Origin of the sequence: Paenibacillus cucumis (ex Kampfer et al. 2016) (assembly GCF_019748695.1) — a bacterium.
In the GTDB taxonomy this organism is placed as follows: Bacteria; Bacillota; Bacilli; order Paenibacillales; family Paenibacillaceae; genus Paenibacillus; species Paenibacillus polysaccharolyticus.
The window spans coordinates 1-57,671 of sequence record NZ_JACLIC010000002.1; the positions used below are offsets into that span (position 1 = coordinate 1).

Genomic DNA, 57,671 nt, shown 5'->3' on the forward strand with positions numbered 1-57,671 from the left:
TGAAGCGCCAAACCATACGCCGAAGGCTAAAGAGAATTTTAAAGTTTTAAAAGTCTCTGGCTTGAAGATAGTTAAAGGCGTAGAGTCCATCGACCTCTAAGTTCTTAAGGTATGGATTCCCCAACATTTCTCTCTAAAGATGTTGGAATACATGTTGAAAAATCAAGGTGTAATGAGGGGCGATTTGCCCCCATTCACCAACAGAAAATTGCTGAGCGAGGGTATTGGGATGGAGCGACTTTTGGATTTGCGGAGCAAACCAAGGGAAGCGATAGACCAAAACCCGAGCGGGAGGGACGATCCCATGACAAAACTGAAAGTATACCAATATGCAAAATGTGGTACGTGCCGTAAGGCTGTGAAATGGCTGGAAGCGAAAGGGCATGAACTGGAGCTAATCCCTATTTTTGATACACCACCATCGAAAGATGAATTGACAGAGCTTATTCAAAAAAGCGGACTTGAAGTGAAAAAGTTTTTCAACACCAGTGGAGAAGTTTACAAAGAGCAACAGCTCAAAGACAAACTGCCAGGGATGTCCGAGGCTGAGCAGATTGGGTTACTGGCTTCCAATGGTCGTCTGATCAAACGTCCGATCGTAACCGATGGAGACAAAGTCACCGTGGGTTTCAAGGAAGATACGTATGAGCAGGAATGGAACAACGCCTAAGACATTCACCAGAGCTAAGCCTTGAATTGTTCGCAATTCAGGGCTTTTTTGGTTGGACGAGGTAGTGGCATATTTATGCTCCATGAGGGTTGGCGTAACTATGTTATAATGATAGAATGAGTTTCGATATTTAATATGCTATTGAAGTTGGAATCAATTGTTGTTCCAGCTTTCATAGATCAAGGAGAGAACAAATTCAAGTGAATCAACGTAATGAACCTACTTTGTTACTGGTAGACGGTATGGCAGTGTTGTTCCGGGCATTCTATGCAACTTCTGCAAGCGGATATATCAGACGTACAAAGGCAGGGCTTCCGACCAACGCAGTCTATGGGTTTATCCGTTATTTTTGGGATGCGGTTCAGACGTTTGGACCAAGCCATGTCATCTGCTGTTGGGATATGGGAGGCAAGACGTTTCGCGGTGAGGAGTACGCAGCATACAAAGGTAATCGTGCTGAAGCACCAGATGACCTTATTCCACAGTTTACTCTGATTCGTGAAGTGATGGATAGTCTAAACATTCCGAATATTGGTGCAGAAGGGTATGAGGCTGACGATTGTATCGGGACACTTGCCAAGTATTACACGGAAGAAACCGATATGAACGTGATGGTACTTACGGGAGACCATGATATGTTACAGCTGATTAATGACCGCACAAGTATCATTATTATGAAAAAAGGTCACGGCAACTACATGGTGTATAATCCCGAAACGTTGATGGCTGAGAAACAATTGACACCACGTCAGGTTATTGACATGAAGGGTTTGATGGGAGATGCCAGCGACAATTATCCCGGGGTACGTGGAATTGGTGAAAAAACGGCTTTGAAGCTTGTGCAAGAGTATGGATCGATTGAAGGGATTTTAAGCAATCTGGATCAACTTACCCCTTCGGTACGTAAAAAAATCGAGAGTGATCTCGATATGTTGCATCTGTCTCGCAGGCTGGCAGAGATTCACTGTGCAGTTCCGGTGGCTTGTACGCTGGAAGGCTGTGAATTGCGTCTGGACCCGGATACGGTGATGGACAAGTTTGAACAACTTGAGATGAAGAGCCTAGGTTCTTGGATGGGAGTGGCGATAGGGTGAGCAACGTGACGATGAAAAAAACGAGTAAAAAGTGGTGGACTGGGGCAATGGCCCTCGTCCTCGCACTTCCGGTATTGCTGTCGGGGGCAGTAAGTGCACCGCAGACAGCGGATGCCAAAGCAGCGATTAGCGTCAAAGTACAGAAAGTGAAGGCAGCAGGACGTAGTTTTAGTGTACAGACCGTTTCGATTCCAAAAGGAACACCAGTAACCGTAGGACTTGCTAAGAAACAGGTTGGTCAAACCGCTACATTGCCGTCTATTGTAAAAGCGTACGGCGCACAAGCAGCAATCAACGGAGCTTTTTTTGAAGCATATCACGGAGCACCAGATCCCTACGGGATGTTAATAGCAAATGGTAAAGTTATACATATAGGAAGATATGGCACATCCATCGGTTTTAAGGCAGATGGGTCGGCGATAATGGATTCGCTTCAAGTGAGCTTAACGGGCACGGTCACAGATACGAAAGGAAAATCAAGCGGCTGGTATGCAACATTTGTTAACCGGACACCTTCAGCAGATGCAAGCATCTCGATGCTGTACACCCCAGAACGTGGAGCCAATGTTGGTTTCAAGGGCGGAACGGCAGTGATTATGGAAAAGGGTGTTGTGACCAAAAAAGTACCGAATACAAACGTAGCGATTCCCAAAAACGGTTCTGTTCTTGTCTTCACAGGTCGAGAGAAGTCCACAGCTGACCGATTTACGGTAGGCTCCACCGTAGAGATGAATTACAGATATACGAACGCAGCCGGTCAGGAAATTCCGTGGCAGGAGGTGGTCACAGCTGTGGGGGCTGGCCCGCGTCTGGTGAAGGATGGCAAGGTATCGGTAAATCCGGCAAGTGAGGGGTTCAAAGATCCCAAAATTCTGAATGCATCCGGAGCGAGAAGCGGAATTGCGATTATGGCCGACGGTTCGGTGATGCTTGCTACCGTTTCTGGTGCTACAATAAAAGAATGGGCAGCTGTGATGCAAAAGCTGGGAGCCAAACAGGCGATGAACTTGGATGGCGGTGCATCCTCTGGGATGTATGCAGGTGGCAAAATGCTTACTTCTCCAGGGCGGCTGTTAAGTAATACATTAGTATTTGGTGGTTCTGTTCGATAAAAAGCAATCATGGAGGTATGATGTGGCATGACACCTGTACCCGATTCGATAACAGAAGAGGCAAGCACGGAAGTTCTGGCGATTAATATAGGGCAACCTAAGCCATTGCCTGGCCAGAAAAATGAAGTGTTGAGTGGTATTGTGAAACATCCTGTCTCCGCCCCGGTTTTTCTGTCATTCACTGGAATGACAGGGGATGCTCAAGCGGATCTGGTGCACCACGGTGGTCCAGATAAAGCTGTTTGTGTATACGATCATAGTCGTTATTCTGCGATTGAGCGTCTGATGGATCGTAAGCTGGAGTGGGGGGCATTCGGAGAGAATCTGACCGTTACAGGATGCGCTGAGGAAGAGATTCGCATTGGTGATGTATTTGAACTCGGTGATGCGCAGGTGCAAGTCAGTCAGCCGAGACAACCATGTTTCAAGCTGGGGATAAGATATGATTACAAGGAGTTGCCTGTATATTTTCAGGAAAGCGGGCATACCGGTTTTTATTTTCGAGTATTGCAAGAGGGAGAGGTTGGCCCTGCATCACGTTTCAGAAGAGTTCGCACAGATACCTCATACATGACGATTCTTGAAGCTAACCGGATCATGCATCAGGGGAAACAGGACGTGGAAGGGATGCAGGCTCTACTCTCTATTCCTGTTCTCTCGGATAGTTGGAAACAGACATTGCTTAAACGGTTGAACAAGCTTGAGCGTAACTGAGCCCTGCTGAATAGTCCGAACCGCTATATGGATACGGCAGTGTTCCTATTACAAACCAACGTAGGAGTGAGATCAACATGACAGTTTTAGGTGCGATTGAAGCAGGCGGAACCAAATTTGTATGTGGCCTTGGTACAGAACATGGAGAGGTCCTGGAACGAGTTAGTTTCCCTACAACCACGCCGGAAGAAACGATGGCTCAGGTCATCTCTTTTTTTGAGGGCAAAGGTATCGAAGCAATGGGGGTAGGTTCTTTCGGGCCAATTGATCCCATTGAAGGAAGTCCAACCTATGGTTATATTACGACAACACCGAAGCCGCATTGGGGACAGTACAACTTGATTGGCAAACTCAAAGAACACTTTGATGTACCGATGACGTTTGACACCGATGTGAATGGAGCAGCTTTGGGTGAAGCCACTTGGGGAGCTGCGCAGGGGCTGGATAGCTGTCTGTATATTACGGTTGGTACAGGTATTGGTGCAGGAGCTGTCGTTGGCGGAAAAATGGTGCACGGACTGTCTCATCCCGAGATGGGCCATATTATCGTGAGGAGACATCCCGAAGATTCATATGCAGGATTTTGCCCATACCATGGAGACTGTCTGGAAGGGCTTGCGGCGGGGCCGGCCCTGAACAAGCGCTGGGAACAACCTGCTTATGAATTGCCAGCAGATCACAAAGCCTGGGAGATTGAAGCGCATTATCTTGCACATGCTCTAATGAATTATGTGCTGATTCTTTCGCCTCAGAAAATAGTGATGGGCGGAGGCGTGATGAAGCAGGAGCACCTATTCCCGATGGTTCGTAGCAAACTACAGGAATTGCTCGCAGGTTATGTGCAGCATCCGTCACTTCATGCTGGAATTGATGCGTATGTTGTTCCACCAGGTCTGGGAGATAATGCTGGCTTGTGTGGTTCGCTGGCACTGGCGAAACTGGCCTTGTCAAAATAAACGCATTTAGGGATTGACGAAATTTACCAGTATGGTATGATGTGAGCAACAGCATAGTACGGTTAATGAGGAAGCACCTCTCTTGCAGCGATTTGCGGGAGAGGTGCTTTTTTGTGTTGTCTGGAGACAGAGACAGAGAATACCTTCGTTAATCGAACAGGCTGTATCGTCCAAAGGAGGGAACTAGCAATGGAAGTCATTTTCATGAACAAATTATCCAGAGTGTTTGATCAGCATGAGCAGATTGCCCAGTTATGGATTGGCGAGGAGGAGAATACTTGGCACTTGGGATGGAGTCGTTATGAAGCAGGGGATCGGGAAGATACGATCTGGTATGAAGGCCATTCGTGGGAAGAGCTGATGCACATATATCGTCATCAACTTGCCATGCAGATGAGCGAAGGGTATCGTCCATTGATGCATGGGTTGTACAACGAAAATGAGGATCTGAAGCTACGTAGTTATGCAGGCCAGCGTCTGCATTGTTTTAGTGAATTATACGGAAATGAACAATTGTATGAGGATTTATGCACATGGCGCAGGCAAAAAGCGGCTTCGGATCGGAAGGCTCCTTATTTTGTAGCGACGAATCGTTTGTTGCGGCTGATCAGTGCGTTTGTTCCACATACGATGGATGAGCTGATGCAACTGCCGGGTGTTGGTGAGAGCAAAGCAGCAGAATATGGGCTGGAATGGCTTGAAATGATGAGTGGAATCGAACAATCGAGACCTTTTCCGTTAGACTGGGTGTACATCGTATTGCAAGAAGAAGAGTACGAAAGTTGGTTATATAAGCAGAAAGAGCAGAAGTACAAGCAGGAACTGGATAAATTCATTACGCGTAAGCACGTGCTGGAAGGCATGAAAGAGGGACAAACCTTAGAAGAGATCGTGAATCGATCTGGTCTAACCCGGCGTGAATTAATCGAACTGCTCGAAACATTGGATCTGGAAGGGTATGACACGGATTCATTGCTGGATGTAGAACTGGCTGTTATGCCTGAGACTGAACAAGAGGCGGTATGGAATGCATATGAGGAGTTAGGAGATACATTTCTGAAGCCTGTGTTACATAAAGTTTACGGAGGAGAGCGCCCTGAAGGAGGGAGCTTGGAGCAAGTTTATGAACGGTTACGGATGATACGCATCCGTTTTCGGAGACATACTGAAACAGAGCGTAATGTTGGTTAGCTAAAATACGCCGTGAGGCGGTGATATTAAAAAAGACGAAGTCGTCCCTGTGAAGGAGCGCTTCGTCTTATTCTTTAAATGGTATGATATAGCGGTCGTTTCAGATCCAGTCTTTTTTACGGAAAATAAAGAACATCGTCAGGCCGAGTGTAATCATCAGGCCGATAACAGCATAATACCCGTATTTCCAATGTAATTCAGGCATGTTGTCAAAGTTCATTCCATAAATACCGGTGATAACGGTCAGAGGCATGAACACGGTGGTGATGGCGGTAAACACACGCATGATCTCATTCGCGCGGTTAGCGATACTGGACTGGTAGGCTTCTCGCAAGTTGCCCATCAGATCGCGGTACGTTTCAAAGGTTTCCGATATTTTTACGGCGTTCTCGTAAATGTCGCTGAAATATTTTTGCAGCTGATCATCAATGAGACGCAGATCTTTTTTGTTGAGTGTATTGATGACCTCCTTTTGAGGTCCCAGTACTTTTTTCAGCCACAAAATCTCGCTTCGCAGACCGATAATCTCATTCAGATGTGACTTTTTGGTATGCATCAGAATGTCTTCCTCAAGTTTCTCAATTCGCGCTTCAATTCGATCACCAACGGTGAAGTAATTGTCCACAATCAAGTCAACAAGCAAGTAGAGAAGACGATCTGGACTGCTGATTTCCTGTTCCCAGAGAATCGGCTTCAATGTACGTAGTTCGCTGATCTTTTGTTTGGTAACCGTAATGATAAAATGTCTACCGAGAAAGAGATTGACTGCACGCAGGAAGATCTCTTCATCATCGAAACGAATGCTATTAATCACGATAAAATAATGGTTCTCATAAATCTCAATCTTCGGACGCTGTTCTTCATCACTCAAGCAATCTTCAACAGCCAGATCATGCATGGAGAACAGCGGCTGAAGTACAGCCAAATCGTCCACGTCCGCATCAATCCAGTAGAATCCTTCTGCTGGTGGAGTCAGCGCTTGCTGAATGTCATCCACCGGGATAAATACACCGTTGTTAACCAACCGGATTTTCATGTTATCTACTCCTTCTGCACCCGCCGTCTTGGCGGATTTTCATCGTTAATATGGGCGCAAAAGAACAGATCAGCCGGTCGGCAGCGGAGCCTGTTATCAGGACTGTACTGCGTCATCAATCTATAATCAAACGGAAGAAACGTCCCGCTGCCGACATGCTGATGTCAATTCTCTATGCAGTTGTTCGGAATTCGACTGCCAGTTGGGCCTCGGGTCGCCATCCATTTAATATGTCACCTCTCACATAAGGGCTTATAAACACTTGTCTAGTATACCGCTGGTCTAGGGTGCTTTCAAGCGCAAAAATGTGTCTATTTCACGCTCTGAGGCAGTGTATGACAACGGATGATGAACGGTTCCGAGTTTAGGTTCAAAACCAATCAACTGGTTCTTGACGTGAGGGCAGTAATGTTTTAAAGTAAAAGTTAATATATCTGAATTAAAATTGAATACAGCGAAATCTTATCAAGAGTAGGTGGAGGGACCAGCCCGATGAAACCCGGCAACCGGCGATATAACGCACGGTGCTAATTCTTGCAGCGACCAAGCATCCTTGTGATGCTGTTGTAACTGAGAGATGAGAGAGGCGCATATCTGTTTACATATGACCTTTCTCGGAATCCGAGAGAGGTCTTTGTCATATGCAGAGCTTCTCAGAGCGTGATTTTCGCACCAGATGCGACCCATGAAAAAGGAGGAGTCAACTCACTATGCCAATTAAAATTCCAGACACATTACCAGCCAAAGAAGTGCTTGAGAGCGAGAATATTTTCGTCATGGACGAATCATCCGCATACAAGCAGGATATTCGTCCGCTCCGGATCGCCATACTGAATCTGATGCCTACGAAGGAAACGACGGAAACGCAATTGCTTCGTCTGGTAGGTAATACACCGATTCAAGTGGATGTTGTGCTGGTACACCCCAAATCCCACACTTCCAAGAACACATCTCAAGAATACTTGGATCTGTTTTATAAAACATTTGATGAGATCCAGCATCGCCGTTTTGACGGGATGATCATTACCGGTGCACCGGTAGAGCAAATGGATTTTGAGGACGTGAATTATTGGGAAGAGATTCAGGAAATCTTTGAATGGACCAAAACGAATGTAACTTCGACGATGCATATATGTTGGGCTTCTCAAGCAGGTCTATACCACCATTTTGATGTACCCAAAGTTCCGCTGGATGAAAAGTGTTTTGGCGTATTCCCGCATACGATCAACAAACCTCATGTTCCGATACTGCGTGGATTTGATGAAGTGTTCAACGTTCCACACTCCCGTCACACGGAGGTAAGACGTGAGGATATTGAGAAAAATGATAAACTCGAAATTTTGGCAGAGTCCGAAGAAGCAGGAGTATTCCTGGTTGCCACCAAGGACGGTAAGCAAATTTTTGCCACAGGACATGCCGAGTATGATCCGTTTTCATTGAAATGGGAATATGACCGTGATGTTGCCAAGGGATTGGACATCGCGCTGCCGAAGTACTACTATCCAAAGGACGATCCTTCTCGGATACCTCCGGCTACATGGCGTGCACACGCTAACTTATTATTCTCTAACTGGCTCAATTACTATGTGTATCAGGAAACCCCTTACGATATTGGCCCACAAATCTAATCAAGATTACAGGAGGATGCAGTAATGGAAGATAACAAGTTGAAAATTGAAAGCCGTTTAGCTCAAATTGGGTCCATCAATGAACCCGTAACAGGTGCTGTTAACTTTCCGATCTATCAATCCACTGCGTTTCGTCACCCGAAGCTGGGACAAAGCACGGGGTTTGATTACATCCGTACAACAAACCCAACGCGCAAAGTGTTAGAGGAAGCAGCAGCGGCTCTGGAGTCCGGTGATGCAGGTTTTGCTTGTAGCTCGGGCATGGCAGCACTGCAAACGATCTTTGCGATGTTCGGCCAAGGGGATCACCTGATCGTTTCTCTTGACCTGTATGGCGGTACATATCGCCTGTTGGAACGGATTTTATCCCGGTTCGGTGTAACCGCAAGTTATGTAGATACGAACGATCTGGAAGCATTGGAGAACATCCGTCAGCCGAATACAAAGGCTGTTTTCATCGAGACACCAACTAATCCGCTCATGATGATTACGGACATTCAAGCTGTTGCTTCTTGGGCGAAAAAACACAATCTATTAACCATTGTAGATAATACGCTACTGACTCCATTCTTCCAGCGTCCGATTGAACTTGGTGCCGATATTATCATCCATAGTGCGACTAAATATCTGGGCGGACATAATGATGTGCTCGCTGGATTGATCATCACCAAAGGTGAAGCCTTGTCTGCCGAGATGGCGTTCCTTCATAATTCCATTGGAGCTGTGTTATCACCGAGTGATTCATATCAATTGATGAAAGGCATGAAAACACTGGCTCTTCGCATGGAACGTCATGAATATAACGCCCTAACGATTGCGAAGTTCCTCTTGGAACATCCGGCTGTAGCTGAAGTGTTCCACCCTGGTTTGTCCGATCACCCTGGATATGAAGTTCAGCGTAAGCAGTCTTCCGGCAATACAGGCATTTTTTCGTTTAAAGTGAAGGATGCACGCTATGTTGAGCCATTGCTGCGTCATATCCAATTGATTGCATTTGCAGAAAGTCTCGGTGGTGTAGAATCACTCATGACCTATCCTGCGGTACAGACCCATGCGGATATTCCGCTTGAAATTCGCGACGCTGTAGGTGTGGACGATCGTCTGCTTCGCTTCTCGGTAGGCATCGAACATGCAGAAGATTTGATCGCGGATCTGAATGAAGCATTGCTGGCAGCACAGAAGGAAGTTGAAGGAGGCGTAACCTCATGAGTGAATCGAGTAACCATAAGCCCAGTACGTCGGAGCTGAAGTTTGACACCAAGCTGCTTCACTTTGGAGATGAAATTGATAAAACAACAGGTGCCTCAAGTGTACCGATTTATCAAGCTTCCACGTTCCATCACTTTGATATCTTTAATCCGCCGCAACATGATTATAGCCGTTCAGGTAATCCGACTCGTCAGGCTCTGGAAGATTACATTGCGCTCCTTGAGGGCGGGGTACGCGGATTTGCATACTCGTCAGGGATGTCTGCAATCTCCAGTGTGTTCATGATGTTCTCCGCAGGGGATCATATCATCGTAACGGAAGATGTATACGGTGGAACATATCGTCTACTCACAACGATACTAAGTCGGATGCAGATAGAGACTACTTTTGTTGACATGACCGACATTGAACAAGTCAAAGCAGCAATCAAGCCTAACACGAAGGCCGTATACATGGAAACACCTTCCAATCCGACCTTGAAGATTACGGATATTGCCGCAGTGACGTCCTGGTCCAAGGAGCATGATTTGATTACCATTCTGGATAATACGTTTATGACACCGTACTATCAGCGTCCTATTGAGCTCGGCGTAGATATCGTTGTACATAGTGCTACGAAGTTTCTCGGTGGTCACAGTGATGTGCTGGCTGGTCTGGCTGTTGCGCGTACAGACGAGCTGGGCAGACAATTGAAACAGTTGCAAAACGGACTAGGTACCGTTCTCGGAGCTCAGGAATCTTGGCTTCTGATGCGCGGGATGAAGACCCTGGGTGCGCGGATGGCTCACAGTGAACAGAGTACTGCCAAACTGGCCGTATGGCTCAAAGGGCGTCAGGATATAACAGCCGTGTATTACCCTGGACTTGAGGATCATCCGGGCCGTGAAGCGCATGAGCGTCAGTCGACAGGTTACGGTGCCGTAGTATCGTTTGACGTCGGTTCAGGTGATCGTGCAAAAGCTGTCCTGAATCAGGTGAAACTGCCCATTGTAGCTGTAAGTCTGGGAGCAGTGGAGAGCATACTTTCGTACCCAACGATGATGTCTCATGCAGCTATGCCTGCGGAAGTTCGACATGAGCGTGGAATTACCGATGGATTGCTGCGTTTCTCTGTAGGGCTTGAGGATATTGATGATCTGATTGCTGATCTCGAGCAAGCGTTGCAGGCTACGCTATAAATTGAACGACTAAATAGGTGCATTTTAAAATCGGATGCAGCTAGCATTCAAACGGTTTTCATATGTCAAAATTTTAACTTATTTTATAAGCACCTTTTCATAAGGTGCTTTTTTTCACATGTAACCTGTGTTACGATATGTAGAGTACAAAAATGCGATATTACAGCCACGACTTGCTTTTTGCTAACAAGCCGGGAGTGATCGTCGTATTATTTTCTCTTTACGAGGGAGGCTTTTTTACGATGAGTACGGTAGACCGTATCTTAGATAAAGCCCTTCGGGGCGAACGTTTAGACTTGGAAGACACGATTCAGTTATTTGAATCAGACGAAGTGGACAAAATCGGGGCAGCTGCCAATGTAATCATGAAACGTATGCACCCTGAACCATACAGAACATTTGTTATTGGGCGTAACGTCAATTACACGAATGTGTGCGACGTATACTGCCGTTTTTGTGCTTTTTACCGCAGACCTGGTTCAGAAGAAGGTTATGTGCTTCCAGATGAAGTGATTTTCCAGAAAATCAAGGAAACTGAAGATGTCAACGGAACCGAAATTCTGATGCAAGGTGGAACGAATCCAAATCTGCCTTTCAGCTATTATACGGACTTGTTGAAAGCGATCAAGGAACGTTTCCCGAATATTACGATGCACTCTTTCTCACCAGCTGAGATTATGAAAATGGTTGAAGTATCCGATGGTCTTACGCTGGAAGAGGTAGTGCGTGCCATTCACGAGGCGGGACTTGACTCCTTGCCAGGTGGCGGAGCCGAGATTCTTGATGACCGTACACGCCGCAAAATCAGCCGTCTGAAAGGTTCATGGCGCGACTGGATGGATGTGATGCAGACTGCTCACCGAATCGGTATGAATACAACCGCTACGATGGTTATTGGTCTGGGTGAATCCATGGAAGAGCGTGCGCTGCATCTGATGCGTGTACGTGAAGCGCAGGATGAGTGTATTGCCAATAAGTATGATTCTGAAGGCTTCCTCGCTTTTATTCCGTGGACATTCCAGCCAGATAATACGAACCTTAAGCTGGAGCGTCAAACTCCACAGGAGTACCTGAAAACGGTAGCGATTAGCCGTCTGGTGTTAGATAACATTAAAAACATCCAATCTTCCTGGGTCACAATGGGACCTGAAATCGGTAAGAAATCACTCGAATTCGGCTGTAATGACTTCGGCAGCACGATGATTGAAGAGAATGTTGTATCCTCCGCAGGAGCAACATACAAAGTGAACATTGAATCCATTCTGCGTCTGATTCGGGAGTCTGGTTATATTCCGGCACAGCGCAACACCCGTTACGATATTCTGCGTATGTTTGATGAAGAAAGCATTGTACCTAAAGATTTCGTAATGCAGAACTAATCCCTACATTTATAGAAAAGCAATATGGTTTTTAATTTATGTCACATCATGTGAAGTAAATAGCAACTCGTTCCGTTTAAAAGGGCCAAAGCAGGTTAAATCTGCTTTGGCCCTTTTCGTTGTGCGTACCTGATTCAGGTACAGTTCTCCTTTTATCCAGAATCGAGATCATTAAACAGTACATATTACGCATTTGACGATATGTTATATAGATTTTTAACTGATACAATGGAGGGACAGTTGTGTAGTCAAACCTGCTGGGAGGAACGAATCGATGAAAACAAGAAAATTGGGAAAGACAGCATTAGACGTACCTGTTTTGAGCTTTGGCGCATCATCACTGGGCTCTGTATTTCGTGATATTGACCGGGATGAAGGGATTCGTACCGTTCATGCAGCGATCGATGCAGGTATGAATTATATAGACGTGTCGCCGTACTACGGTTTAACCAAGGCGGAGACGGTACTCGGTGAAGCAATCCGTAGTTTGCCGCGTAGCTCTTATACGTTATCAACCAAAGCTGGACGGTATGGTGAGAACGAGTTTGATTTTTCTCGCAAGCGTATTTTGGAGAGTGTACAAGAGAGTCTGGCAAGGTTGCATACGGATTATCTTGATATTTTATTTTTACATGATATCGAGTTTGTGGCTCCTGAGATCATCATTGAAGAAGCTTTTCCAACATTGTTAGAACTGAAAGAGAAAGGCGTGATTCGTTACGCCGGAATCTGCGGTTTGCCGTTGCCTTTATTCGAAAAAATGTTGCCGCAGCTTGATGCGGATGCCATTATCTCCTATTGTCATTATGCTCTGAATGATACGTCATTGTTATCGCTACTGCCGTTACTCGAGGAAAAAGGGGTTGGACTTGTAAACGCTTCCCCACTTTCAATGGGATTGCTTAGCACGCGCGGAACACCGGCTTGGCATCCAGCGGGTGAACGGGTAAAAGAGCTTTGTTTGAAAGCTGCCCGCTTCTGCGAGGAACAAGGCAGTAATATCGCCAAGCTGGCAGTACAATTTTCTACAGCAAATGAACAAATCCCAACAACTCTCGTTAGTAGCGCGAGCCAGCAAAACATTGTCAACAACGCGGCCTGGGTTGAAGAACCTATAGATAAGCAACTTCTGGAAGAGGTATTACGTATTCTGGCTCCATTAAACAATGAAACTTGGCCGAGTGGTCGTGCTGAATATAACGGATAGTTAAATATATCGTCGAATGGATCTGAGGGGGAACAGTGATGAGAGCTATCGTATGTGAAGAAATTGATCGTTTGGTGCTGAAGGAACTGCCGCAGCCCGAAAGAGGTGAGGGAGAAGCACTGGTCGCTATCCAGCGAATTGGTATCTGTGGTACAGATTTGCATGCGTACAAAGGCAATCAGCCGTTTTTTACGTATCCTCGTATACTTGGTCATGAGCTTGCAGGTATCATCGAAGAGATTGGCCCAAACGAGGCAGGTTTACAGCCGGGAGACCAGGTAAGCATTATTCCTTATCTGCATTGTGGACATTGTATTGCTTGTCGTTCAGGCAAAACCAATTGTTGTGCATCCATGCAAGTGATGGGTGTACATGTGGACGGTGGGATGAGAGAACGGATTACAGTGCCTGTTTCCCATCTGCTGAGAGCAGAGGGGTTAACATTAGATGAGACAGCTATGGTTGAACCACTTAGCATTGGGGCTCATGCTGTGCGCAGAGCTGCACTTCAACCAGGAGAGCGTGTCGTTGTTATTGGAGCCGGACCTATCGGGCTGGGAGTCATGGCCTTTGCCAAACAAGCAGGTGCATACGTTATTGCTGTGGATCGAAATCTGGACAGGCTGGAATTGAGCCGAACCTGGGCCGGTGTGGATGAGATCGTGCAGGCGGATGAACAGGCTCTGCAGCGGGTATCCGAGATTACTGGCGGTGATTATGCCACGGCTGTATTTGATGCGACAGGTAACGTACATTCCATGAATGGGGCGATACCTTATGTGGCTCACGGTGGACAGTTGATTTTTGTTGGACTGGTGAAAGCCGACATTACGTTCCATGACCCGGAATTTCACAAGCGTGAGATGAGTATGCTGGGCAGCCGGAATGCAACACGTGAGGATTTTGAACAGGTGTTATCGACGTTGCGTGACAAAAAATTAACGATGGATGGTTATATCACACATCGAGCACCTTTTGAAGAGCTGCCAACCGCAATGGACACTTGGCTGTTACCCGAATCACAAGTGGTTAAAGCAATCGTAGAATTATAATTTTTACAATTTGAAGGTGTGTACGAAGAAACGCTCTCTTCCCGGTCAATGAGCAATGGAGAACGATCCATCGGTTCATGGGAAGAGAGCGTTTTGTTATATCGTTATTTTCGCTAGCTATTTCATTTTTCTGGATTCGAGATAATACCTGCGTGAGGGTCAATGTGCCGAACAATGGATTTTAACCAGATCATTTCCAGGAAATGGACTTCGTAATAAAGTGTTCCTGGAATCTGTTTGATCCAGACCTCCGCGCCAGCGATCGGGGAAGACTCGAGTGTTGCATCAAACTTTCCTGGTTCCCTGCGCAGGCGGTTTCGTACAGCTTTTTCAACTTGAGCACGTTGCGTGGTCAGAATGCATATTTTGCGTTTGGGGGAGAATCCCCGGAATGCAAGGTACACCATTTCATAGGCAATCAGATAAGCGATGATAGAATACATGGCCTGATCCCAGCCAAAAACAACACCAGCAGCTGTCAGTATGATCAAGTTAAGCAGCATGATTATTTTTTCGATAAGCATCCGTTTCCCGCTAAACACACGTTCAGGTGGCCGAGAAGACGGATCACCGATTTCCAGCGTATCCAGTGTCCCACCATACCGAACAACAAGCCCAATTCCGAGCCCCAGGCATAACCCGCCAAACATGGCAGCAGCCAAGGGATGCTCGACGAGCGGCGGCATGGGATGTAGTACAATGGCACCGATCGAAAAGACAACCAAACCCAGAACAGTTACAAGTACAAACTTTTTCTTCACGATCTTGTAGGATAAAAATATAAACGGAACATTGAATAAAAACAGGAATAAGCCGATTCGTAGCTCCGTCCAGTGTGCGAACAGGGAAGAGATCCCTGTTATGCCACCAATAATAATTTTATTGGGGTGCAGAAACAACTCAAGTCCCACGGAGGCCAGTATTCCGCCAATGATGACCAGAAACAGATTCAGCCAGCGGCGGGAGGGCGCTATGCTACTCTTCGTAGTACGTGGCACCGGATTAGCCGATATCAGAGGTGTTTTCACATGTCCATCCTCCTTCAGTGCGGCTTCGAGCCATTCTCCCTGGGTTCTTCACAGAAAGGTCAGCATGTAGCCGCTCAGTTGCTTAATACAAACATAGGTCTGCTCTGCACAGACATGTTACTTAGCCTTCTTTCTGCAGAACTTTAGGTTCCTCTTTTTTCTTGCGAGGATCTTTGAACTTGAATATTTTATCCAAAATACGGAATACGTGTTTGGACTCTTTGGTTAACAGCGGTCCCAGAATAGCAAGGATTAATACATACAGCGCGGCAAATGGTTGAAGCAATGGTAACAGTCCACCGGCTTTACCCATATTGGCCATAATAATGGAGAACTCACCACGAGATACAATGGTTAATCCGATATTAGCAGATGCTTTTGGTGAAAGTCCTGCACTGCGTCCAGCCAGCATACCTGCGAGGAAGTTACCAAACAGTGTAATCACTACAGCAATCAAAGCGAGCCAAACGGCTTCACCACCAAGGGACAACGGATCAATAGATAGTCCGAAGCTGAAGAAAAAGATAGCTCCAAAGAAATCTCGGAACGGCAGAATCAGGTGTTCGATCCGTTTAGCATGTTCCGTTTCCGCAAGCACAAGACCAACGAGCAACGCACCGATGGCTTCAGCAACATGGATCGTTTCGGAGAAACCAGCGACAAGGAACAATGCCCCGAAAACAACAAGTGAGAATAATTCATTGGAACGAATTTTCAGCAATTTGTTCAGTAGCGGTGTAGCTTTACGTCCGAGAATGATGACTACAAGCATGAAGCCGAGAGCAATCAGTGCAGACATGATTACGCCTCCGATGGAGGATGAATCACTGAGTACAAGTCCGGACAGGATGGAAATATATACGGCGAGGAATACGTCCTCAAACATAATGATACCCAGAATCATCTCGGTCTCCGGATTGGCTGTTCGTTTCAAATCAACAAGCACCTTGGCAACAATGGCACTAGACGAGATCGTTGTTATGCCTGCAATGATGAGTGCCTCAGCTGCCGGGAAACCGGAAGCAAAACCGAATACTAATCCGAGTGTGAAGTTAATCCCGATATAGATCGAGCCGCCAACAACGATGGAGCGACCCGATTTGACTAAACGACCTACAGAAAACTCCAATCCCAGATAGAACAAAAGGAATAGAATCCCGATTCGACCCATAAAGTCGATGAACGGCTGGCTTTCAATAAATCGGAAGTCCAAATGCCAGATTTGCATGGCATGTGGTCCCACGGCCATCCCGATCAGAATATAGAACGGAACAACCGAAAATCTCAGTTTTGCGGATAAAAGGCCGGCTGCTGCAATAAGCACCAGCGCGAGCCCCACTTCAAAAATCAAATGGTCCATCGAGTTACCCCCTTCCCGTCAGGAGGAGGGACTTGAAAAGCTTCTGCTGGTTGCGTTCGCCAACGGCGACTACCGTAGATTCTGCGCTAATCACAACCTCCGGACCTGGGCTGATGTGTTTTTTATGATTTTTCTCCACAACGGCAATGACCGTTGCGCCAGAGTTTTGACGTACATTCAATTCACCAATGGATTTGCCAATGCATCCGAATGAAGCTTCGATTTTGTACCATTCGATAATCAGATCATCAAAGGTAACTTCAATATTTTCAAGTTGCTTCGGTTTGTAAGTTAATCCGCCAACGATCGCGGCAATCTGTCTTGCCTCATTGTCGTCAAGTGTAATCATAGAGATACTTTGATCCGGGTCATCATATTCAAAATGATACATTTCACGGCGTCCATCATCGTGAATAATAATGACGATTTTATCACCGCTGCTCGTTTCAATTTGAAATTTTTTGCCGATTCCCGGCAAGTCTGTTTCGCGTACATCCATGGATAGTATGCCTCCTTAGTAATTGAGGCTGGCCATAGAAGGAAGGCTTTTCTTCCCGTAATCAATTGATCTGCTGCTCAGGCGGAACATCAAATGGTGCAGGGAAACAGAGCCAGTAATTCCTGACACAGCCGAATATATGATGTGTAATCAAAATCAGTTTTGTGAAATAAAGCTCAACAAATAAACGAACACATATAAAGTTCTTTCAAAAGTAACGTTTACATAATGGGTTATAAGTTATGCATGAGAACACCGTCTGTAGCAAGAGGTGGCTCCATGCTCTGGCAACCTGACGAATACGGCAAACAGGCTCTTAACGAGCTCAGGCGTATCTCGGTGCCATTGGGGAGAGGGATAAATACATACTGGTGTATTTAATTGGCAGCAGAAATAATCTGCGTTTGAACAGACAATACCACGGTTTAAAAGACAGACCTGCTGTAGGAATTCGCAGCACGATTAATAATGCGAGGACAAGAAATACAGGCTTGGTTTGCTTAACTGCAGCCAGCTTAGACATTACTTGCGGATTTTTGCGAATGACAGGTTTCTGCTGAGACTCGGGTATTTGAGACAGCACTTCAAGCCCTTCTTTATTCGAAGTGGCATCGACGGATACACCAACGGCAGACTCGGTCTGCATTGGAACCGGGAAGCACAGCGCCTGAAAAACGCATAAAATGATGATAATCATGTGATGGAGCAGTCTAGGATGTTGTCTCATTTTCGGCTTCCCCCCTTCCGTGAAGATACTGTTATAAAAATAATAACACATTTTTGCGTGATCTCCAAACCATTCATTCATAGTTCACGAAACCTTCTATTATTCTTTTTGCCAAAAAACTTTTACTCGCGTTTTATGCTGAGAAATCATGACACCCTTTCCATCAAACCGCTTCGTATATCCCTTTGGGCCTTGCCATATACTTTGAAGAGAAAGGAAAGGAGTGATTCTTATGGAACTGTTTACAGTATGGACCGATGTGTCTGGGCAAGAGGAGGCAGCCCTTTTTCAACAATGCATTAAGGAAAAAACCAAAGGTTTACATATAAGTAAAAGAGGCTTCCGGCTCACCTTCAAACATAAGGATGGCAGAGCAGTCTGGACGTGCAGAGGAAATGAGAATCACGAAGATTTCCAGCAGTGGTTGCCACGAATCAGTGATTTGCTTTCCCTGGGTATTGCGGATTATATAATGGAAACACAGGAACGAAGCATGGTAGAGAATATTATTGCCAAATCATGCTCGGTAATGGATGAACACGAAGTTGAGAAAGTTCACCGCATCTGCATGCCGCTGCTCGTGAATAGTGACTTGCATCAACCGGGTCTGCGGGAGCGCCGCCGTGCAACATTAGCGAGAGGTTTAAGGCAGGATTTGGAGGACATCCATTTTTTCCATCTCGAAGGCATCCTGAATTTCCGCATACGTGCCTACAAGCAGGAATTGCAGGAGCTCGTGGAATATGCACTCGATGAGTTCTGGATGGATCGTCAATATGAAGAGTTCATGGGACTGTTGAAGTATTTTGTGTTTTTTCAGGAGGCTAAAGTTCCTTTAATCCATCTGATTCACAAGGGCAAACATGAATTTCAGGTGCTTGATTCGGGACTTAATCTGTTGCCTGTGCAGAAAGATGAGCAAGTGGTTGTGGAGATGCCAGGGCTGGAACTGGAGATGGATATCGAGGATATGATCGTGAGTACGCTTATTTCCATATCACCGGAAAAGGTCATGCTGCACACCAGCACTCCCGAGTTGCCCATCATCTCGACGATATGCCAAATTTTCGAAGATAAGGTGCAGATATGCCATCAATGTCCCGAATGCGAAGTGCTTCGTTCTGGATTGCTGACAAGTCTTGACGCAGGCGATCTGGGCAATTATAATAACTGTTGATACAAAAGCGTTGACAAAGACAAGAGCCACACGTTAGATCGGTGCAGAGAGAGGAACCTAGGCTGAAATTTCCTCCGGATATCGCGTATGGTTTACCCCTTTGGAGCTGCAATTTTGAAAATAAAACCGGTTACCCGACTATTTGAAGGATGGCGGTTTTGTGAGTAAGGATTTGCCGGGTCATGCCCGTTACCGACATGCCAATGAGGGCTATTTTCCTAATATGAGGAACAATCAGCTGAATTAGGGTGGAACCACGAGCTATAACACTCGTCCCTTGACCGGGACGGGTGTTTTTTGCGTTCTTTTTCGTTGATCTAAGGGCGAACTGGAAATACGCAATAGATGATCAGTCCATTGCATGACAATGAAAATGAATGATGTATATTTTACAGGAGGAATGAGACAAATGGCAGTAAACATTAAACTACCGGATGGTTCTGTACGTGAGTACGCAGATGGGAGCAGTATTGAGGATGTAGCCGCTTCAATTAGCAGTGGACTTCGCAAAAATGCCGCAGCAGGAAAACTGGATGGCATCGTGGTGGATCTGTCCACTCCAATTCATGAAGGGGCTTTGGTGGAGATCGTAACGTTGGATTCCCCTGAAGGTCTTGAAGTGATGCGCCACAGTACAGCTCACTTGCTGGCTCAGGCGGTAAAACGTCTGTACGGTAACAAAGAAGTTCATCTGGGCGTAGGACCAGTCATCGAAGATGGCTTCTACTATGACATGGATCTCGAACATCCGCTTAACCCGGAAGATTTACAGAAGATCGAGAAGGAAATGGAACGCATCGTCAATGAAAATCTGCCTATCGTGCGCAAAGAAGTTAGCCGTGCGGAAGCCATCAATATTTTCAATGAAGTCGGCGACCCATACAAACTTGAATTAATCAATGCTTTACCGGAAGATAGCGTAATTACGATCTATGAGCAAGGCGAATTTTTCGACTTGTGCCGTGGACCACACGTTCCATCTACAAGCAAGATTAAAGTGTTCAAACTGATGAACGTAGCGGGTGCATACTGGCGCGGGGACAGCAAGAACAAAATGTTGCAACGGGTGTACGGTACTGCTTTTGTGAAAAAAGCACAGCTGGACGAGCACTTGCATTTCCTGGAGGAAGCGCGCAAGCGTGACCACCGCAAACTGGGTAAAGAACTGGAAATGTTCACGTTCTCGCAACTCGTGGGTCAAGGTCTGCCGATCTGGTTGCCTAACGGTGCGAAATTGCGTCGTACACTGGAGCGTTATATCGTTGATCTGGAAGAAAGCCTTGGTTATCAGCACGTTTACACTCCTGTATTGGGGAACGTAGAGCTGTACAAAACTTCCGGTCACTGGGAGCACTACCAGGAAGACATGTTCCCGAAAATGATCATGGACAATGAAGAACTGGTTCTTCGTCCGATGAACTGTCCTCACCACATGATGGTGTACAAATCCAATATGCACAGCTACCGTGATCTTCCGATCCGTATTGCCGAACTGGGTATGATGCATCGCTATGAAATGTCAGGTGCGTTGACAGGTCTGCACCGTGTACGTGCGATGACACTGAATGACTCTCACATCTTTGCACGTCCGGATCAGATCAAAGAAGAGTTTGCTCGTGTTATCGAATTGATCCAAACGGTATATAAAGACTTTGGCATTCACGAATATCGTTTCCGTCTATCTTACCGTGATCCGCAAGACACCGAGAAATACTTCCAGAACGATGAGATGTGGGAAATGTCTCAGCGTATGCTGCGTGAAGTTGTGGAAGAACTTGATCTTCCGTTCTATGAAGCTGAAGGCGAAGCGGCGTTCTACGGTCCGAAGCTGGATGTACAGATCAAGACTGCACTTGGCAAAGAAGAAACGCTCTCTACCGTTCAACTGGACTTCTTGCTCCCTGAGCGCTTTGAGCTTGAATACGTTGGTGATGATGGACAGAAGCATCGTCCGGTCGTTATCCACCGGGGCGTAATTAGTACAATGGAACGTTTCACTGCATTTTTGCTGGAGAACTTCGCAGGTGCATTCCCGCTTTGGTTGTCTCCAGTACAAGCCAAAGTCATTCCGGTATCCGGAAATTACGATGAGTATGCGCGTGAAGTAGAAGCGAAGCTGAAACGTGCAGGAATCGCGGCAGAAGCAGATCTTCGCAACGAGAAGCTGGGTTACAAAATCCGTGAAGCACAGCTGGAAAAAATGCCTTATATGTTCGTTGTGGGCGAGAACGAGAAAAATGCTGCATCGGTATCCGTACGTAAACGCGGAGAGGGCGATCTAGGCATGAAGCTGGTGGATGAGATTGTGGCTCAGTTGAAAGAAGAAATTGCTTCAAGACAAGTCTAGTTTAGAATCCTGTGTTGTAAAATAAATCTAACGAAACCGTCTGAGAACATGGCTGAACCCATCGTTTTCAGACGGTTTTTGTGTTTCTTTTTGTACCTATACTCTGACAAAAGGTATAGGATAGATGCTTTTTGGTAACCCTTTGCAAGTGAGGGGGAGGTTATACCATGAAAAAGCATTTTTCAAAATTCAATGAAAACCACAAGTTCATCATCATGTGCTGCTTTATATTTGCCGGGATTTTGATGAGTTCCAATGAGGCCAAGGCCTATATATTTGAAGAAGAAAGCACGGACATGCATGTTCAGGAAATGAACAATAGTGACAAGCACGATGTGATTCGTGACTTAAAAGCCGAGCGCACAGTCGGGGCAAAACAACTCGAACCCGTATACACGGACGAGGCTCAATTGACTACACTCGTGTACATGGCTTTCATGTGGTCTCCACAGCCAATGGTGTTGCCAAAACCTGAATTACCAGCCAAACGGGTGATTGATCCTGCTGACCCGGCCATGCCAGTGCTGGCACCGCGTTCAGAACAAATTTTGGAAACCCAGAAGGTGACGGCCACAGGATACACAGCAGGAGTCGAATCCACTGGTAAAACGCCAAAACATCCGCAATACGGTATAACGTATTCTGGGGTAAAGGTTCGACGGGACAAGGAAACCGTATCTACCATTGCAGCAGATCCGAAGTTATTTCCGATGGGTTCCATATTGTATATACCTGGTTATGGTTACGGTATCGTTGCGGATACAGGTTCGGCCATTAAAGGCAACAAGATCGATCTGTATTTTCCGACGACCAAGCAGGTGTACAAAGAATGGGGTAAAAAGGATATTGAAGTACAGGTTATCAAGCAGGGTGCAGGGAAATGTACGGAGCAGATGCTGGCGGAGTTGTCCAAAGCGATCGATGTCTATAAAACTGTACCGGATTCCTGGCTGGACAAAGCTATCTGAGAATGGAATGTTATGCCTGAATAACAAAATGGCTCTCTTCACATAATATTGACTGGGGACGAACCCCGCACTGCAACACGCAGTGTAAATATGAAGAGAGAGGTGATTCGTTGTGGCAAAGAAATCCCAAGGGTACCAAACGCCGAACGAGAAGTATGATGCTGAGTTTGGTCAGGAGAATGGAAGCGCCGCGTCTAAAGTGAAGCAATCCGCTCAAAACAAAGTACAAGACAATTTCCAAACACCTGATGAAAAATATAATGCCGAGTTTGGTGTAGAAAACACAGGTCAAACCGGCCGTGCAGGAAAAATGAAAAAGTAAGTTGCCACGTTTCAAGCATTAAACTATGCAAGATGAATAAAGAATCAATGATGATTCGTACACCCTGGAGCGGTTGCTCCGGGGTGTTTTCATTTTCATGTTTCCGATTTCATGTTGCTTTTCTAAAATGATTAAAATTTACATAATTCTCCTCAGGCCTCAGTCTCGAGACCGAGACAAATTCCACCTGTCGGCGCTGTTAACCTTAGCATGTCTAAGGTACACTGGATATAGAATAAAGACAAAGGAGACATGAGTGATGAAACGATCTACGATAGACCGTTGGTGGGTTGGCATACCTCTTATCGCTATAGGTGCAATGATCTTGCTCAGACAATTGGGATATGACATTGATGTAGGATATATATTTAGAACATACTGGCCGGTGTTTTTGATCTGGTGGGGAGTGAAAGGCTTGACGGAAATTCGCCGTAACGGGGGATATGCTGCTATTGGGCCCGTTGTTGTGCTTTCCATCGGTGGATTCTTCCTTGCGCGTAACTTGGGCGTGATTGGTTATTCCCTGGGAGAATTCATTCGTTATCTAGTTCCGATTCTGCTGATCGGCGGAGGGTTATATGTACTAATTGGGCCAGGTCATCGGGATCGGAAACCTCATGGAAATGGAAGCAAAACACCGCCTCCACCGCCTGAGCAGCCTTATAAGCCATTGTCCCCTCAAGATTTGGAGATGCCCTCATCATTTGATGAAGAGTTCGAGAAGACCTTTGGCAAACCAAAGCAAGAGCAACCCTCGAGTAAGCATCAATCCTTTCATTCCGAAGAGGGGCCGAACCTGAAAAAAGACAGTGAAAAGTTCGGACAGTCTCATGAGAAGTACCATTCACATTCGGATGATCCAAAATTTGGAGGCTTTGGCCACGCTAATTCTCATAACTATAAGTATGGATATGAAGAAGGCTATGGCAAAACAATCAATAAATCCACTTTCATTGGTGATTTTCATATGGGCAAAGAAGTGTTTACGCTGAAACCGATGAATATCTCCTCATTTATTGGGGATACCGTTATTGATTTGACCAAGGCACAGATTCCATATGGAGAGACCAAAATTGTCATTTCACATTTTATTGGCGATGTTAAGATTTTTGTTCCAGAAGACATGGATCTGGGCATTTCACTGACCAGCAGCTCTTTTCTGGGAGACATGAAACTTCTGGGTACAAAACGTGGAGGTTTTTTGGGAAATGCGCAGGAGGAAACTCCCCACTACCAAGAAGCCGGTAAGAAGCTCCGCATTATTGTCAGTGTTTTTATTGGCGATGTCAAAGTAAACAAGGTGGATTAACCTATGATTCGAACGATTCTTAAGGCAAACAAGTGGGAATTGATGACGTATTTCGTGTTAACCGGATTGATCACACTGGGCGGATTCTATCTGTTATATGGGGATGTGCTTACAGGGGACAATCGCAATCGGGCATGGACGTATATCGGAGTTGTCGTTGTAGGTACTGTGGTCACCGGCTATATCGCCGCATTGCGGCTTCAGCGCAAAATTGATTTGCTCGATCTCAATATGTTGAAAGTATCTAAAGGAAATCTTGCGGTTCGCATGCCTGATGCGGAAGATGCTTCTTTTGGACGGGTCTATCAGGAATTTAATGTGATGATGGAGTCCATTGAAAAAAAAATGAGGTTACTCCAGCGGCTTGGTGAGCAAGAGGTAATTGAAAAGGAACAGGCTTCTGAGCGTGCCGTTATTGAAGAACGTAAACGTATGGCAAGGGATCTACATGACACAGTGAGTCAGCAACTATTCGCCATGCATATGTCTGCTTCATCCCTTCCGCGTCTGCTAGAGATGAATCCGGAGCATGGTCGCAATGTGCTCGACCAGTTAATTCAGATGTCTCATATTGCACAGCGCCAGATGCGTGGATTGATCGCGCAACTCAGGCCGATTGAATTGGAGGGACGCGACCTAACGGCAGCACTCGACAGCTGGTTCCCTGATTATTGTCGGCAAAATGGTTTAAAAGGCGTGAAAGAGCTGGAGTTGGATGGCGGAGTCTCGGATGCCATTGAACACCAGCTGTTTCTCATTATTCAGGAGGCTGTAGCCAATGTTGTTAAACATGCTGAAGCCGGACTCGTTAGTCTGGCTATCCGGGAATCGGAGCATCAGATCAGCATGAGCATCAGTGATGATGGGCAAGGTTTCTTGCAACAGACGGAGCGACCAGGCTCATATGGGTTGTCCACGATGCGAGAACGTGCCGAGAAGCTGGGCGGTCAAGTGCAGATTATATCCAAGCCTGGGGCGGGTACGACGGTACGAGTGCTCATCCCGAAATTTGATAACGTGTCCGAGGAGGAATCAGAATGAATGGCAAAGTAAACGTAATGATTGTGGATGACCACGATATGGTACGAATGGGCTTGAAGACTTACCTCATGCTGGAGCCTACGTTCCATGTGATGGCGGAAGCAGGTAACGGGCAACATGCACTCGATCAGCTACGTCAGATGAAGGATTCGGAAATGCCGGACCTGATTCTGATGGATCTGATGATGCCGGTGATGAACGGAGCTGAGGCTACGCAAGCCATTATGTCTGAATTTCCGAATATGAAGATTGTCATGCTGACCAGTTTTCTGGAAGATGATCTCGTTGTTCAAGCGATCGAGGCAGGAGCAGTAAGTTATGTGCTCAAAACGGTATCCGCCGAAGAACTGATCTATGCTCTTCAAGGTGCTAACCGAGGCATGCCCGTGATGACAGGAGATGTCTCACAGGCGTTAACGCGAGGCATCCGGCAGCGGACGGCGAGGGACAGTGAATCTGGACTTACGGATCGGGAGAAGGAAGTACTTCTACTTATTGCTGAAGGGAAAACCAATAAAGATATCGGAGAAGAATTACATATCAGTATTAAAACCGTTAAAACACATGTAAGTAATTTGCTGATGAAATGTGAGATGGATGATCGGACACAACTGGCGATTTATGCACATCGGCAAGGATGGGTGAAGAAGCAAGGCTGAAAATGTTGCTATGACGGGAAAAATCAGCAAATATTGCATGCTTTTATCTCCTTTTTAATTGTTTTTAAGGTACGATTAAGGTTCAAAGTACAAAATAAGAACAGTTAAAGAATATCTCTTGCAAATAAGAGATTGGGAGGTAGAGAGGCATGGACGAACGTAATTATAGATCAAATCGACAAGATGAGGAAAAAGAAACGAATCAAACTGAAAATCGCAATCCTGCCGGAAATGATGACTCCTCGTATTATTATTCTTACGGACCATTCCAGTCTGTGAGTCAGGAAGATACAGCTAGTGGCAATGGGCCAAGGCAAGAAGGAAATGTGGAGATTACAAGACCAGATCCAATAAAACCTGTACCTTCTTACCATAATAATGACTCCTCTGGTCAAACGGGCAGAATGTCTGGCGGCGGTTCGGGTCATGGCGGAGGTCAAGGAAATGGAAATAACAATGGTAACTGGAACTATAACAACCGTAGACCAAGGTCTTCTGTAAGATCACTTCTGTTCTCCTTTATCGCAGGTATGTTAGTCATCACTGTGTTGATGTACACAGCCGACAGAACGAACATGTTCACACCCCAAGCCGCGCTGACGAATAACGGAACGGAATCTGCTCAGGAAACACCGAGTAATACAGGTGGAGGTAACAACGTGACGGCGTCCTTGCTACCGACAGGTAAAGAGGATGTATCCTCTGTGGTGAAACAGGCGAGCCCGGCTGTTGTTAAAATTGAAACGCTGGCTAAACAGTCCACACGTGGTTCTGGACAAGGTGGAGCAAATACAAACGATCCGTTGTATCAATACTTCTTTGGTGGCGGACTTGGTGGACCTAACGGAAATCAACAACAACAAGAACAAGGGCAACAGCCTCAACCTCAAGCGAGCAATCAACTCGTACCCATGGGGATCGGCTCCGGATTTATTTTTGACAAAGAAGGTTATATACTGACGAACCAGCACGTTGTTCAAGGTGCAGATGTCATTCAGGTAACACTTGAGAACAATAGCAAGCCATATGAAGCTAAATTGCTCGGAAGCAGTTTTGATCTTGACCTTGCCGTGTTGAAAATTGAGAAAAATAGCGGAGATAAAGATTTCCCTGTAGCACCGCTAGGCAACTCAAATAGCACACAAGTTGGTGAATGGCTTGTAGCGATTGGTAACCCTGAAGGTTTTGAACATACAGTCACTGCAGGTGTTCTTAGTGCCAAAGAACGTACGATCAGCATTCCGGATCAAGAAACAGGTAAAACACGTGAATACAGCCACTTGTTGCAAACAGATGCTTCGATTAACCCGGGTAACTCGGGTGGTCCGCTGCTGAATCTGAATGGAGAAGTTATCGGTATGAACGTTGCTGTAAGTGCGGATGCTCAAGGTATCGGTTTTGCAATCCCGTCCAGTGTAATCTCTGAAGCGGTGAAATACTTGAAAGAGAACAAAGATGTTCCCAAAGAACCTGTACCGTTTATCGGTGCTTCTCTGATGAATCTCACCCCGGAAGTGGCCAAACAAATGGGAACAAATATTACGGAAGGTTCAGTTGTTGCAAGCACGGTGTACCAATCTCCAGCTTACCAGTCTGATCTGAGACCGTATGATATCATTACCGGCGTAAATGGTACTTCAAAAGCAACAAGTCAGGATTTGATCGACTTTATCAAGACTCAGAAAGTCGGCGGAGAGATTACGCTTAATGTTGTACGTGACGGCAAAAAGATTGATGTGAAAGTGAAAATTGGCAACAAGTATGATTACGATACAACACAAACACAGCAACAATAGTTGCAACCAGGTTGAAGTATATGAAGGTAAGAACGGAAGGGTTTAAGGCCCTTCCGTTTTTTTGCACGATGTTTCTGTTCTGTTTTTGCATAGTTTCTCTATTATGGATTATGGAGAAGATGCGAATCGGGCTTTGGCCTGTTACAATGGGGATACAACGATAGGGTAAAGGAGAAAGACCATGCGCTCAACGATTTTAATTGTAGATGACGACGAGAAAATTGTGTCTATGCTGCGCCGAGGCCTGGCATTTGAAGGATATGAGGTTCAGACAGCTTCTAACGGAGCAGAAGGCCTAAGCAAGCTGATGGATAAGGAGCCGGATATCGTAGTGCTCGATGTGATGATGCCGCAGATCGATGGCTTTGAGGTATGCCGCAGATTGAGAGAAGCAGGTAGTAAAGTTCCTGTGCTGATGCTTACTGCAAAGGATGAGGTTCAGAGCCGGGTGACCGGACTGGATACCGGTGCTGACGATTATTTGGTGAAGCCGTTCGCACTGGAAGAATTGCTCGCACGTGTCCGTGCTTTGCTGCGTCGCAAAGCGGATATCTCCAACGTGGTAGACAATCGCCTGGTATATGAAGATATCATTCTGGATAACGATTCACGCGAAGTGCTCCGAGATGGCAAACGTCTTGAACTGACAGCAAAAGAGTTTGAATTGCTTAATCTGTTTATGCAAAATCCGAGAAGGGTACTGTCTCGTGACCTCATTATGGATAAAATATGGGGATACGATTATAGCGGCGAGTCCAATGTGCTAGAGGTCTATATCGCGATGCTTAGACAGAAAACAGAAGAGCATGGTGGCAAACGTCTCATTCAGACGATCCGGGGAGCCGGCTATATTTTGAGAGGTGACTCGTAACATGTCCATTCGGTTAAGACTAACCGCATGGTATTCGGGGATTCTTGCAGCCGTGCTGATTTTTTGGGGTGTGGTCATTTATGCTTTTGTGTATTTTAATACCTACAACGAAGTAGAACAGCAGTTAAGGGAAAAGAGCCTGCGGATCACGGAACAGATCGGGGTCAACCCGCTATCACAGACACTTGATCTTGATCCTTTTGCGGAGAGCCAGCTTCAGGAAGCTCAAATCTACATTCAACTGGTGGACTATGAAAGCAGATCGGTTAAGTTCTCAGGTAATATGGAGAAAGCGGACATTACCTTTCCTGTGATTAATATTAACCGTATTCGTGATGAGATAGGGATCTCCAAAGTCAGTGTGCATGGTATCCCTTTTCTCGTTAATCAGCAGGCGCTGTCTCTTAAGGGAACAAATGACATCAGGGGACTACTTCAAGTGGGAGCTAATGTCAGTTCACAGGAGCGTTTGCTTGAGGCATTAAGGAATATCTTGGTGTTCGGATGGCTTGTAGCTATGGCGCTTGCCATTACATCCGGTTTGATTCTGGCCCGTAAGTCCATGCGACCACTGGTTAATGTGATTGATGCCGCTAATCAGATTCAGTCTGGAGACGATCTTAGTGTACGTATTCAGTATTCGGGACCGAAGGATGAGATCGGTCGTCTGATTGAAACGGTGAATAACATGCTGGAGCGAACCGAGCTGTCTTTCCGTGGGCTGGAAGAGACGAATACGGCACAGCGGCGATTCGTATCCGATGCTTCCCATGAGCTACGGACACCGTTGACTACCATACGAGGAAATGTGGATTTCCTGAAAAAGTTGTGGGATCAGGAGGGTGGAGACCGCCCGAATCTGGATGAAGAAACGATCAGGCAGATGTCTCTTGAGGCCATTGAGGATATGGCTGATGAGGGCAAGCGTATGAGCCGTCTGATCAGCGATATGTTATCCCTTGCCAGAGCGGATACAGGTCAGAAGATCGAGCTTAATCCCATTCCGCTGCAGATTCTGGTGCAGGAAGTAGCACGTAGGGCCCAGTTCCTGGATCGTCAGGCAGACTGGCTTCCTGGGGATTTGTCGATTCTGAATGGTATTTACGTAAACGGAAGCAAAGATTATCTGCAACAAGTCTTGTTTATTTTTATAGAAAATGCCTTTAAATACACCCCGGAGGGTTCGGTTACGCTGGATGCTCTGTTGTATAAAGGGCAGGTCGGACTGCGGATCAGTGACACGGGAATCGGTATGGAACGGGATCAGGTACCGTTTATTTTTGACCGGTTCTACCGGGCAGACGAATCTCGTGGGGCGACGCCGGGTATCGGACTTGGATTATCCATTGCCAAATGGATCATTGAGGAGCATAACGGGTCGGTTGAAGTGGTAACGAGACGAGGAGAAGGAACCACTTTTATCATCTGGTTGCCTGTGGTCTTTGCCCCGCCTATCGAATAAAGGTATAATAGGATGAAGACTGCAATTACATCGGCCTATACAGCCGAAAAGAAAGCGGGTGGCAACCAAGTGGAAGTACTGCGAATTTCGCCGCGGGGATACTGTTATGGAGTTGTAGATGCCATGGTGCTTGCTCGTCAGGCGGCACGCAACCTGGATTTACCACGGCCTATTTATATATTAGGTATGATTGTGCATAACAAACATGTGACTGATTCTTTTGAAGATGAGGGCATTATTACGCTGGACGGTCCTAATCGGATGGAGATTCTGAATCAGGTGGAGAGTGGCACGATTATTTTTACGGCTCACGGTGTCTCGCCGGAGGTACGTAAGCTGGCTCGGGAGAAGGGGCTGACCACAGTAGATGCAACCTGTCCAGATGTGACGAAGACTCATGATCTGATCCGGGAGAAGACGGCTGAAGGTTATGATATTATCTACATCGGTAAGAAGAATCATCCGGAACCGGAAGGTGCGATTGGTGTTGCACCAGACCGTGTTCATCTGATTGAGAAGGAAGAAGAGATTGAAGGTCTGAACGTGCCTGCGGGGAAAATTTTGATTACCAATCAGACGACAATGAGTCAATGGGACATCAAACACATTATGAGCCGGTTGCTGGAGAAATTCCCAGGAGCTGAAATTCATAACGAAATATGTCTCGCTACGCAAGTACGTCAAGAAGCGGTAGCAGAGCAAGCTGGGCAGGCCGATCTTGTTATTGTTGTAGGTGATCCACGTAGCAATAACTCCAATCGTTTGGCACAAGTGTCCGAGGAGATTGCGGGCGTGACGGCATATCGTATATCCGACGTATCTGAAATTCAACAAGACTGGTTGAAAGGTGTGCAGAAAGTGGCTGTGACATCAGGAGCTTCAACTCCAACACCAATCACCAAGGAAGTTATTCAATATCTGGAGCAGTATGAGCATGATCAGCCGGAAACGTGGGAAATTGTGCGTACCGTTAATATGAGCAAGCTATTGCCTCCGGTTCGAGAGAAGACGCGTACCACATAGTTTCAAAAGTGAATAGGAAACATCCTGCTGTGCAGATCCTCGTTTCATTGGGATGTGACATAGCAGGATGTTTTTTTGTCTATACATTTTATATTTTACCTGTAGAAAATACCGGATATAGTGATCACTCCTTGACGATAGGAAGAAACTGTGTTATATTTGCTTTAGTGATTAAAAGCTTAAAAGCGAACAAGCGTTTAAGCGTGACAGGGATTTTGGGATACGGACCACAAGATAATCAGACGCACGATATAAACGAGTGCTCTTATACAAGGAAGGATGGGACAATTTATGATCGTAATCGCAGGCAAAGCTACCTCGGAGGACCAAATTCAAGATATCGTTAGTGTGATTGAAAAGGAAGGGTTGCAGGCACATGTATCCCGTGGAGAGGATCGCACCATCATTGGATTAATTGGTAAAGTTGAACCTAAAATGCAAGAACACTTGCGCCAAATGAAGGGCGTCGAGAACGTGGTGAAGATTTCGAAATCTTACAAATTGGCAAGTCGTGACTTCCATCCAGAAGATACCGTAATTTCGATCAAAGGTGTAGATATCGGCGGGAAAGAACTTGTCGTTATGGGCGGACCTTGTGCGGTTGAATCTGCAGCACAGATTGATGAAATTGCTGGACTTGTGAAAGCTGCAGGTGGTCAAGTTCTTCGTGGTGGTGCCTTCAAACCGCGTACAGGACCGTATAGCTTCCAAGGAACAGGTGTAGAAGGTCTGATCATGATGGCGGAAGCAGGCCAGAAGCATAATCTATTGACGATTACCGAAGTCATGACGCCTGAATACGTAGATATTTGCGCAGAGTATGCGGATATTCTGCAGGTGGGTACACGTAACATGCAGAACTTTGACTTGTTGCGCAAGTTAGGTGAGTGTGGCAAACCGGTATTGTTGAAGCGTGGATTCAGTGCGACATACGATGAATTGCTTAATGCGGCGGAGTACATCCTCGCTGGTGGCAATCCGAATGTGATGTTATGTGAACGAGGTATCCGTACGTTTGAACAATACACTCGTAATACGCTGGATCTGTCGGCAATCCCTGTCTTGCAGTCTTTGAGCCATCTACCAGTCATCTCTGACCCGAGCCATGGTACGGGACGCCGTGAACTGGTAGAACCGATGACCAAAGCTTCGGTAGCAGCTGGAGCTAACGGCTTGATTATTGAGATGCACACAGATCCCGACAACTCCATGACTGGAGACGGTGTGCAGTCTCTGTTCCCTGACCAGTTTGCGAACCTGTTACAAGATCTGGAGAAACTAGCCCCGATTGTTGGGAAAACATTTAACACAGCTAAACAGCCTGCTGCATTTTTCCCGGCACGTGTAGGCGTATAATTAACACGGTTATAGAGATTTGAAGAGTCAAAACCGGACTTCTGTTCAGATTTGTTCCTTGTGAACAATTTGGGTAGATGTCCGGTTTTTCGTCTATTTTGCACAGATGAACATATTTATTAATCAAAGGTGATAAGAAACATTTATGATGTCACGTTTTTCCATGATTTAGGGTATTTTTAGGGTCGCTTCACCGCATTAAATCGGTCAAATATAAACTATTTTCGTTGTTATATGCATTTTTGAATATTATAAAATGTAAGTATACCTAACATGCTCGCAAAAAATACCTTACATAAGTATTGACGATGTTATGTTTCAGAATTTATAATGACGACAGAAAAAAATTCGAATATATAGACATTTTCTTCGTGGGGTTGTTTAATGTTCGGAATATTTGGGAGGACGAATACATGTCGGTTGAAAACGTATTGAAATCAATTCAAGAGAACAACATCGAGTGGGTAGATTTTCGTTTTGTAGATTTGGCTGGTCGTGCGCATCATATCTCTTTGCCAGCTTCGGCTGTTGATGCAGACACGTTCGTAAATGGAGTAGCGTTTGATGGTTCTTCTATCCAAGGTTTCCGTGGTATTGAAGAGTCCGATATGGTTATGATGCCTGACCCTGAAGCGACATATGTCGATCCGTTCACTGCACACCCTACATTGAATGTTATGTGTGACATTTTCACACCGGATGGCGAGCGTTATGAGCGTGACCCACGCAGTATCGCAGTTAAAGCTGAAGCTTTCCTGAAAGAAAGCGGCGTAGGTACTGCAGCGTTCTTCGCACCAGAGTCCGAGTTCTTCATCTTTGACGATGTACGTTATGAGAGCGGCACGAACAGCTCTTCTTACTTCGTTGATTCCGAAGAAGCATCATGGAACACAAACCGCAAAGAAGAAGGCGGCAACCTGGGCTTTAAAGTTCGCACTAAAGGTGGATATGTTCCAGTAGCTCCAGTGGATACCCAACAAGATATCCGCAGCGAAATGTGTCGTTTGTTGGAAGAAGCTGGTTTGTCCATCGAGCGTCATCACCATGAAGTGGCGACTGCGGGTCAAGCTGAAATCAACTTCCGTTTTGATACGTTGAAGAAAACAGCAGATAACCTGCTTGTATACAAATACATCGTGCACAATACGGCACGTCAATATGGTAAAGTAGCAACATTCATGCCAAAACCATTGTTTGGTGATAACGGAAGCGGAATGCACGTTCACCAATCGATCTTCGATGGCGATTCCCCATTGTTCTATGACAAAGGCGGTTATGCTAACCTGAGCGAAATGGCTCTGCACTACATCGGAGGTATCTTGTACCACGCTCCAGCACTGATCGCTTTGACGAACCCAAGCACGAACTCGTTCAAACGTTTGGTTCCTGGTTATGAAGCACCAGTTAACTTGGTATACTCCAAAGGAAACCGTTCTGCAGCTGTACGTATCCCGGTAGCAGCGGTAACACCTAAAGGTTGCCGTATCGAGTTCCGTACACCTGACTCCACTGCTAACCCTTACTTGGCATTCTCCGCAATGCTGATGGCTGGTCTGGACGGAATCAAACGCAAAATCAACCCAACTGAGCTCGGATATGGTCCACTCGATAAAAATATCTACGACCTTTCTGATGCAGATAAAGAAAACATCCGCAGTGTACCGGCTTCCCTCGAAGAAGCACTGGATGCACTGGCAGCTGATAACGAGTTCTTGACTGAAGGTGGCGTGTTCACCAAAGAATTCATCGATAATTACATCAACCTCAAACGCGATGAGGCTAAAGCTGTTGCAATCCGCATTCATCCGCATGAGTACAGCCTCTACTTCGACTGCTAATCGGTTGGAGTCAGAACCGAAATTGTTCCAAATCAAAGCCTCCGGGATGCATTCTCGGAGGCTTTTCCTTGAAACAAACAGTATAGCGCTTTAACTTTTTAGGGTGATAAAGGAATTTGATGGCTTTTAACGAGTTTTCAGTGCATATTCCCCTTGAAGCGTTCAGGGAATACTGATATCATAGCGATAATATTTACTTCATATGTCAGTTAAGGATGGAAAGGGCGGGGGATTTTGTGACAAAGAGAGCGTATAACTTTAATGCAGGACCAGCAGCGTTGCCACTAGAAGTATTGGAGCGTGCTCAGGCGGAATTTGTAGATTTTCGTAATACAGGCATGTCGATTATGGAGATGTCTCACCGTGGGGCCGTGTACGAGTCTGTACATAATGAAGCTCAGGAGCGATTGCTGTCGTTGCTAGGCAATCCGAAAGGGTATAAAGTTCTTTTCTTGCAAGGCGGTGCAAGCACACAATTCGCGATGTTGCCTATGAACCTGCTTGGGGCGGGTCAGACAGCTAGTTACATCATGACAGGCAGCTGGGCCAAAAAGGCTCTGTCTGAAGCGAAATTAATTGGTGAGACGCAGATCGTAGCTTCTTCGGAATCCGATAAATTTATGAAATTACCGGATGTTTCGAATCTGAGTTTGCCTGAACGTACGGCTTATGTGCATGTAACTTCAAATGAGACAATTGAAGGTACACAATTCAAGGCTTTCCCTGATACCGGATCGGTACCGCTCATTGCAGATATGTCCAGTGATATTTTCTGCAAACCGTTTGATCTGAATCAGTTTGGCATGATCTATGCAGGTGCACAGAAGAACCTCGGTCCTTCGGGAATTACCGTTGTTATTGCACGTGAGGAGCTGGTGAGCGAGTCTCCGAAAACCATTCCAACCATGTTCCGTTACAGTACGCATGTAGATAACAATTCCCTGTATAATACACCGCCATCCTTCTCGGTATATATGGTGAACGAAGTGTTAAAATGGATCGAGGAACAAGGCGGTCTGGCTGGTGTGGAACAAAAAAATATCAAGAAAGCGGAGCTGCTCTACAATACAATTGATTCCTCAGGGGATTTCTATCGTGGTTGCGTTGCAGCAGAAGACCGCTCGTTGATGAATGTGACGTTCAGACTCGCATCTGAGGAACTGGAGAAGAAATTCATTAAAGCTTCAGAGCAAGAAGGTTTTGTAGGTCTGAAGGGGCATCGCAGTGTAGGAGGACTTCGTGCTTCGATCTATAACGCGGCTCCATATGAGAGTGTTAAGGCACTTACCGACTTTATGAACCACTTCCAACAGGCAAACGGATAATCCCTGAGAAACGAACGCATGACCAAATATGGCAGTAGTGAAGCTTCGATAAACTATCCTACTGTTGTGGCAAAGCCTTCCACATTGACGTGTGGAGGGCTTTTCTTTAAAATTAGAGGATTGTTGTATACATGAACATGAAATAAAAGGAGATTAAACACATATGGCTTTACACATCGTTCTGGTTGAACCAGAGATTCCGGCTAACACGGGCAATATCTCGCGGACTTGTGCGGCGACTGGCACCCACTTACATCTCGTGCGTCCTTTAGGATTTCGGACAGATGATGCAACTTTAAAACGTGCCGGGCTGGACTACTGGCATGCCGTTCATATTGAATATCATGATTCTTTTGACGAGGTTCAGCAGAAGTATCCGAACGGAAGGTTTTTCTACGCAACAACGAAAGCGAAAAACCGGTATTCCGATTTCGAATTTCAGGATGGAGATTTTCTCGTGTTTGGTAAAGAAACGAAAGGGCTCCCACCTGAACTAATTGCTGCTAATCCAGAAACTTGCATGAAGATGCCGATGAGTGGTGATGTTCGCTCATTAAACCTTTCCAATTCAGCAGCAATTATTGTATATGAAGCACTGCGTCAGCTAAATTTCCCAGGACTGGATTAGTGAATGGTATCCGAAAAGACGGTTATAATTCGCTAAAAAAACATTTTTCAAAAAAAAGGACAAAAAATGTTTATTTCCAGCAGGATTCGACAAAATTTTGGCGAATCTATAGATATAGTACTAATGTACCTAGAAATTCAGAGTAAGATAGGAGAGGTGTGCCGTAGCTATGAAGCCAGCTGGAGTAGTTCGCAAAGTTGACCAATTGGGTAGGATCGTATTGCCTAAATCTTTGCGCAAAAGGTATCAAATGAATGAAGGAGATCCTGTAGAAATTTTAGTTCAAGGGGATCACATTATCTTGGAAAGATACCGTCCGAAATGTATTTTCTGCGGATCAATGGAAGATGTCAATGACTTTAAAGAGCGTTACATATGCGCACAATGCTTAGAAGAAATGACTCAGCTTTCATAAAAGCAAGCAAAAAACACTATGGAGCATACAAACTCCATGGTGTTTTTGTTTTTTAATGTTTAACGTTGTATAAGATGACACAGCGACTTGGAAGCTCGTTCTTGCACCCAGTGTCTATGTAAACTAATAAATCATCCTTAGTTCGACTGATTTAGCGCTGGCAAAATCTGATCCCATACAGCGTTCAGGATGCCTTGCATATTCTCCTCTTCACTGTTGATACTGATGACAGCCTCTTTGGAAGGCAGGACAATGCAGAATTGACCATAAGCTCCATCTGCTCGGTAAGCGTCATGCGAACACATCCAGAACTGATAGCCATAGCCTTTTCCCCAATCTCCATCGCCATTCGTTTCGATCTGTTTACGTGTAACGGCTCTGATCCAATCTGCTGGAACCAGCTGTTTACCGTTCCAGCGACCTTCCTGAAGTAGAAACTGTCCAAATCGGCTTAGTTCTTCATTACTCAGCCAAAGACCCGCACATCCCAAGGTAATTCCGAGTGGAGAAGTCTCCCATTGGATATCAACCATGCCTAGTGGTTCAAAAAGACGTGGAATGAGGTAATCCTTTACTGTCAGACCAATAGCCTCTTGCAACATGGCCGAGATCATAAACGTATCACCACTACTGTAAGTAAAATGTTCTCCTGGCATTCGATCCAATGATAGAGACATGTAGTGTTTGACCCAGTCCTTTTCCTCTAAAGAAGCTCGTTCGTCAGCCCAGAGGGGTGGGTCATCGTGACCTGATGACATGCGAAGCAGATCCCTCAATGTGAGCTCTCGCGGAGAGGGCAGTTGTGAGGGGGGGCGCTGTGCTTGGTCATAAGGGAAGTAATCGCCCAAAGTGTCATCCAACTGAATAAGTCCTTCTTCAACGGCAAGTCCAACCGCCATGCAGGTAAAGGATTTACTTACAGAATGTTGCACACGCCTGCGATCTCCGTCCGAATGCCATTCATCCAGAAGTCGCCCATTTTGTAGTACACGCACAGAGTGCACAACAAGCTTCTCTTCTGTGATTGTGTCAATAAATCCTTTAAGTTGTTCTGCCATGATAACCCTCCAGTTCCAAGCGTTTACCTGAATGAATTCAGACTGGTGAAACGTTTCCGTAATCTGATTGCAAAATTAGAACTCATGTTAGTATATTCTCGGTTTGATGTCAATTCTTGTGTAATAATGAATGATTAAATCCGAAAATACTCGTTATAAAAGTGCCTTTTGAATCAAAATTGGAACAATCAGGTCACTTTTTTGATAAAAAAATGCGAAAATTGTAAAAAGGTTATTGACAGAGTTTAGTCAACGGGATTATGATTTATTCGAAACGATTCGAAGAAATCGCTTCCAAGTAAAATGTTGATATTTAAACTCCAGGTAAATCAGTGTTGATTGTTTTTGAAACGATTCGAGAGAATCGTTTCGATAACCAAAGCCGGTAAAAGTGAGCATGTTGGGGGAAGTAACAGCAAGCAAAGAAAGAGAAAAAGCAAAGCCGCAGTTAAAAGCAACAAAGATGAAAGGGGTTACGATCAATGGCGCATATTACGATCGAAACCGGATCGCCCACATTATGCATGAATACAAGCATACACGTGGTATCCAGTGACTCCGGAGAGACTTCAGGCGGTACACTATATCTGCTTCACGGGGCAGGAGACAATGCGAGTACCTGGCAACGTCTGACCACCATTGAGATGTATGCAGCCCAGTATGGTTGCACCGTCATCATGCCTGAAGCCAATCGCAGTTATTACACGGATATGGAATACGGCCTGAATTACTTCCACTACATCACGAAGGAACTGCCTGAACTATGTGAAAGGCTACTGAAGCTAAATTCCGACCCAGCCAAAACTTATGTTGCCGGTTTGTCCATGGGTGGATATGGAGCGTTGAAATGTGGGTTGACCTATCCTGAGCAGTACAGCAAAGTGGTGTCTTTATCCGGTGTAACGAATATTCAGGCGCGGCTTCGTGATCCCCATATGCCGGAAGGTATGATCAAGGAAATGAAAGCGGTTTTTGGGGAACGGTTACAGGTAAAGGCTGATCAGGATATTTACGCATTGTCAGCCAGACTGCTGGAGCAGGGAGGAGCCTTGCCGAAGATATTGAGTTGTTGCGGGGACCATGATCCTTTCGTGGACATGAATCGGGACTACGCCGAGTATATGCAGGGAACTGCATTTGATTTTCGGTATGTAGAAACACCTGGCACGCATGAATGGCGATTTTGGGAACAGCATCTGAAAACGATGTTTGATTTTCTTTACAACGACAACACCATAGTAGAGTGAGGAGATGCAAATTGAAACCTGCAGCCGAAGGACCTAACAAAAAGCTGAAGGCAAACATGAGAGGTAAGTCGCTTTGGACTGAAATCTGGAAACACCGAATGACGTATACCCTGCTTATTCCAGGGATGGTCTGGTTGATCCTGTTTGCCTATATGCCGATGGGCGGCCTGTCACTGGCGTTCAAAGACTACAAGGCTAACCTTGGAATCTGGGGAAGTCCGTGGAGCGGATTTGAAAACTTCAAATATGTCTTCCGCGATCCGACCTTTATTGATGCCGTATGGCGGACGCTTTACATTAACATTTTGAAGCTGATTATTCAGTTCCCGTTTCCGATTATTCTGGCACTGCTGTTGAATGAGTTGCGGATGCGCAGAGGTAAGAAGTGGTTCCAGACCGTCCTGACATTTCCGCACTTCTTGTCCTGGATCATCGTATCCGGTGTAGTCATTAACGTGCTTGCCTATGACGGACTTGTAAACAGTGCACTTGGATTACTTGGTTTACCGACGATTAATTTCTTGGGTTCGGAATCCAACTTTGTTCCGATGTTGTTGCTGACTGACATTTGGAAATCGAGCGGCTGGGGCGCAATTATCTTCCTGGCAGCGATCTCCGGTATCGATCAGGATCAATATGAATCTGCACAGATCGATGGAGCATCCCGGATGCAGCAGATGTTCCGCATTACGCTGCCAAACATTATGCCAACGATCACGGTTATGTTTATTTTGTCGGTGGGCGGATTGATGTCCTCCGGTTTCGACCAGATCTTCAACTTGGCGAACGCCGCAACGAAAAATGTATCTGAAGTACTCGATGTATATATCTATCGGATTACGTTCCAGTCATCAACCGACTTTTCATTCTCGACAGCGGTCAGCTTGTTCCGTTCCCTGGTGAATATGGCGCTGTTGCTTCTGGCCGACAGATTTGCCAAGTGGCTTGGTGGAGACGGTTTATTCCGATAAGAGAGGAGGAGAAGTGAGATGAGCAAAGCTGGAAGAAAACCTAAGATTGGCACCGAACGAATGACCTTTCTGGATTACATGATATTCGCCGTTTTATTGGTACTTGCACTGATGATTCTGATTCCGTTCTGGAATGTCATTATGATCTCGTTTGCAACCCAAAAAGAGTATGCTGAAAATCCGTTCCTGATGTTCCCGAAAGAGTTCACGCTTGATTCATATAAAGCACTGTTCGCTGACGGTAGAATCCTGTCGGGTTACAAAAATACATTGATCTTGCTGGTGATTGGCTTACCGCTGAGCTTGTTCCTGACAACAAGCATGGCTTATGGCCTGAGCCGCGGCAATTTCCCATTTAAAAAGTTTCTCTTTTTCCTGGTACTGTTCACCATGATCTTTAACGGGGGTATCGTTCCTCTGTATCTGATTATGAAATCACTACAACTAACAGGTACATTATGGTCTGTTATTCTGGCAGGAAGCTTCAGTGCCTTTAACATGATTCTGATGATGAACTATTTCTACACACTGCCTGAATCCCTTATGGAATCTGCACGACTCGATGGTGCAGGAGAGTGGAGAATTTTATTCTCCGTCGTTCTTCCGCTGGCAACGCCAATTATGGCAACCATTACACTCTTCTACGGGGTAGCCTACTGGAACAGTTGGTATGACGCGATGATCTTCCTGCGAAAAGCGGACCAGTTACCGCTGCAAAACGTGCTAAGGAACATCATTGTAACTGCCACAACGAATGCCTCCAATGCATCCAGTGTGGACGCAGTAAAACTGAGCAGCTTCTCTATGGGTATGAAGATGGCTGCAGTATTTATCACGATGGTACCAATTATGTGTTTCTTCCCAATGTTGCAAAAGCACTTTGCCAAAGGGGTATTAACAGGGGCTATCAAGACCTGATATACACATAGGATTTCAATGCACAAGAAATTCGACTAAAAACATGGGGGTAAAAGCATGAAAACGGGTAAAAAGTTGTCAGTCAAATCGTTATTTGCGATCACACTCTGTCTCATGATGTTGGTAGTGTCGGCTTGTTCCAACAGCAGCAAAGGCTCAGATGGTGGCAACGAAAAGGATGCGGAAGGGAATTACAAAGATAACCTGACCATTTCCGTAGCGAATCTGACCGAAGTGAAAACCGGAAATATGGACAATGAGTTCCATAAGTTCTGGGAAGACAAGTTTAACATCAAGTGGGATTACAACTATATTGACTGGGATTCATGGGGTGAGAAGCTTCGCCTGTGGATTAACTCTGGTGACCTGCCGGATGTAGCGGTATGGAATTATGTACACGGTGATGCCATCAACAACATTGATCAAGGCTTGTTCTACAAGTTCCCGGATGATTGGAAAGAAAGATGGCCTAACGTTGCTGCGGCTTACAAGCTGACAGGACTTGGCGACAAGCTGGAAGAATTGACAGGCGGTACGTATGTGCTTCCTAGACCTATTTATTTCGAAAACAAACCCGCTGATCCGCTGACCAACCAAATTGGTGTTATCGCTCTTCGTAAAGACTGGGCAAAAGCGGTTGGGTTTGAACTGAAAGATGCGTACACAACTTCTGAATTGAATCAGTTCGCTGAACTGGTGAAAGAAAAGGACCCAGGCAAGGTGGGTAATAAACTGGTGCCATTGTCTTACAATGCTGCCGATGCAATGACAAACATGATCATGCCGAATAGTGTTCATGCGATGACAGACGTTCCTTTCTACAAAGGTGAAGATGGTAAGTTCCATTGGGGCCCAGCAGATCAGGAAACACTGACAGGTTTGAAATTGATGCAAAAAGCGTACAAGGATGGGTTGCTTAACCCAGAGTTCTACACTTGGAAAAACAATGAAGGACAAAACAACTTCAAAGTAACAGGTACTGCGGCTGTAACCAGTCTTGGTGGACTTGCTTCTTATAGACAAGGTCTGGATTCTGATATGAGAAAGAACCTTGGCGTTAACAGTGATGATCTCGTTCACACAGCGATCGTTCTTGGTGATGACGGTAAATACCGCAATATGGAGCAAGCTAACTTCTGGTCTGCTCTGATTTTCAACCCGAACATCAGTGATGAGAAATTCGAACGCATCATGGACTTGATCGATTACTCTGCAACAAAAGAGGGACAATTGCTGATCAACATGGGCTTCGAAGGCAAGGACTGGAAATACGATGACAACAAAGAGTTGGTGAACTTGCTACCAGAGGGAACGGTACTCGAAGACAAGTACCCTGCACGTTTTGAAGGACTTTATCTTCTTGGTGATGACTTCAGTGTAGTAAACCCTGCAATCAAAAAAGATTATCGTGATAGAGCAGTAGAATTGTTCCAGGAGAAAGCAAAGCTTGGTACTGAAAGTAAATCACTTGCACCATACGATTGGGATGTTAACCTGTATGATTCCAAAGCGAAGAGCCAAGCATCTTTCGATTATCAAAACGAATATGCGAACTTGATCCTCAAAGGCGGAGACTTGGAAGCTAACTGGAAAGAGTGGGTTAACAGCAAAATGTCTCTGGTTCAGCCTTATCTGGACGAATTGAACGAAAAGTTCAAATAAACGTAATGAAATGAAGAACAACAAGGGGATGACAGGAGCGTTCTGTCTCTCCGTCCGATTGAACCCGGTGCGCGGTCTCTCCCCGAACGCAGCCGGGTTCTTTCTTTCAATTAAAAGGTAGTGGAGGATGGTTACGTGAATAATCAGCAGTTGATGGATTTAGTGAATCAGATGACGCTGGAGGAGAAAGTGGCACAGCTGTTACAGCTGACTGCCAACTTCTATGAAGGAACAGATACGCAGGGCCAGATTACAGGGCCGATGGAAGAGATGGGCATTACAGAGCAATCCGTGAGAGCGAGCGGCTCCATTCTTGGCTTATCCGGTGCACAAGCGATTATGGATGTACAACGGGCTTATATGGAAAAAAGCCGTCTCGGCATCCCGCTATTATTCATGGCAGACGTGGTGCATGGTTATAAAACGATCTTCCCGATCCCGCTGGCCATTGGCTGTTCATGGGATCTGGAACTTGCGGAGAAGAGTGCCGAGATTGCGGCGCGTGAATCCGCAGTATCCGGTTTGCATGTCACTTTTGCACCGATGGTCGATCTGGTTCGTGATCCGCGCTGGGGGCGTGTGATGGAAACAACGGGTGAAGACCCGTACCTAAATAGTTTATTTGCTGCTGCCTTTGTACGTGGTTATCAGGGGGATAACCTGACGGATGAGCTGGATCGTCTTGCAGCCTGTGTAAAACACTTTGCCGCGTATGGTGCAGCGGAGGGTGGACGTGATTACAATACGGTAGATATGTCAGAGCGCCAGCTCCGTGAATATTATCTGCCAGCATATAAGGCGGCATTGGATGCTGGCGTAGAAATGGTCATGACTTCATTCAATACCGTTGATGGTATTCCAGCCAGCGGGAATGAGAAGTTAATGCGTAATATTTTGCGCGAAGAATGGGGCTTTGATGGCGTGCTGATCTCGGACTGGGCTTCCATTCGTGAGATGATTGCCCATGGTGCGGCCGAGGATGACCGGGAGGCGGCATACCGTGCGATTCGTGCGGGTGTAGATATGGAGATGATGACGCCATGTTACGTCAACCATTTGCCTGAACTTGTTCAAAAGGGTGAAGTGCAAGAGCACCTTGTTGATGAAGCGGTTTTGCGTATTTTGCAGCTCAAAGACAAGCTGGGTCTGTTCGATAACCCGTTCCGAGCTGCTGATCCGGAGCGTGAGCGCGAGATCGTTTTCTCCAAGGAACATCGTGAGGTATCACGAGAACTTGCTGCGAAGTCTGCGGTGCTGCTCAAAAATGACGGACAGACCCTTCCGCTACAACCTAATGCGAGAGTTGCATTAATTGGACCTTTCGCTCAAAGCGAAGACATCCTCGGCTGGTGGTCTTGTGAAGGTGTCAAATCGGATGCGGTGAAGCTGGGAACAGCGTTGCAAGAGCGTCTCCCACAAGGTAAGGTTCTCTTGGCTCAGGGCAGTGATGTGCATACTATCACGGATGAGCAGATTGCCGTAGCACTGGAAGCAGCAAGTCAGTCTGATATCATCGTGCTTGCACTGGGTGAAGATTCCGAGATGAGTGGAGAAGGCGGCTCGCGGACAGATATTCGTTTGCCGGCAGCGCAGTTACAATTGGTACAGGCGCTCAAAACGGCAGGCAAACCAATTGCCAGTGTCATTTTCAATGGACGTCCACTTGATCTGAACGGGGTTATTAGCGAATCAGATGCTGTACTCGAAGCTTGGTTCCCAGGGAGTGAAGGAGGAGCAGCGATTGCGGATATTCTCACAGGAGCAGTGAATCCGTCCGCGCGACTTACGATGTCCTTCCCGCAATCGGTTGGACAAGTCCCGGTATATTACAACCATTTCAATACAGGTCGCCCAATCAACCCGGATAATACCGAGAATCGTTATGTTTCCCAATATATTGACAGTCCGAATGAACCGTTATTCCCGTTTGGGTACGGTCTTTCCTATACGACATTTGCTTATGGAGAGGTTGAAGTGTCGGGACAGGAGATGACTGCAAATGATTCTCTGACGGTTCAGGTGCGTGTAACCAATACAGGGGATCATGCTGGTGTAGAGACTGTGCAACTATACGTTCGGGATGTAAGCGGAGAAGTGGTTCGTCCGATGCGTGAGTTGAAAGATTATGTGAAGCTATCCCTTGCACCGGGAGAAACGGGTACGGCTAAGTTTACATTAAATGAAGAACAATTGCGTTATCATCATGCTGATCTCAGCTATCGCAGTGATCGTGGAGAGTTTCGTGTGATGGTTGGACCAAATAGCAGAGATACACAGAGCCAAACATTCAGACTTGTCTGAATCGTTTTATGCTGTAACGAGACGTCTGTTACTTCTTATTTTAAGTTCAGGTCTTTCATTAGGAGAGGCCTGATCAACATAACAGAGGAGCGAAGAATATGGTCAGTATCAAGGATATCGCCAAAAAGGCGGGTGTTTCCATCTCGACCGTATCGTACGCGCTGAATGGAAGCAATAAAGTCACCGATGAGACCCGTTCTAAAATTTTGGTCATCGCCAAAGAGCTGAACTATGTTCCCAACGCGGCTGCCAGAACCTTGAAAAAGAGAGAGTCACGGATTCTAGGTGTTTTTCTCACGGATTTCAGCGGTGATGTATACGGAGACTTGTTAACGGGTATGAAGGCGATATGTAATGCCCAGGGGTATGATCTTATTGTATGTAGCGGTAAACAGTCTCATCGGATGTTGCCGGAGCGAATGATTGACGGGGCGATTATTCTCGATCATACGTTCTCAAGTGAGGAACTTATGCAGTATGCGGATCGAGGACATAAAATTGTAGTGCTTGACCGTGAGTTGAAACATCCTAATATAAATCAGGTACTGCTCGATAACAAGGCTGGGGCCACACTGGCGATGGAATATTTGATTGAACACGGGCACAAAAAGATCTACGTGGTTACAGGTCCAGAAGGGTCGTTTGACTCTCTACAACGGTTGAAGGCTGTAAGACAGGTTGCGGAGCGTCAGGCGGATGTGGAATGGATAGAAATCATGGGAGATTTCGAGAAAAGCGGTGGGGAACGAGCCGCAGATTACATTATACAGACGTATGAAGGGCCGGCAGCTGTTTTTTGTCTTAATGATGAGATGGCTATAGGTTTATGTGATCGTCTTGCAGATAGTGAACTCGAGATTGGCAAACAGATTGATGTCATTGGCTTCGATCATATTGAACTTACTAACTACGTACAGCCCAGACTGGCAAGTATCGATTATTCCAAACGAAAGTGGGGAGCACTTGCAGCTGAACAATTAATTAAAATTATAGCTGGAGAACCTGTGGATCACGAGCGCATATATGTCACCTTGGTGGAAGGGGAATCCGTAACCGGGCCTAATTCGGTAGAAGTCAGGTTGCCCATGCCCAATGCAAACGAACGTGCAGTCAGCTATTAAACAAGCTTTTCGTGTCACCGCCGAGAGTTTGTTAGGCGAATTCAATTGTTATAGCAAGAGACAAGCTTTGGAGGGAGAGAACATCCTTTTAAAACTTGTCTTTTGCTATATGCAGAAACATGAAAAAAGCCTCTCCGAAGAGAGGCTTGGCCCTACAGTTACAGGCCTTTTGTTTTGTCTTGGTTGTAGGATGAAGTGAGGATACCTGTGATGAATAGTGTTAATACAACTGCAATAATCCAGAATGTCAGCGAAAACGACATACACTTCGCACCTCCTGCACAAGCTCATTTACTTCTATTATAACCATATTCGTTAGAAAAGGAATGCCTTGTCCCATCATTTGTAAAATAAAAAGTGGGTAGGAACAGGTCTCAGATTGCCATCCGAAGGGTTATTGATGACTCGATTATTCAGAATTAGCGATGAGGAGCCACCGCCATCGAGATTATAAGCGTCCACCACGCCAAGTTTAAGAAGTCGACCTTGCATCTCTTCGAGGGTAGCACCTGAGCTTCCGCTCTCGTTATAACCATCGACAACCATGATCAGTAATTGATCATCTTTGTAGTTACCAATGACGGTTCGTGGAGCACGCTTCGGTGACACCTTCCATTTGTCCGGAATAATCGTTTTCTGTCCGTTTTTCATAAGGATCGGTACAAATGTCGCTCCAAATTGCGGGTGTAGGCGATCCAGGGAGCTTTTTTCGAAAAACTTCCCTCCTACCAGTTTACCATCATCGTTTAGCCCGACAAAGAACAGGTCTTTGAAGCTAGCCTGAAAACCGTTGATATACTTCCCATCCATGACGGTAGTGCTGAGGGGGTAACGCTTGCCGCCGCTGTCAGCAAATCCGCCAGCATTAATCCCGGCAATCGCTCCGCTCCGTTTCACGGCCTGCATTGTCGTTTCTGATCGCCCTAGCTCACTATTCAAGGCCATCTTCATCGCATTGTGATCTTTCAGCTTGATCTTCATGGCATATCCCTTGTAGCTGCCTGGGTTTACCCGATACAGTTCAATGGTGATCCGATCACTGTCTACACGATCAAAAGGAACGCCAAGTTTGGACGTAATGCGCTTATTGTAGATTGTTTCCGGGCGAGCGGCTTGAACTTTAGCCTTTTGTACAATGGTAGACATCGTACTGGTCGTTTTATTGTAAAGCAGGGTCGTTCTTTTAATAGAAGAAGAAGTTTGAACAGCAGCCTCTTTTGCTCCCGCAAGTTCCTTACTGATTGTTTGGGTCTGAGAGGTTACCTGATCTTCTGGCAAGCTTGTAGGAATGATAGCTCCTACTTCTAATTCAGGACGAAATAGCAACAAACATATGATCAATCCTATAAAAGGAGCGAGTGCAAGCATAAAAACACGATTAACCTGTTTCACGGGTGTAATCATTTGAGCAAGTCCATCTTTTTCTGGAGAGCTTCCAGTTGTTTCTTCACTTCGCTCAATTGCGTATACAATTTGTTGCTGTTGTCTGTTTTGTTGCTTGCATTGTCCTTAGTGAACGTAAGCAGTTCATTGAAGGACTGAACCTGTCCCTGCAATGCTGCAACTTCTGAAGAGATCGTTGTTAGTTGCTTTTCATAATCGCTTTTCAATGCGTCAATCTGATGCTCAGTATGGACCTGAAGCTGGTTGATCATCTGTTGCTGGAGGTGATTACTATAATAGTAGGTTCCAGTGACTCCTAGTACAATGAGAACGATCCACATGACCAGAAACCATTTAACGGATGATCTGATCTTGCCTTTGGCGCTCCGGGTGTGATGGATGTCAGAAGACGGGTCGGATGGTTCCATAACATCACTCCTGGTTCTATATATTAGATTAAAAAATTCCAATCCTCATTCTATCATGGTGCTATTGATTACGCAAAAATGAAATTCTTTAAATAATAGATCAAAAAGAGATTGCATCGGAAGGAAGTCCTAGGATACAATTTCTTATAGATGCAATAAGTAGGAACTTTGGGCAGGTTTTTCGACTTTTTTAGATAGAAATGCAGGAATTTTATACTAGGTTTTGATCATTTCATGCATGGAATGGGGCCCATCTTGCCTTTTCTACAGTAGAATACAGTCAGAAAACAGAGTTTTTGAGCGCTGAGTCCTGTATTTTCCTTTTATTCGACATAATCCGACCTTAGCTTCATCTATACTCGGACTGTCGCATAAAGGATATAGATGGAAAACAGAAGTCAATTGTCCAATACATAACAGGGGGAACCACAATGAAAAAAGTATGGCAGGTGGTCATCGTAGATATCCACCCCACCAGCATGCTGGGAACAAAATTAATCTTGGAAGAGCAACAGGATCTGACGGTACGTGGTATGACTTCGACCGGAACGGAGGGTCTTGAACTGGTGAGTGCGCACAAGCCTGATTTGATTCTCATGGATTATCGTTTGCCAGAAGGGCAGGCAGATCAGTACATCGCTCAAATCAAAGGGCTTTCGAATGAGACACATATTATTATTCTGACAGATGAAGATAACGTAAAGTTGTTTCGTTACCTAATGAGTCTCGGTGCAAGCGGCATGTTATCCAAACAGGCTTCGCCAAGCCAATTGATTCATCTGATCTCCGGACTAAGAGAAGGCTACGTTTCAATACCCATGTCTTGGTTAAACAGTGAGGATTGGGGGCAACCTGCCGATTCACAGTCTGAAGAAGGTATAATTGAACTAACCGAGACAGAAACTTTTATTATGGAAAGAATTGTTCAAGGGATAACCTATGATAAAATAGCGAGTGAGATCAATGTGAGTCGGCGCTCGATAGACAATTACTTGCGTAAAATCTATGTGAAGCTGGAAGTGAGCAGCAGAGCACAGGCCATCGAACGTTATGCCTTGCATGCAAGACAATCCAAGACGGTGTCTTAATTATTGTCTCCGCTGGTCCTAGCTGGTCATAATAAAATTGCTCCTAGAGGTCAAAGTCAGATTGCCTCGCTTCATGAGATAATTCAGGTATTCGTTCAGTTATATTTGGTGCCCATTCGGAATAGGTTGTAGGGCGGCTGCGAGAACAGTTTCGGAATAGGGATGAAGGGGGATCTATCCATGAAATATTTCTTTGCTTCCCGTACCAACAGGCTTTTGTCTTCACCACTGAGGGATATACGTGAGATGTCTGGCAAGGAGTATTTCATTTCTCTCGCTGAAGAATTGCCAGCGGAGGAACTGTTTCCTTTTAAACTTTTGGAGGAAGCGGCGTTGTCCGTATTTAGTTCAGGACCTTCTGCATTGCAGTATGGTGAGCCAGGTGGATATGCTCCATTAAGAGAATGGTTGAATAATGATTGGAATAAGCGCAAGGGTATCCGGACTGTCTCCAATCAGATTTTGCTGACTACAGGCACCCAACAGGCAATCGATCTCGTGATGCGTCTGTTACTGGAGCCGGGAGACTCTGTACTTGTTGAACATCCGACTTCTCCCGGTTGTCTTGAAGTACTCGAAATGCAAGGAGCCACAATTGTACCTGTTATGGGAGATCAGGATGGCATTTTACCAGATTTATTGGAACAGCACATGCAGCAGGTGAGACCGAAGCTGCTTTTTGCTGCACCCAGCTTTTCCAATCCCACGGGGATTTTGTGGAGCCTGGAACGACGAGAAGCTGTTCTTGATCTGTGTGCGCGTTACGGTGTGTTGCTTGTTGAGGATGATTCCTATGGTGAGTTGCATTTTGACGGCTTGGAGCCAGCTACCTTCTATCGCAAGTATCCTTCACTCTTCGCATTGGACACTGCAGATCAAGGTGGACATGTCCTCTACATCGGGTCCTTCAGCAAAACAGTTGCACCTGCACTCCGCACAGGGTGGGCTGCGGGACATCCATCACTGATTCAGGCAATGGCCTCCGTCAAACGAATTGCTGATGGACAATCCAGTCCAATGAATCAGCGACTACTGTACCAATTGCTCGCCCAGTCACCTTTTCGATGGAGCGATCACTTATCCATGCTGAACAGGGAATATAAAACAAGACTTAAATTAATGCTTGAGTTGTTGAAGAGACCCGGCTGGAAGGGATGTAGCTATAACATTCCTCAGGGTGGAATGTATCTATGGGTGCGATTGCCGGAAGGACTGAACAGTGAAGCACTGCTTAAGGCAGCTTTATTGAAGGGTGTCTCTTTTCTGCCTGGAACGTTATGCTCCACAGGAACACTTGATCAACAATATATTCGGTTAAACTTCAGCCGTCCCGGCCGGGATGAGTTGTTGCTTGGCATGAATTTGATTAACGAAGCTATCTCAGAATTTACCGCTCGTAGCTAAAGGTAGAGCGATTTCATCCAAAGAATTTCAGATTAGTTTACAAATCATCTAGATTACCTTATTGCATCCACTAACATTTTTATATATAATATGAATTAATGAGTGATCGGCTTCTTTAACAACCGTTGCGAGTTAGGGGGACACACTCATACATTTTAATCATTGGGGGAAATTTTAACATGTCTAACGTTCTTTTTATTAAAGCTAATGACCGTCCTGCGGATCAAGCAGTTAGTGTTCAATTGTACGATGCATTCTTGAGCGCATACAAAGAGTCCCATCCAGGTGATACCATCACTGAGCTGGACCTCTACAATACAGATCTTCCTTACTACGGCAACACTGTAATCACTGGTGGTTACAAAGCAGCTAACGGTATCGAAGCAACTCCAGAAGAGCAAAAAGCAGCAACACTGGCTGCGCAATTGCAAGATCAATTCCTTGCAGCTGATAAAGTGGTATTTGCATTCCCACTGTGGAACTTCACTGTTCCAGCACCACTGGTTAACTACATCTCTTACCTGAGCCAAGCAGGCAAAATGTTCAAATACACTGCTGAAGGCCCAGTAGGTCTTGTAGGCGACAAAAAAGTAGCATTGCTTAACGCACGTGGTAGCGTATATTCCGTAGAGCCTATGGCATCTGCTGAAATGTCCGTTCGTTATGTAACGAACGTACTTGGCTTCTGGGGCATCCAAAACCCTGAGGTTGTTGTTGTAGAAGGTCACAATGCTTCTCCTGATCGTTCCCAAGAGATCGTGGAAGCTGGCTTGAAATTGGCTAAAGAAGTTGCAGCAAGCTTCTAATCCAATTCCATATGGAAAACGCCCGTCGTCTCCGGAAGGAGATAACGGGCGTTTTTTTGTATGTTTTTGGCGAGCGTGAGCTTCCTAGCTGTATATTCACATGGGAGGCGGGTAACTCGAAAACTACAAAAGAGTCTTTTATCGTTCATCGTATTGTTCAGTTTTTGGTTGAGTTCAGGAGATAACGTTCGGTGACTTCGGCAACCTGAACAAGATCTTCCTGTGCCCAATCTTCGGATGCAGTGGAGTCGACATTAAATGTGTTCAATTGATCATAATCAGTCCAGCTGTCTGTTTCCCCGGCCGTCAGTCCCTGGTCTTGCATCATAAGTGCATGTTCCGTTAATGCCTCCACACCTTTAACGGTGAGCATATATTTTCCACGGGAAATACGTTCAAACCAGCTGTAATAGTTTTTCTGCAAAATGGCTGCCGCTGAGCCTACACCTGTCTGACGGGCAAGTGCCGAAGGTGAAGATTCACCACTGGACCTTAACGCGGCGGCGACACGTATAGCCTTTTCCCGATAAGCCGTCATCAGCTGGCGGCCTGTACTGCCCCCTGTATTATAGTCTCCGCTTCGTTCATCAAATTCCTTCAGCAGGCGCTGGCGACGTATCCCGCTCTTGCGAGCTACCGGGAGGGATCGCACAGTACCTGATATCACCGTGGGTTCGCATAATACATCAATTAGAGGTGCTTTGGTTTTGTAAAAAGTGACGGTTAACAGCCCCAGGCCGAGCTGCCTGCACAGTGCTGTTAGCTCACTCCAGCGCTGATTGACCGCTCCGCGTTTACTTCGGTTACGCTCCACAGCCAGATATACGAGTGGGCTGATTTTCAGGCGTTGCAAACCTTGCAATAGCAAAGACAGGTTAAACGTTTTTTTCATCTCGACAATAAGGGGGTCCGTCTGATCTGCCTTCATGCCAACCAGGTCACAGTGCTTAACTTCTGCTTTGATATCAAAGCCGCGCTGTTCAAAAAAAGTTTTGACAGGGGAATACAGCTCCGTTTCATATTGTATAGCCATGCTCTTTACTCCTCTCCCGAAGTGCTCTGCCTGCCTTCGCCGCATTGTCCGGTTTCCATCATTAGAACCTTCATTATAGCATATTCATGCTTTTTTTTCTGAGGCCACAAGATGTCTGATAGAACAGCACATACGTAAAATTCAGGGTCAAGGTTTGAAAAAAAGAGGTCAACTTATCCAAGTTGCCGCATAGGTATGTAATACACTTTTCACATCCATACAAGACCATTGTAACAAAGGAAGCGGGACTAAGCCGGACCGCAGAAGGGTATTCAAGCAGGAGCTGCAATTCTATTGATTTCTTCATACCATTCGGAATGGTTGACAATCACACTAAAGGAGCCATGGGAGGTACCAAGCATGAATATTTTTGAACGCGTTGCGGAATATCGGGCAGAGAGTGACCGTTTGTCTTGGAACGGAACATTTGAAGATTATATTGCACTGCTGAGAGAGGACCCGACTCCGGCAATGACGGCTCACGCACGAGTGTATCAGATGATTGAATCGTTTGGGGTAGAAGAGGCCTCGGGACACAAGCGTTACAAATTTTTCGAGCAGGAAATCTTCGGGCTGGATCGTTCGATTGAAAAACTGGTGGAAGAGTATTTTCATTCGGCTGCGCGCCGCTTGGATGTACGCAAACGGATCTTGCTTCTGATGGGACCGGTCAGTGGGGGTAAATCCACGTTGGTGACCCTGCTAAAAAGGGGATTGGAGCAATTTTCACGTACGGAAAAAGGGGCCGTTTACGCCATTGAGGGATGCCCGATGCATGAGGAACCGCTACATCTCATTCCGCTGGAGCTTCGGCCCGATGTAGAGAAAGAGATCGGTGTGCGCATTGAGGGCAATCTGTGCCCTTCCTGCCAGATGAGACTTCGCACCGAATTTGGTGGGGACATCAGCAAGGTTCCGGTGGAACGGGTCATCATCTCTGAAGATAACCGGGTGGGAATTGGTACATTCAGTCCATCAGACCCGAAATCTCAGGATATTGCTGACCTTACAGGCAGCATCGACTTCTCCACGATTACCGAATTTGGATCGGAATCTGATCCGCGGGCGTATCGTTTTGACGGGGAACTGAATAAGGCTAACCGGGGTTTGATGGAGTTTCAGGAGATGCTGAAATGTGACGAGAAGTTTCTGTGGAACCTGTTATCCCTGACGCAGGAAGGCAATTTTAAAGCAGGCCGGTTTGCCCTAATCAGTGCAGATGAGATGATTGTGGCACATACGAATGAATCCGAGTATAAGTCTTTTATTTCAAACAAGAAAAACGAGGCTTTGCAGTCACGGATGATTGTGATGCCGATCCCGTATAACCTGAAGGTGTCGGAAGAAGAGAAAATTTACGCCAAGCTGATTCAGCAAAGTGATATGAAACATGTGCACATTGCACCGCATGCGCTGCGTACAGCGGCGATCTTTTCCATACTTACACGATTGAAGGAAACGAAGAAACAAGGCATGGATCTGGTGAAAAAAATGCGGATGTACGATGGCGAAGAGGTTGAAGGGTATAAAGAAGCCGATCTGCGAGAAATGCAAAATGAATATTTGGACGAGGGCATGTCCGGTATCGATCCGCGGTACGTTATTAACCGGATATCCAGTGCTTTGATTAAGCAAAACCTTCAGTGCATTAACGCGCTGGATATCCTGCGTGCCATTAAGGATGGACTGGATCAACATGCTTCGATCACAAAGGAAGAACGTGAGCGGTATTTGAACTTTATTGCTCTGGCACGTAAAGAGTATGATGAACTTGCGAAGAAAGAAGTGCAGAAAGCATTTGTGTATTCGTTCGAAGAGTCAGCCAAAACGTTGTTTGAAAATTATCTGGATAACATTGAAGCGTTCTGCAACTGGTCTAAAATACGTGATCCGCTGACAGATGAGGAGATGGACCCGGATGAGCGGCTGATGCGTTCCATTGAGGAGCAGATTGGGATCTCCGAGAATGCGAAGAAAGCGTTCAGGGAAGAGATTCTGATCCGGATCTCGGCATACTCCCGTAAGGAACGCAAATTTGAATACAGTAGTCATGATCGTCTGCGGGAAGCCATTGAGAAAAAGCTGTTCGCTGATCTCAAGGATATCGTCAAGATTACGACTTCTACGAAAACACCGGATGCCACACAATTGAAGCGCATGAATGAGGTCATCAAACGTCTCATCGAAGAGCACGGATACACAGCTGCAAGTGCAAATGAATTGCTAAGATACGTAGGAAGTTTGCTTAACCGTTAACCTGTAGCACCATTCCGAATTAGGTCCTGAAGATTTGTTGTGAGGCTCCTTCGCAACAGATTCAGGGCCTTTTTATATTGAATTAAATCATTATTCATCAATAATTTACAATTTAATATAATCAATCCCACATTAAATAGTTCTTAGGGTGTATGTGTGTTTAGGTAGTTTAGTCTATAATCAATTAAAATTGTTTTAATTTTTGATTGAAAAGTGGATAAGGAGTTGATCCGATCGGATATGAGTAGCATTTCGGCAGAAAGGCAAAAACAACTGGATTATGTGGGGTTAACTGCACAAGATTTAAGACTACTTGCTGATCATCGGCCTGTCTTCGAAAAAGTTGTTGAAGATGTGGTGGATCACTTTTACAAACATGTGGGGAAGTACCCAGAATTAACGGAGCTGATCGCCCGATTTTCCAATATTGAACGATTGAAGGAAACACAACGGATGTATTGGTTATCCATGACAGACGGCATTGTGGACGATGCTTATATTGAACAGCGGATCACCATTGGATTAGTTCATTCGCGTATCGGACTGACAACGAACTATTATCTCGGTGCTTACATGGCCTATCTGGATATCGCTACCACCATATTTAAACAGCTTATCCCCGATTCGTGGCACTACGTCATACATGCACTAAGCAAAATGTTCAATCTGGATTCACAGCTTGTTCTGGAAGCTTATGAAAAAAAAGAAAAAGAGCAGCTTCACCAGCTCGCTTCGGATCAGGATGGTACACTGCAAGCGATCACACAAATTACGCAGGAACTTACTGGTATGATTACGGAATTAAATGAAAATGCGTTATCCATCTCCGCTGTAGCGAAGGAAACGGTTGTTTCCCAGGATCAGGCGCATGTGCTCCTTGAAGAGTTAACCGGAGGAATGCAACAGATCGAAAAAATGGGTGAGCTGATTCGTGAAATTTCCGATCAAAGTCACCTTGTCGGCTTGAACGCTGCAATTGAAGCGGCACATGCCGGAGAGTTCGGACGCGGATTCGAAGTGGTTGCAAGCGAAGTACGCAAGCTGGCGGCAAGCTCCAGAGACGCGCAAAGCAAAATTCAATCCAATCTGGATCAGATCATGGAAATATTAAAAAGAGTGCAGCAGGAGTCTGAGCGTACTTCGAACGGGGCGCGCAGTCAGGCTTCACGTTCATCCGAGCTTGCCGTTTTTGCGACAGCAATGGAGAAGCTTGCAACGGATTTGAGGAAACTGTAGCAGTAATGTGGACCCCGAAGCACCAGGAACCTTCCATACCGTTTCCGGTTGTAATAAGCTATAATGGGTAGACAAACCTGCTGTTGTTATAGATAATATAGCCGGAGACAGGCGATTTAAAAAGAGGTCGAGGTGATTAGATGGCTTCTATCCATGATGTGGCCAAAGAAGCGGGAGTATCTGTTGCAACCGTTTCCAAAGTATTGAACGACTATCCGGACGTTAGTGAAAAAACACGTAAAAAAGTGAATATAGCTATCGAACTATTAAAATATCAACCCAATGTAGTCGCTCGTGGACTGGTTAAACGCCGTTCATGGACAGTGGGGGTACTGCTTACCGTTCCGTTTACGAATCCGTTTGTATCCGAGTTACTTGAAGGGATCAAAACGGCCTTGGAAAATAGCGGTTATGATCTTGTTCGATTATCAACTCGATTTGATGACCCTACATATTCTTTCATCAAGCACTGCCGTAGCCGAAATGTGGATGGCGTTGTTGTTTTCGGGGAAGGACGGGAAAACAAAAGCATTCAGGAACTGGTCACGGCAGAGATTCCAACCATGTTCATAGATACCGATCTGTTTGGCAAACGTGCAGGTTACATTACGACAGATAATGTTAATGGTGTTGCTATGGCAGTGAAGCATCTGTATGAACTTGGGCATCGCAAGATTGCCTACATCTCAGGTACACTGGGACCTGCTGTTGCTAACCTTCGTTTAGACGGGTACAAGGAAGGGCTTCGTTTATGCGGTATTCCTTATGCGACGATCTATCTGGAAGTCTGTGACTATTCATTTGATGGCGGTGCCAAGGCAGCTCGGCGTTTGCTGGCTCTTAGGGAGCAACCTACAGGCATCATCTGTGCCTCGGATATGTCTGCTTTTGGCGCGATTCATGAGATTGAAAAACATGGTTTCAGTGTGCCAGAGGATATCTCAGTGGTTGGATTCGACAATACGTATTATGCCGAGGTGTTTAAGCCAGGATTAACAACGGTGAATCAGAATATCTACACCATTGGTATTCGAGCCATTGAATATCTGATTGCGATGATTGAGAATCCCTCGTATACACCCCCTGTCGTGACGGAACCATCGAATTTAATTGTTCGCCAGACGACAGCGCCTGTAAATGAAACGTATCCGGAACTACCTGCACAGCCATAGGCTGTGCTTTTTTTTGTTACCGAATGATACGTTAATATTGAAGTGTGAATGGCATGGGCGGCGATCATAAGTATAAAAAGAGGGGGATGGACACTAAATTTCCATATTTACAGTAAAAGGTATGATGACATAAATTTGATAATGTAACCGCTTACTTAGGGAGTTAAGCAGGTTCCCAAGGGCGTAATCCGGCTCACTTGAGGAGGTTAAGAACCGTGCATTGAAGTTCCTGACTCCATCCGTGCGACGTAATATGTTGCCAGTTAACAGACCAGCAGAGGAAATCCATGCATGCAGAAGTGTGTTGTGAAATGCCCGATGTTTGACCGCGTTACAGGATGGATGACGAAATTCACAAGGAGGAATTGACGTGCGGGGAAAATGGTTGAGGTTATGCTTGGCAGCAACTCTGATCTTTAGTTTGTTGCCAGGGATCGGAGCAGGAGAACAGAAGGCAAGCGCAGCAAATGCAGGTGACATTTTGTTGTCTCATTCGTTCGAGGATGGCACGACCCAAGGCTGGACAGCCCGGGGTGGAGTAACGGTTGGCGTGACTGGAGATCAAGCTTACCAAGGTACACGTTCTCTGAAAACAACAGGTCGCACAGAGGCCTGGAATGGACCTTCATTGTCATTGTCGGATGTGGTAGACAAGAATGCTGTCGTTGAAATATCTGGTTACGTGAAACTGGTTGCAGGTTCAGCACCGGCTAATCTGAAATTTACCGTGGAACGCCGCGATGGCAACGGGGATGCGCAATATGATCAGGTTAACGCAGCCGAGCAAGTAACCGATCAGAAATGGGTGAAGCTGCAAGGACAATATAGTTATGAACAAGGCAGTGGCCTGCAACTGTATCTGGAGAGCACGGATGCAACCGCTGCTTATTTGTTAGACGAGTTCCAAATCCGGCTTGTTAAACCTGCTCCAGAGAATCCAGGTGAGCCGGGAGAACCGGGCAAAGCTTTGTTTAACGCTGATTTTGAAGATGGGAATATCGGAAAATGGA

At 45.7% G+C, this 57,671-nt stretch carries 50 protein-coding genes and 1 riboswitch (1 of these 51 running past the window's edge); of the genes, 41 read left to right on the top strand and 9 right to left on the bottom strand.

The genetic code is table 11. The annotated features are described in order from the left end of the window. Positions 1 to 304: 304 nt before the first annotated feature. From H7T88_RS00010 to H7T88_RS00035, 6 genes are all read left to right on the top strand, one after another. Complete coding sequence (locus tag H7T88_RS00010) at positions 305 to 670, top strand: arsenate reductase family protein (protein WP_154958254.1); 366 nt, start codon at positions 305 to 307, stop codon at positions 668 to 670. 200 nt (positions 671 to 870) lie between these two features. Continuing rightward, positions 871 to 1,764: a 5'-3' exonuclease gene (locus tag H7T88_RS00015; protein ID WP_154958253.1), complete on the top strand. Its 894-nt coding sequence runs from the start codon at positions 871 to 873 to the stop codon at positions 1,762 to 1,764. Next, complete coding sequence (locus H7T88_RS00020) at positions 1,761 to 2,876, top strand: phosphodiester glycosidase family protein (RefSeq protein WP_221786411.1); 1,116 nt, start codon at positions 1,761 to 1,763, stop codon at positions 2,874 to 2,876. Before H7T88_RS00015 ends, H7T88_RS00020 begins: the two co-directional genes overlap by 4 nt. Positions 2,877 to 2,903: 27 nt before the next feature. After that, positions 2,904 to 3,590 carry an MOSC domain-containing protein gene (locus H7T88_RS00025; protein ID WP_221786412.1) on the top strand — a complete coding sequence of 229 codons (687 nt, stop codon included), beginning with the start codon at positions 2,904 to 2,906 and terminating at the stop codon, positions 3,588 to 3,590. 77 nt (positions 3,591 to 3,667) lie between these two features. After that, entirely contained in the window at positions 3,668 to 4,546 is an 879-nt protein-coding gene (locus H7T88_RS00030) for an ROK family protein (protein ID WP_154983009.1), read from the top strand. Positions 4,547 to 4,735: 189 nt separating this feature from the next. Beyond that, positions 4,736 to 5,737, top strand: a complete 1,002-nt coding sequence (locus H7T88_RS00035; protein WP_221786413.1) for an HRDC domain-containing protein — start codon at positions 4,736 to 4,738, stop codon at positions 5,735 to 5,737. 100 nt (positions 5,738 to 5,837) lie between these two features. Here H7T88_RS00035 and corA read toward each other — a convergent pair whose 3' ends face one another. Then, positions 5,838 to 6,773 carry a magnesium/cobalt transporter CorA gene (corA, locus tag H7T88_RS00040; RefSeq protein ID WP_090919837.1) on the bottom strand — a complete coding sequence of 312 codons (936 nt, stop codon included), beginning with the start codon at positions 6,771 to 6,773 and terminating at the stop codon, positions 5,838 to 5,840. Positions 6,774 to 7,232: 459 nt separating this feature from the next. After that, positions 7,233 to 7,357, top strand: a riboswitch (SAM riboswitch). A gap of 126 nt (positions 7,358 to 7,483) precedes the next feature. Here corA and metA point away from each other — a divergent pair. The 6 genes from metA (at position 7,484) to H7T88_RS00070 (ending at position 14,426) form a co-directional block, all read left to right on the top strand. After that, a complete protein-coding gene (gene metA, locus H7T88_RS00045) occupies positions 7,484 to 8,401 on the top strand; it encodes a homoserine O-acetyltransferase MetA (protein ID WP_090919840.1) in 918 nt (305 codons plus the stop codon). A gap of 24 nt (positions 8,402 to 8,425) precedes the next feature. Next, positions 8,426 to 9,610 carry an aminotransferase class I/II-fold pyridoxal phosphate-dependent enzyme gene (locus H7T88_RS00050; RefSeq protein ID WP_154886876.1) on the top strand — a complete coding sequence of 395 codons (1,185 nt, stop codon included), beginning with the start codon at positions 8,426 to 8,428 and terminating at the stop codon, positions 9,608 to 9,610. Next, positions 9,607 to 10,788 (top strand): trans-sulfuration enzyme family protein, encoded by a 1,182-nt coding sequence (locus tag H7T88_RS00055; protein WP_221786414.1) that lies wholly within the window; start codon positions 9,607 to 9,609, stop codon positions 10,786 to 10,788. Before H7T88_RS00050 ends, H7T88_RS00055 begins: the two co-directional genes overlap by 4 nt. A gap of 242 nt (positions 10,789 to 11,030) precedes the next feature. Beyond that, positions 11,031 to 12,167, top strand: a complete 1,137-nt coding sequence (mqnC, locus tag H7T88_RS00060; RefSeq protein WP_090919848.1) for a cyclic dehypoxanthinyl futalosine synthase — start codon at positions 11,031 to 11,033, stop codon at positions 12,165 to 12,167. A gap of 274 nt (positions 12,168 to 12,441) precedes the next feature. Then, positions 12,442 to 13,374, top strand: a complete 933-nt coding sequence (locus H7T88_RS00065; protein ID WP_221786415.1) for an aldo/keto reductase — start codon at positions 12,442 to 12,444, stop codon at positions 13,372 to 13,374. Between the two features lie 38 nt (positions 13,375 to 13,412). Beyond that, complete coding sequence (locus H7T88_RS00070) at positions 13,413 to 14,426, top strand: zinc-binding alcohol dehydrogenase family protein (protein ID WP_221786416.1); 1,014 nt, start codon at positions 13,413 to 13,415, stop codon at positions 14,424 to 14,426. A gap of 122 nt (positions 14,427 to 14,548) precedes the next feature. On the opposite strand, the gene H7T88_RS00075 is transcribed toward H7T88_RS00070, so the two are convergent. The 4 genes from H7T88_RS00075 to H7T88_RS00090 form a co-directional block, all read right to left on the bottom strand. Further along, on the bottom strand, positions 14,549 to 15,454 hold the full coding sequence (locus tag H7T88_RS00075) for a YitT family protein (RefSeq protein ID WP_221786417.1): 906 nt from the start codon (positions 15,452 to 15,454) through the stop codon (positions 14,549 to 14,551). A 121-nt stretch (positions 15,455 to 15,575) separates the two neighbouring features. Further along, complete coding sequence (locus H7T88_RS00080) at positions 15,576 to 16,814, bottom strand: cation:proton antiporter (protein WP_090919859.1); 1,239 nt, start codon at positions 16,812 to 16,814, stop codon at positions 15,576 to 15,578. 4 nt (positions 16,815 to 16,818) lie between these two features. Next, the gene (locus H7T88_RS00085) at positions 16,819 to 17,313 is read right to left on the bottom strand and encodes a cation:proton antiporter regulatory subunit (RefSeq protein ID WP_090919862.1); all 495 of its coding nucleotides are present in this window, start codon (positions 17,311 to 17,313) and stop codon (positions 16,819 to 16,821) included. Between the two features lie 325 nt (positions 17,314 to 17,638). Next, a complete protein-coding gene (locus H7T88_RS00090; protein ID WP_154958242.1) occupies positions 17,639 to 18,040 on the bottom strand; it encodes a hypothetical protein in 402 nt (133 codons plus the stop codon). 232 nt (positions 18,041 to 18,272) lie between these two features. Here H7T88_RS00090 and ytxC point away from each other — a divergent pair, with 232 nt between their 5' ends. The 16 genes from ytxC to H7T88_RS00170 all read left to right on the top strand — a co-directional run bounded on the left by ytxC (position 18,273) and on the right by H7T88_RS00170 (position 36,577). Next, on the top strand, positions 18,273 to 19,217 hold the full coding sequence (ytxC, locus tag H7T88_RS00095; protein WP_221786418.1) for a putative sporulation protein YtxC: 945 nt from the start codon (positions 18,273 to 18,275) through the stop codon (positions 19,215 to 19,217). A gap of 409 nt (positions 19,218 to 19,626) precedes the next feature. Next, a complete protein-coding gene (gene thrS, locus H7T88_RS00100) occupies positions 19,627 to 21,564 on the top strand; it encodes a threonine--tRNA ligase (protein WP_090919871.1) in 1,938 nt (645 codons plus the stop codon). 167 nt (positions 21,565 to 21,731) lie between these two features. Continuing rightward, entirely contained in the window at positions 21,732 to 22,532 is an 801-nt protein-coding gene (locus tag H7T88_RS28990) for a 3D domain-containing protein (RefSeq protein WP_312027567.1), read from the top strand. Positions 22,533 to 22,644: 112 nt separating this feature from the next. Beyond that, on the top strand, positions 22,645 to 22,854 hold the full coding sequence (locus H7T88_RS00110; protein WP_090919874.1) for a hypothetical protein: 210 nt from the start codon (positions 22,645 to 22,647) through the stop codon (positions 22,852 to 22,854). A 259-nt stretch (positions 22,855 to 23,113) separates the two neighbouring features. After that, positions 23,114 to 24,163 (top strand): cell wall-active antibiotics response protein LiaF, encoded by a 1,050-nt coding sequence (liaF, locus tag H7T88_RS00115; RefSeq protein WP_221786419.1) that lies wholly within the window; start codon positions 23,114 to 23,116, stop codon positions 24,161 to 24,163. A 3-nt stretch (positions 24,164 to 24,166) separates the two neighbouring features. Further along, the gene (locus H7T88_RS00120; RefSeq protein WP_090919880.1) at positions 24,167 to 25,204 is read left to right on the top strand and encodes a sensor histidine kinase; all 1,038 of its coding nucleotides are present in this window, start codon (positions 24,167 to 24,169) and stop codon (positions 25,202 to 25,204) included. Beyond that, on the top strand, positions 25,201 to 25,863 hold the full coding sequence (locus H7T88_RS00125) for a response regulator (protein ID WP_154886857.1): 663 nt from the start codon (positions 25,201 to 25,203) through the stop codon (positions 25,861 to 25,863). Before H7T88_RS00120 ends, H7T88_RS00125 begins: the two co-directional genes overlap by 4 nt. A 149-nt stretch (positions 25,864 to 26,012) precedes the next feature. After that, positions 26,013 to 27,659: a S1C family serine protease gene (locus H7T88_RS00130; protein WP_154958237.1), complete on the top strand. Its 1,647-nt coding sequence runs from the start codon at positions 26,013 to 26,015 to the stop codon at positions 27,657 to 27,659. 181 nt (positions 27,660 to 27,840) lie between these two features. Then, positions 27,841 to 28,530, top strand: a complete 690-nt coding sequence (locus H7T88_RS00135) for a response regulator transcription factor (protein ID WP_090919888.1) — start codon at positions 27,841 to 27,843, stop codon at positions 28,528 to 28,530. Position 28,531: 1 nt separating this feature from the next. Then, complete coding sequence (locus H7T88_RS00140) at positions 28,532 to 29,992, top strand: sensor histidine kinase (RefSeq protein ID WP_154983018.1); 1,461 nt, start codon at positions 28,532 to 28,534, stop codon at positions 29,990 to 29,992. Positions 29,993 to 30,061: 69 nt separating this feature from the next. Then, the gene (locus H7T88_RS00145; protein ID WP_154887432.1) at positions 30,062 to 31,015 is read left to right on the top strand and encodes a 4-hydroxy-3-methylbut-2-enyl diphosphate reductase; all 954 of its coding nucleotides are present in this window, start codon (positions 30,062 to 30,064) and stop codon (positions 31,013 to 31,015) included. 291 nt (positions 31,016 to 31,306) lie between these two features. Beyond that, positions 31,307 to 32,371 (top strand): 3-deoxy-7-phosphoheptulonate synthase, encoded by a 1,065-nt coding sequence (aroF, locus tag H7T88_RS00150; protein ID WP_090919894.1) that lies wholly within the window; start codon positions 31,307 to 31,309, stop codon positions 32,369 to 32,371. 413 nt (positions 32,372 to 32,784) lie between these two features. Then, complete coding sequence (gene glnA, locus H7T88_RS00155) at positions 32,785 to 34,209, top strand: type I glutamate--ammonia ligase (protein ID WP_090919896.1); 1,425 nt, start codon at positions 32,785 to 32,787, stop codon at positions 34,207 to 34,209. 215 nt (positions 34,210 to 34,424) lie between these two features. Continuing rightward, positions 34,425 to 35,534: a 3-phosphoserine/phosphohydroxythreonine transaminase gene (gene serC / locus H7T88_RS00160; protein ID WP_186809565.1), complete on the top strand. Its 1,110-nt coding sequence runs from the start codon at positions 34,425 to 34,427 to the stop codon at positions 35,532 to 35,534. A gap of 163 nt (positions 35,535 to 35,697) precedes the next feature. Next, positions 35,698 to 36,162: a tRNA (uridine(34)/cytosine(34)/5-carboxymethylaminomethyluridine(34)-2'-O)-methyltransferase TrmL gene (gene trmL, locus H7T88_RS00165; RefSeq protein WP_090919901.1), complete on the top strand. Its 465-nt coding sequence runs from the start codon at positions 35,698 to 35,700 to the stop codon at positions 36,160 to 36,162. A 169-nt stretch (positions 36,163 to 36,331) separates the two neighbouring features. Further along, on the top strand, positions 36,332 to 36,577 hold the full coding sequence (locus H7T88_RS00170) for an AbrB/MazE/SpoVT family DNA-binding domain-containing protein (protein ID WP_090919903.1): 246 nt from the start codon (positions 36,332 to 36,334) through the stop codon (positions 36,575 to 36,577). A gap of 137 nt (positions 36,578 to 36,714) precedes the next feature. Here the strand turns inward: H7T88_RS00170 and H7T88_RS00175 are convergent, their stop codons facing one another. Further along, positions 36,715 to 37,635 carry a serine hydrolase domain-containing protein gene (locus H7T88_RS00175; protein WP_221786420.1) on the bottom strand — a complete coding sequence of 307 codons (921 nt, stop codon included), beginning with the start codon at positions 37,633 to 37,635 and terminating at the stop codon, positions 36,715 to 36,717. Positions 37,636 to 38,117: 482 nt separating this feature from the next. Between H7T88_RS00175 and H7T88_RS00180 the strand changes: the two genes are divergently transcribed. From H7T88_RS00180 to H7T88_RS00205, 6 genes are all read left to right on the top strand, one after another. After that, a complete protein-coding gene (locus tag H7T88_RS00180; protein ID WP_154886846.1) occupies positions 38,118 to 38,882 on the top strand; it encodes an alpha/beta hydrolase in 765 nt (254 codons plus the stop codon). Between the two features lie 11 nt (positions 38,883 to 38,893). After that, positions 38,894 to 39,853 (top strand): ABC transporter permease, encoded by a 960-nt coding sequence (locus H7T88_RS00185; protein ID WP_090919910.1) that lies wholly within the window; start codon positions 38,894 to 38,896, stop codon positions 39,851 to 39,853. Between the two features lie 18 nt (positions 39,854 to 39,871). Next, positions 39,872 to 40,771: a carbohydrate ABC transporter permease gene (locus H7T88_RS00190; RefSeq protein WP_090919912.1), complete on the top strand. Its 900-nt coding sequence runs from the start codon at positions 39,872 to 39,874 to the stop codon at positions 40,769 to 40,771. 57 nt (positions 40,772 to 40,828) lie between these two features. Then, complete coding sequence (locus H7T88_RS00195) at positions 40,829 to 42,433, top strand: type 2 periplasmic-binding domain-containing protein (protein WP_090919914.1); 1,605 nt, start codon at positions 40,829 to 40,831, stop codon at positions 42,431 to 42,433. Positions 42,434 to 42,568: 135 nt separating this feature from the next. Beyond that, on the top strand, positions 42,569 to 44,734 hold the full coding sequence (bglX, locus tag H7T88_RS00200; protein WP_423246112.1) for a beta-glucosidase BglX: 2,166 nt from the start codon (positions 42,569 to 42,571) through the stop codon (positions 44,732 to 44,734). A 98-nt stretch (positions 44,735 to 44,832) separates the two neighbouring features. Next, positions 44,833 to 45,855 (top strand): LacI family DNA-binding transcriptional regulator, encoded by a 1,023-nt coding sequence (locus tag H7T88_RS00205; protein WP_221786421.1) that lies wholly within the window; start codon positions 44,833 to 44,835, stop codon positions 45,853 to 45,855. Positions 45,856 to 46,194: 339 nt separating this feature from the next. Here the strand turns inward: H7T88_RS00205 and H7T88_RS00210 are convergent, their stop codons facing one another. Together H7T88_RS00210 and H7T88_RS00215 are read right to left on the bottom strand one after the other, a co-directional pair. Continuing rightward, a complete protein-coding gene (locus tag H7T88_RS00210; protein ID WP_221786422.1) occupies positions 46,195 to 47,259 on the bottom strand; it encodes a phosphodiester glycosidase family protein in 1,065 nt (354 codons plus the stop codon). Beyond that, entirely contained in the window at positions 47,256 to 47,666 is a 411-nt protein-coding gene (locus H7T88_RS00215) for a hypothetical protein (RefSeq protein WP_221786423.1), read from the bottom strand. The genes H7T88_RS00210 and H7T88_RS00215 overlap by 4 nt, the downstream gene beginning before the upstream one ends. 431 nt (positions 47,667 to 48,097) lie before the next feature. On the opposite strand from H7T88_RS00215, the gene H7T88_RS00220 reads away from it, so the two are divergent. The 3 genes from H7T88_RS00220 (at position 48,098) to H7T88_RS00230 (ending at position 50,964) form a co-directional block, all read left to right on the top strand. Then, positions 48,098 to 48,754, top strand: coding sequence for a response regulator transcription factor (locus H7T88_RS00220; RefSeq protein ID WP_221786424.1), 657 nt, complete (start codon positions 48,098 to 48,100; stop codon positions 48,752 to 48,754). Positions 48,755 to 48,934: 180 nt separating this feature from the next. After that, positions 48,935 to 50,158 carry an aminotransferase-like domain-containing protein gene (locus H7T88_RS00225; RefSeq protein ID WP_090919952.1) on the top strand — a complete coding sequence of 408 codons (1,224 nt, stop codon included), beginning with the start codon at positions 48,935 to 48,937 and terminating at the stop codon, positions 50,156 to 50,158. A gap of 179 nt (positions 50,159 to 50,337) precedes the next feature. Further along, entirely contained in the window at positions 50,338 to 50,964 is a 627-nt protein-coding gene (locus H7T88_RS00230; protein ID WP_090919955.1) for an FMN-dependent NADH-azoreductase, read from the top strand. 157 nt (positions 50,965 to 51,121) lie between these two features. Here H7T88_RS00230 and H7T88_RS00235 read toward each other — a convergent pair whose 3' ends face one another. Then, positions 51,122 to 51,997 carry a DUF2161 domain-containing phosphodiesterase gene (locus tag H7T88_RS00235; protein ID WP_221786425.1) on the bottom strand — a complete coding sequence of 292 codons (876 nt, stop codon included), beginning with the start codon at positions 51,995 to 51,997 and terminating at the stop codon, positions 51,122 to 51,124. 360 nt (positions 51,998 to 52,357) lie between these two features. Here H7T88_RS00235 and prkA point away from each other — a divergent pair, with 360 nt between their 5' ends. The 4 genes from prkA to H7T88_RS00255 all read left to right on the top strand — a co-directional run. Continuing rightward, complete coding sequence (gene prkA / locus H7T88_RS00240; protein WP_154886827.1) at positions 52,358 to 54,253, top strand: ATP-dependent protease PrkA; 1,896 nt, start codon at positions 52,358 to 52,360, stop codon at positions 54,251 to 54,253. 240 nt (positions 54,254 to 54,493) lie between these two features. Then, complete coding sequence (locus tag H7T88_RS00245; protein ID WP_221786426.1) at positions 54,494 to 55,489, top strand: globin-coupled sensor protein; 996 nt, start codon at positions 54,494 to 54,496, stop codon at positions 55,487 to 55,489. Positions 55,490 to 55,629: 140 nt separating this feature from the next. Next, a complete protein-coding gene (locus H7T88_RS00250) occupies positions 55,630 to 56,661 on the top strand; it encodes a LacI family DNA-binding transcriptional regulator (protein ID WP_154886823.1) in 1,032 nt (343 codons plus the stop codon). 370 nt (positions 56,662 to 57,031) lie between these two features. Further along, a protein-coding gene (locus H7T88_RS00255) for an endo-1,4-beta-xylanase (RefSeq protein ID WP_221786427.1) crosses the window boundary here: on the top strand, positions 57,032 to 57,671 show its 5' end (the start). It continues 2,621 nt past the right edge of the window; only the first 640 of its 3,261 coding nucleotides appear in the window; its start codon is at positions 57,032 to 57,034; its stop codon lies beyond the right edge, outside the window.

What these genes read in the sequence shown, in the direction of transcription:
- H7T88_RS00010 (WP_154958254.1), top strand. Translation starts at nt 305, where the DNA reads ATGACAAAACTGAAAGTATACCAATATGCAAAATGTGGTACGTGCCGT.
- H7T88_RS00025 (WP_221786412.1), top strand. Translation starts at nt 2,904, where the DNA reads ATGACACCTGTACCCGATTCGATAACAGAAGAGGCAAGCACGGAAGTT.
- H7T88_RS00030 (WP_154983009.1), top strand. Translation starts at nt 3,668, where the DNA reads ATGACAGTTTTAGGTGCGATTGAAGCAGGCGGAACCAAATTTGTATGT.
- H7T88_RS00035 (WP_221786413.1), top strand. Translation starts at nt 4,736, where the DNA reads ATGGAAGTCATTTTCATGAACAAATTATCCAGAGTGTTTGATCAGCAT.
- corA (WP_090919837.1), bottom strand. Translation starts at nt 6,773, where the DNA reads ATGAAAATCCGGTTGGTTAACAACGGTGTATTTATCCCGGTGGATGAC.
- metA (WP_090919840.1), top strand. Translation starts at nt 7,484, where the DNA reads ATGCCAATTAAAATTCCAGACACATTACCAGCCAAAGAAGTGCTTGAG.
- H7T88_RS00050 (WP_154886876.1), top strand. Translation starts at nt 8,426, where the DNA reads ATGGAAGATAACAAGTTGAAAATTGAAAGCCGTTTAGCTCAAATTGGG.
- H7T88_RS00055 (WP_221786414.1), top strand. Translation starts at nt 9,607, where the DNA reads ATGAGTGAATCGAGTAACCATAAGCCCAGTACGTCGGAGCTGAAGTTT.
- mqnC (WP_090919848.1), top strand. Translation starts at nt 11,031, where the DNA reads ATGAGTACGGTAGACCGTATCTTAGATAAAGCCCTTCGGGGCGAACGT.
- H7T88_RS00065 (WP_221786415.1), top strand. Translation starts at nt 12,442, where the DNA reads ATGAAAACAAGAAAATTGGGAAAGACAGCATTAGACGTACCTGTTTTG.
- H7T88_RS00070 (WP_221786416.1), top strand. Translation starts at nt 13,413, where the DNA reads ATGAGAGCTATCGTATGTGAAGAAATTGATCGTTTGGTGCTGAAGGAA.
- H7T88_RS00080 (WP_090919859.1), bottom strand. Translation starts at nt 16,814, where the DNA reads ATGGACCATTTGATTTTTGAAGTGGGGCTCGCGCTGGTGCTTATTGCA.
- H7T88_RS00085 (WP_090919862.1), bottom strand. Translation starts at nt 17,313, where the DNA reads ATGGATGTACGCGAAACAGACTTGCCGGGAATCGGCAAAAAATTTCAA.
- H7T88_RS00090 (WP_154958242.1), bottom strand. Translation starts at nt 18,040, where the DNA reads ATGAGACAACATCCTAGACTGCTCCATCACATGATTATCATCATTTTA.
- ytxC (WP_221786418.1), top strand. Translation starts at nt 18,273, where the DNA reads ATGGAACTGTTTACAGTATGGACCGATGTGTCTGGGCAAGAGGAGGCA.
- thrS (WP_090919871.1), top strand. Translation starts at nt 19,627, where the DNA reads ATGGCAGTAAACATTAAACTACCGGATGGTTCTGTACGTGAGTACGCA.
- H7T88_RS28990 (WP_312027567.1), top strand. Translation starts at nt 21,732, where the DNA reads ATGAAAAAGCATTTTTCAAAATTCAATGAAAACCACAAGTTCATCATC.
- liaF (WP_221786419.1), top strand. Translation starts at nt 23,114, where the DNA reads ATGAAACGATCTACGATAGACCGTTGGTGGGTTGGCATACCTCTTATC.
- H7T88_RS00120 (WP_090919880.1), top strand. Translation starts at nt 24,167, where the DNA reads ATGATTCGAACGATTCTTAAGGCAAACAAGTGGGAATTGATGACGTAT.
- H7T88_RS00125 (WP_154886857.1), top strand. Translation starts at nt 25,201, where the DNA reads ATGAATGGCAAAGTAAACGTAATGATTGTGGATGACCACGATATGGTA.
- H7T88_RS00130 (WP_154958237.1), top strand. Translation starts at nt 26,013, where the DNA reads ATGGACGAACGTAATTATAGATCAAATCGACAAGATGAGGAAAAAGAA.
- H7T88_RS00135 (WP_090919888.1), top strand. Translation starts at nt 27,841, where the DNA reads ATGCGCTCAACGATTTTAATTGTAGATGACGACGAGAAAATTGTGTCT.
- H7T88_RS00140 (WP_154983018.1), top strand. Translation starts at nt 28,532, where the DNA reads ATGTCCATTCGGTTAAGACTAACCGCATGGTATTCGGGGATTCTTGCA.
- aroF (WP_090919894.1), top strand. Translation starts at nt 31,307, where the DNA reads ATGATCGTAATCGCAGGCAAAGCTACCTCGGAGGACCAAATTCAAGAT.
- glnA (WP_090919896.1), top strand. Translation starts at nt 32,785, where the DNA reads ATGTCGGTTGAAAACGTATTGAAATCAATTCAAGAGAACAACATCGAG.
- serC (WP_186809565.1), top strand. Translation starts at nt 34,425, where the DNA reads ATGGAAAGGGCGGGGGATTTTGTGACAAAGAGAGCGTATAACTTTAAT.
- trmL (WP_090919901.1), top strand. Translation starts at nt 35,698, where the DNA reads ATGGCTTTACACATCGTTCTGGTTGAACCAGAGATTCCGGCTAACACG.
- H7T88_RS00170 (WP_090919903.1), top strand. Translation starts at nt 36,332, where the DNA reads ATGAAGCCAGCTGGAGTAGTTCGCAAAGTTGACCAATTGGGTAGGATC.
- H7T88_RS00175 (WP_221786420.1), bottom strand. Translation starts at nt 37,635, where the DNA reads ATGGCAGAACAACTTAAAGGATTTATTGACACAATCACAGAAGAGAAG.
- H7T88_RS00180 (WP_154886846.1), top strand. Translation starts at nt 38,118, where the DNA reads ATGGCGCATATTACGATCGAAACCGGATCGCCCACATTATGCATGAAT.
- H7T88_RS00190 (WP_090919912.1), top strand. Translation starts at nt 39,872, where the DNA reads ATGAGCAAAGCTGGAAGAAAACCTAAGATTGGCACCGAACGAATGACC.
- H7T88_RS00195 (WP_090919914.1), top strand. Translation starts at nt 40,829, where the DNA reads ATGAAAACGGGTAAAAAGTTGTCAGTCAAATCGTTATTTGCGATCACA.
- H7T88_RS00205 (WP_221786421.1), top strand. Translation starts at nt 44,833, where the DNA reads ATGGTCAGTATCAAGGATATCGCCAAAAAGGCGGGTGTTTCCATCTCG.
- H7T88_RS00210 (WP_221786422.1), bottom strand. Translation starts at nt 47,259, where the DNA reads ATGATTACACCCGTGAAACAGGTTAATCGTGTTTTTATGCTTGCACTC.
- H7T88_RS00215 (WP_221786423.1), bottom strand. Translation starts at nt 47,666, where the DNA reads ATGGAACCATCCGACCCGTCTTCTGACATCCATCACACCCGGAGCGCC.
- H7T88_RS00220 (WP_221786424.1), top strand. Translation starts at nt 48,098, where the DNA reads ATGAAAAAAGTATGGCAGGTGGTCATCGTAGATATCCACCCCACCAGC.
- H7T88_RS00225 (WP_090919952.1), top strand. Translation starts at nt 48,935, where the DNA reads ATGAAATATTTCTTTGCTTCCCGTACCAACAGGCTTTTGTCTTCACCA.
- H7T88_RS00230 (WP_090919955.1), top strand. Translation starts at nt 50,338, where the DNA reads ATGTCTAACGTTCTTTTTATTAAAGCTAATGACCGTCCTGCGGATCAA.
- H7T88_RS00235 (WP_221786425.1), bottom strand. Translation starts at nt 51,997, where the DNA reads ATGGCTATACAATATGAAACGGAGCTGTATTCCCCTGTCAAAACTTTT.
- prkA (WP_154886827.1), top strand. Translation starts at nt 52,358, where the DNA reads ATGAATATTTTTGAACGCGTTGCGGAATATCGGGCAGAGAGTGACCGT.
- H7T88_RS00245 (WP_221786426.1), top strand. Translation starts at nt 54,494, where the DNA reads ATGAGTAGCATTTCGGCAGAAAGGCAAAAACAACTGGATTATGTGGGG.
- H7T88_RS00250 (WP_154886823.1), top strand. Translation starts at nt 55,630, where the DNA reads ATGGCTTCTATCCATGATGTGGCCAAAGAAGCGGGAGTATCTGTTGCA.